We start from the raw sequence: 57,061 nt of genomic DNA on the forward strand, positions 1-57,061 counted from the left end.
GACCGAACAGACCGCCCTGTCCGCCGAGGACCAGGCCGTCGTCGGCCGCCTCGCCCGCGTCCGCAACGCCGTCGCGCTGTACATCGCACTCGGCGCCGGATGGCAGGGCAAAGCCCTCACCGACACCAGACTCCCCGTCGAAGTCAAACAGCAGAACGCTTTCGTCAGAGCCTTCACACGATAAGGAAGAGGGCTGCATCTCCGTGAAAGCATTTGGCTTTTGCGGGGAAACGGGACAAGGTTCTGGCAGGATTACCTCGCCCTTGAGTTAGGATCAGTGATGGGCAGACTGTCTTTCAGGCGGAATATTTCTTCTGCCTTTTTCGCTCTGCTCGCCCTCATCCCGTCCGCCCAGGCCAGATCCATTCATGACTGCGTCATGACGAGCGAAGTCGTGCCTTTCCTGAACCCCGCTGGCGCTCCCGTGATTCATGTCCGGGTGAATGACCATGACGTCGGCGCCTTTTTCTCGACCTTCACCACGCGCACGAGTGTCTGGGACGCGAAGGGATTTGATTTTTACCGGGAAGATCCCATCAGGACCATTTCCGTCACGGGAACGGGCGGAAACTATTCCACCACCGTCCACAGCCTTCAGATCGGTCAATCCGTTCTCAAGGACATGACGGCCCTGCTGGTCGGTGAACGCCCCCCGAAAGCACCCGACGGGCTGCTCCTGATGGTGGATATCGGGTGGGACATTCTCGGGAACTATCATGTCCTGATCGACCGTTACTCCCAGAAAATGGCCATCTTTACCTACGACACGGCACCGGACTGCCCCGATATCGGAACGCTCATGAAAGATCCGGGGCCCTTCATTCCCCTGGTTTCGTTCGATGATGAGTCCCCTCAGCTCAATCAGATGACGGCCGTGCTGGACGGGCACAAGGTGGACATGCAGATCAATACCAGCGCCAACCGCTCCATCATTCAGCAATGGGTGGCGCGGAAAATGGGCATTTCACGACGCATGCTCGCGCAGGATGACGAGATCCGCGTCGGCGCCGGCGAGGTCCTGCTCGGACACAGGCATCATTTCAGCACGCTGCAACTCGGCTCGCACACGCTGCATGACATCACCCTGGATGTCGTCCCGGACGCGGAATTCAACATTCTTGGCATGGACGTCCTCAAGCACTTCAACGTCCTGATCAATCCGATGAAGGGCAGGCTTTGGCTTGAGGACTTCAAGCCCCCGCCGGACTATGTCGAGGAGAAAGCTCTCCCCTGGTCGCCAACCCATGACCGGCTCAGCATCACACATGCCAGCGAAGAAAAACAGGCCCCGCCCACACCGGAGCAGGGGACGAAACCTGCGCTCCATCCCTCCGAAAATCCGTGATCAGGCGTCCGCCGAGCCACCATCCACATCGAACTTCACACCCTGCGCAAGCGGCAGGGTACGGCCATAATTGATGGCGTTGGTCTGCCGGCGCATATAAGCTTTCCACGCATCGGAACCGGACTCGCGACCGCCGCCGGTTTCCTTCTCGCCCCCGAAGGCCCCGCCGATTTCTGCGCCGGACGGTCCCATATTGACGTTCGCAATACCGCAGTCGGAACCCTGGGCCGACAGGAACTGCTCAACCTCGCGGATATCTGTCGCAAAGATGGAGGATGACAGACCCTGCACCACGTCGTTCTGAAGCGCGATGGCTTCATCTAGCGTGTCATATTTCATGACATACAGGATCGGCGCGAAGGTTTCTTCCAGCACCGGTCCCGTCTGCGCAGGCATTTCGACCATTGCCGGACGGACATAGAACGACGCCTCGCCGTTCACATCAACGCGCGTTCCACCATGAACCGTGCCGCCTGCGTCCGCAGCAGCCTTCAGGCTGTCCTGCATCATCCTGAAGGAGGCCGCATCGATCAACGGACCAACGAGCGCGTCCCCCTCGACCGGGTTACCGACCGAAATCGCCTTGTAGACAATGACCAGCTTCGGCACGAGCGTGTCATAGACGCTGGAATGCACGAACAGACGCCGCAGCGTCGTGCAACGTTGCCCGGCGGTCCCCATGGCACCGAAGGAAACAGCACGCAGCGTCAGATCCAGATCAGCGGAGGGTGTGACGATGGACGCATTGTTCCCGCCAAGTTCCAGAATGGAGCGCCCGAAACGCCGCGCCACACGCTCACCGACATCGCGGCCCATCCGTGTCGAACCCGTCGCCGAGATGACAGGAACGCGACGGTCTTCCACCATCAGTTCGCCGATCTCGCGGCCACCGACCAGAAGCGTGCTGAGCGCGGCCGGTGCGTCACTGCCGAAACGGGCTACAGCCTTCAGAAACAAAGCCTGCGTGGCCAGTGCCGTCAGCGGGGTCTTCTCCGAAGGCTTCCAGATCACACTGTCACCGCAGACCAGCGCCAGCGCGGCATTCCAGGACCAGACCGCAACAGGAAAATTGAATGCCGAAATGATACCTACCGGCCCGATCGGATGCCACTGCTCCGTCAGGCGATGGTCCGGGCGTTCGGACTGGATCGTCAGGCCGTAAAGCTGGCGGGACAGACCGACCGCGAAGTCGCAGATGTCGATCATTTCCTGCACTTCGCCCAGCCCTTCGGACGGCACCTTGCCCACTTCCAGCGTCACGAGCCGTCCGAGCGCCTCCTTGCTGGCCCGAAGCTCCTCACCCAGCAGACGGACAAGTTCACCGCGACGTGGCGCCGGAACCCTGCGCCAGGCTTTGAATGCCCCGAGTGAACTGGCGATCGTCTCCTTCGCCTGCTCTGCACTGATTTCCGCGACCTCGGCAATCACTTCCCCCGTGAGCGGAGACTTCACCGCCAGACTGCCCCCCGTATACAGATCAGGCGACACGCCAAGACTGTCGAGGAGCGCTGTCACTTCGCAACGGAGAGATGCCGTCATTGTTCTTCCTGTCCTGGGTCTTTCATACCGGACGCGGGACACGACCGGGTCTGCATGACGCTAACCGAAAAGCATTTCAGGCCCGATCCCGCGTTCATTCTATTCACAAACCGTTATGACAGGTTCGTCAAGATGACGTGGCCAGAGCAGACATGTCCGAACGCGTCAGGAACCGAAACTCAGGCCTGGATATCCTGCAGGACCTGAAAGCCCTCGAACACGGGTGGCCCCAGCGTCAGGGCGGGTCCCTGCCCGGCACCGGCATGTGCGACCCGGAATTCTTCCGATCGGGTCCAGCCGATGAAGGCATCGTAAGACGCCCAGACGGTATGAGAGGCATAAAGGACGTAATCTTCCATCGCCGGCCCGCGAAGAAACTGGAAGCTGACAAATCCGGGCACGGTTCTGAGCAGCACATCACGATCCAGCCATTTTTTGCGAAAAGCCTCTTCGCTGTCCGGCCGGACCCTGAAGCGGTTCATGGCAATATACATCGCGGCATCCCCATTTTTTCGCCCGGCATGACCTGAGCCTGCGGGCATTTTAAAGGGCAGGTTACCCCTGCGGTTTCGCCTGGGTGATCACCCGCTCTCCTGAGATGGATCCCCAAAGCAGCACACACAAGGTTCCCATGCGCCGCCACGCCATCTTCCCGTCTGTGCCGGACGGCAGAAAACCGCTAGGATATCCGTAAGCAGGACCATGCAGCCGAATCTTGCGGGCCGCAGAATCCACGTCGATAGCGACGCAATCAGAATATCCATCTGAAGGCAGGACCCATGCAGAATTTTGAATTCTACAATCCCACACGCATCATTTTCGGCGAGAACACGATTCCGAAGCTGGCCGAGCATATCCCGGCCGAAGCGCGTGTCCTGATCCTGTTCGGCGGTTCAAGCGCGGAACGCAACGGCACGCTTCCGGCCGTCCGCAAGGCGCTTGAGGGCCGGTTCACAAGGGAATTTGGCGGCATCGAAGCCAATCCGACATTCGAGACCCTGATGAAAGCCGTCGCTCTCATCAGGGAGGAGAAACTGGACTTCCTGTTGGCCGTCGGCGGTGGCTCTGTCATTGACGGAACCAAGTTCGTGGCTGCGGCCGTGGATTTCGAAGGCGATCCGTGGAGCATCCTCACGACGCATGGCGCGAACGTCAAAGCCGCGATGCCACTGGGCACCGTATTGACGCTGCCGGCCACGGGTTCGGAAATGAACAGCTTCAGCGTCATCACGCGTCAGTCCACGCGCGAAAAGCTGGCTTTCGGCAGCCCGCATGTCTTCCCGCGCTTCTCGGTCCTGGACCCCACCCGCACCTATTCCCTGCCCGTGCGGCAGGTTGCGAATGGCGTCGTGGATTCCTTCGTTCACATCATGGAACAGTACCTGACCTATCCCGCGGACGGGCTGGCGCAGGACCGCTTTGCCGAGGGACTTCTGCTCAGCCTGATCGAGATCGGACCGAAGGTGCTGAGCGAGCCGGAAAACTATTCACTCCGCGCCAATTTCATGTGGATCGCGACACTGGCGCTCAACGGGATCATCGGCGTCGGCATGCCGCAGGACTGGTCCACGCACAGCATCGGCCATGAACTGACGGCACGGTATGACATCGACCATGCCCGGACGCTTGCAATCGTCCTGCCGTCCATGCTCCGGACCCGAAAAGACACCAAGCGCGGCAAGCTGCTTCAGTACGCAGCCCGCGTGTGGAACCTGCATGACGGCACGGAAGACGAGCGGATCGAAGCCGCAATCGTGCGGACCGAAGAATTTTTCGAAAGTCTGGACATCCCGACGCGCCTGTCAGCCTACGATATCGGCGAGGACGCCATCGAGCCGCTGATCGGACAGCTTGAGGCCCACGGCATGACCGCACTGGGTGAACATGCCGACATTACACCGGACGTCAGCCGCCGCGTTCTGCAGATGAGCCTGTAAAAAAGACGGGGGCGGCGCAGGCTGCCCCCGTTCCAGTCAGGACGCCGTACCGATGACGTCCTGCAGATGCTGGCGATAGGCTGCGAGTGTTGCATCCACATTCGGCGCCTTCATCACGTCCGTCGCAAGAAAGGTCGGGAGCGCGGACATGCCCAGGAACTCGTGGGCCTTGTGGAACGGGAAATACACCCCGTCGATACCGCGCCCCTCGAAGAACTGGGCCGGGTCCGTAAAGGCCTCTGCCGGCGCATTCCACGTCGTTGACAGCATATAGCGCTTGCCCTGCGCCAGACCGCCCGAGCCATATTTGCGCTCCGGATGGGCCCGGCTGCGGCCATCATTGGCGTAGAGCTTACCATGGCCGGCCGTCATGACTTTGTCGATGTATTTCTTGACGATCCATGGCAGCCCCATCCACCAGCCCGGGCACTGATAGATGATCAGATCAGCCCAGATGAAGTTCTCGACTTCCTGCTCCACGTCATAGCCGTCATCGATCTTCGTCTGGCGGATCTCATGGCCGTTTTTGGAAAGAATGTCCGCCGCAAGAGCCTGAAGCGTGTCGTTCAGCCGCCCGTGGGAATGGGCAAAGACCTTGCCGCCATTGAGGAGGAGAATTTTCGTCATGATCGCATATCCGTTCTGTCAGACATCGGGGATGGGACTGTTCAGGGAGCATGATGAACCGATAACTCCCTCTTGATAATTGTTTCGATCTCCACAAAACCTATGAAGCAGTTTCACAGATCGGAAGACAGATGGATAACCGTTTCGGGGAAATGAAGATCTTTCTCCGCGTTGTGGAGAGCGGCAGCTTTTCCGAGGCCGCGCGTCTCTCCATGACTACGCCGTCCACCGTCAGCAAGCTGATCGGGCGGGTGGAGAACCGTCTGGGGGTCCGGCTCGTGGAACGCTCGACCCGCAAACTGTCAGTCACACCCGAAGGTCTGGCTTATTACGATCGGGCACAGGCCCTGATCGCGGAGCTGGACGACATGGAAGGCTTCCTGTCCAAGAAAAACGTCCAGCTCACGGGGACAGTGCGGATCAATGCGTCTGTGGCATTCGGGACGCTGGCGCTGGAGCCGCTGCTCCCTGCATTCTGGGACGCCTACCCGGATATCGTGGTCGATCTGTCACTCTCCGATGAAATGACGGACCTGTATCTGGACCGGACGGATATCGCCTTCCGCGTTGGAAAACTGCAGGATTCCAGCCTAACGGCCCGGCAACTGGGAAGCGTGCCGCGGCTGATCGTCGGCGCACCGGATTATCTGGAGCGGTTCGGACGGCCTGAAACCGCGGACGACCTGGAGCATCATCGCTGTCTGGGCTTCAATTTCCGCCGGGCGGCGCCGGTCTGGCCGCTGCAGGAGCGGGGCAGGATCGTGGACCGGATCGTCCAGGGCCCCTTGCTCGCCAATAATGGCGAGACCGTCCGCCGGGCCGCGATCCGCGGGGCGGGGCTGGCGCGGCTCGCGGAATATCATGTCCGCGAGGATCTGGCGGCGGGGCGTCTGGTGGAAGTTCTGACGGAAAGCGGCACGCGGGACGAGGAAGAGATCCACGCGCTCTACCAGGGCGGAAAACAGGTCCCCCAGCGCATCCGGGTCTTTCTGGATTTCGTCGTCCCGCGCCTTCAGGCCAGCCTCAGGCCACTTGCGGAAAATCTATGAACGCAATTCCCAGATCCGCGATCAGGGGCTCCGCGAGGCGGCACCAGACCCGTCTCCCCGGAACCGGACGAGTTCGCGACGAATGACCTGAAAGACCGTATCGCGCAGCCAGCGATGGACGCCATCCGTATCCACGCGGGGGTGCCAGGCCTGAAGCGACGTAACGGGAGGCAGATCGAACGGAAAATCGAAAGCTGCGAGCTGGATCTGGGAGAGTGGCAGGCGATCGATGACGATATCGGGCAGCGGCAGGATCATGTCCGTCTCGCGCATTGTTTCGATCATGGAATGGTAAGTGGGGACGACCATCGCGATGGGACGGGTCAGGCCGTACCGCTCCTTCAGGACAGTATCGATCGGGCCGTAGGGAAGGCCTTTGCGCGAGACGCTGATATGGTCGTAATCGACGAGGGTCTGCGGGGTGATGCCACGCGCGAAAATAGGGTGTCCCTCGCGGACCATGACGCGAAACGATGTCAGAAACAGGGTCTGACGCATGGTTTCGGGCCGCAGATCGTCCGTGGCACCCACATAGAGATCGATCCGGCTGTTACGCAAAGCGTCGCTGGCCGCTTCCTCCGTCTCGGGCGAAAACACGATGCTGCAACCGGGGCAGTCCCGTTTGAGAGCCATCAGAATGGCGTGACCGAATGCGCCAACGATCAGGTCATTGGCGCGGATCGTGAAACGGGGCGAAAGGTTGCGCAGGTTGAGGGTCTCACTGTCATTCACCAGCGCATCCGCGTCGCGCACGATGCTCTGGACACGATCACGGATGCGATTGGCGAAGGTCGTGGCCACCATGCGTCGGCCCGACAGGACCAGGATCGGGTCTCCGAACACTGTTCGCAGGGTTGCAAGATGGCGGCTCATGGCAGCGTCGCTCACCTTCAGGCGCCGCGCGGCCTGTGAAACACTTTCTTCTTCCACCAGAACCTGAAGATAGCGCAGAAGATCGAGATCGTAGCGTCTGTGGCGGTCAGTCCGCTTCGCCATCGCACACTCCCTTTCCCGCTGGTTTCAGGTGCATTTTCACGCCTTCGTGTAAAAATGGAAGGGATTTCTTCAACCCTTGCGAAAAGTGGAAACGTCACTTGCTTCAAATGTGGGTTTTCGGACCCACTCACTCCGGATAGGGGCTGTCTGGTAACGGAAGAGATTCATGGAACCAGCAGCTTCGTCACCACCTGCCGCCCCACCCGCGCAGCCCTCCTATATCCCGCCTTTCGGCATGCGGACCATCGTCGGCTGTCTGGGGATGCTGCTGGCCGTGCATGTGGCCGGATTCAACGAACACATCACGGAAATCGGCCTCGCCGATATCCGGGGTGCGATGCATATCGGGCATGACGAGGGGACGTGGTTCACCTCGATCTATGAGGCCTTCAACATCGCAGCCATGGCGTTCACGCCCTGGTTCTACATGACGTTCTCGATCTACCGATTTTCGATCTTCATGACGGCCGTCCTGGCCATGCTGTCAATCCCCCTGCCCTTCATGCCGGACATGATCTCGCTGTGTTTCCTCCGCGCGGCGCAGGGACTGAGTGCGGGATGCCTGCCGCCCGTCCTGATGACGGTCATGCTCAAATACCTGCCGCCACCGATCAAGGTGTTCGGCATTGGCGGCTATGCGATGAGCGCCACCTTCGGCCCCAATCTGGGCGGGCCGCTTGAAGCGATGTGGTTCGAGCATGTGGGCTGGCGCTGGCTGTACTGGGAAGTCATTCCCTTCAGTATCATCGCCATCGCCATGATGGCCTACGGGCTACCGCGCGATCCGGTGCATCTCGAACGGTTCAGAAAGTTCAACTGGCGCGGCTTCTTCATTGGCGTGCCGTCGATCATCTGCGTCGTGACCGTGCTGTATCAGGGAGACCGGCTGGACTGGTTCCGCTCACCCATCATCTCTCATCTGACGTTCTGGGGTGGTGCGCTGTTCGTGGGCTTCCTGTTCCATGAGTGGCATCATCACAGTCCATTCTTCCGCCTTCAGTACTGGAAGAACCGTAACATCACCATGTCACTCCTCACACTGGTGGCGGTGCTCATCATCTGCGGGCTGATGCTCGAAGTTCCGATGACGTATCTGGAAGCCGTGCGGGGATATCGGCCGATCCAGGCAGCTCCGGTCGCGCTGACGGTCGCCCTGCCCCAGCTCATCATGCTTCCGCTGACGGCAGCACTCTGCAACTCCGCACGGGTGGACTGCCGCTATGTGCTGGCCTTCGGCATGTCGTGCCTGGCGCTCTCGGCGTTCCTTGGAACCTGGCTGACGCCGGACTGGGTGCGGGACAACTTCTATATCATGCAGGGGCTTCAGATCTTCGGCCAGCCAATGGTCGTGATCCCGGTGCTGATGCTGGCCACCATGTCCCTTGGCCCTGCGGACGGGCCGTTCATCTCGGGCATGGTCAACATGCTCAAAGGCATGGCCAATGCATTCGCAACCGCCATTTTCGAAATCCTGCTGCGTCGTCGTGAACAGTATCATTCCACCATGCTGCTGGACCGGGCTGGCAACAACGCCACGTCGCTCTCAGGCATGGGCGATCCGATCCATGCGGCGATCAACAATACATCGCCCGACAGCAATCATGTGGCGCGCAACACGCTTCAGATCTTCCACACCTATCTGCACGAACAGTCGATCACGCTGGCGCTGGTGGACATCTACTTCGTCGTGATGTGCATCTGCATCTTCTATGTCGCGCTGACCGCCGTGCTGCCGAAACGGGTCTATCCGCCCGGCAAGGGACCTGCTCCCGCCATCCCTGCCGCGGCCCGCGAACCGGATCCCGAACCTGCACCTTCCTCCATTCCCGCCACCGCGCACTGACGGACCTGCCTCGAACATGATTTACGGAAAACCCCTCCTTCTGGCCGGATGTGCGGTCATTGTCCTGACGGGTCTGGCCTGGACGGCTGACCGATTCTTTGTGGGCGACGGCATCCGCCAGGAAACCAACGACGCCTATGTCACGGCCGACTTCACAACCGTGGCACCCAAAGTCTCCGGGCGTATCGACCGCGTGCTGGCGGAGGACAACGAATACGTCCATGCCGGGGAAGAACTCGCCCATATCGAGGACGACGATTACCGCGCGGCTTTGGGAGCCGCCCGAGGTGACACCGCCGCAGCGCAGGGCGATGTGGACAATCTTCAGGCTTTGCTGGACCGTCAGGGCTCCATCGTCGATGCGGCGAAATATACCGTGCAGTCCGACGAGGCCGCACTGGTCTTTGCCCGGCAGAATGCAGCGCGGTATCGCAATCTCTCGGCCGGAGGGGCCAGCACGATTGAGCAGCAGCAGGGCGCGGAAGCCCGACAGCTTGAAGCCGTCGCTGCCCTCGCCCGCGACAAGGCCGAAACCAGCACGGCTGAACAGCAGGTCGCCGTGCTCAAGGCGCAGCTCGAAAAAGCGCAGGGTGCGCTTCTGAAGGCCCAGAATGCGGAGCATCAGGCCGAACTGAACCTGTCCTACTGCACGATCCCTGCCCCCGTGGATGGTGTGGTGGGCGAGCGTGGCGTGCGCGTTGGTGCGTATGTCCATCCAGGCACAGGGCTGCTGGCAGTCGTGCCGGTTCGCAAGGCCTATGTGCTGGCGAATTTTCAGGAAACGCAGCTGACAAAGGTTCAGACTGGCCAGAGTGCGACGATCTGGGTCGATACGTTCCCGGGCCACCCGCTCAAGGCTCATGTGGACAGTCTGGCTCCGGCGACGGGTGTGGCCTTCGCCGCCATTCAACCGGACAATGCGACGGGTAACTTCACGAAGGTGGTGCAGCGCGTGCCGGTCAAGCTGACCTTCGATCCTGGCCAGCCTCTGGCGGAAAAGGTGCGCGTCGGCATGTCCGTCGAAGCGCGGATCGACACGTCCTCAACACCTGAAGGAATTCATGCCCATGACGAGCGGTATCTCTGGAAATGAGACCTTCCATGCTCCAGCCTTCCCGCTGCCTTCTTCTGGCCCTGACGGCGCTATCCGCCTGCACTGTAGGGCCGGATTATCATCGTCCCGATCCGCATGCACCGGCCCACTGGCACCAGAGCCTCACGCCTGCTGCAAGCCATCCGCAGGAAACGTCCGCCATTGAGGCGCAGTGGTGGCGGATCTATCGTGATCCGACGCTAACAGCGCTGGAAGAAGACGTCGCACGCAACAACCTCGATCTGCGTGAAGCAGCCCTGCATTTCACGGAAAGTCAGGCTGAACGGAAGATCGCCAGTGCGGCCCAGATGCCGCATATGGAAGGTGCCGCCTCCTATGCCCGCGAGCGCGCCAGCACGAACGGTATTCTCGGGCTTCTGGGAACGACGCAGCAGGCCGGCCCCGGCGAAATCGCCAGTGGTGAACAGGGTTTCGGCCCGGCAGCCGCAGACGGCGCAAAAGGCAATCCGTCGTTCAATCTCCCGCAATACGGGCTGAGTGCATCCTGGGAAGTTGATTTCTGGGGGCATGTCCGGCGGCAGGTCGAAGCAGCGACGGCAGCCATGCATGAAACGGACGAACTGCGCCGCGATGTGCTGGTCTCGCTCATGGCCGAGACCGCGCAGGACTATCTGAATCTGCGCAACATCCAGACGCAGATCGGCATCACGCAACAGAGCATCGCCATTGCACAGCACAGCGTGAAGCTGACGGAACTGCGCTTTGCACAGGGCACGGCGACAAAACTCGATGTCGCCTATTCCCGCGGGCAGATGCACGGCTTTGAGGCACGTCTTCCGATCCTGAAAAGTCAGGAAGTGCATCTCGTGAACGCACTGAGCTTCCTGACGGCGCGCGAGCCCGGCGCATTGAAGGACAGGCTCGGCTCGGCGCAGACGATCCCGCCCGTCCCTGGGGATATTCCGGTTGGTCTGCCCTCCGAACTGGCGGAGCGTCGCCCGGATGTGCGGGCGGCCGAAGACCATCTTCATGCGGCAACAGCGAGCATCGGCGTGGCCGTTGCTGACTTTTTCCCGCGCATAACGCTCTCGGGCAGTCTCGATATTCAGGCGTTGCAGTTCAGCGGCTTGGGATCATGGGCGTCCCGTCAGTACGGGTTCGGTCCGACCATGACGCTGCCCCTGTTCGAGGGCGGGCGTCTGACCGGACAGCTTCACCTGCGCCGGGCCCAGCAGAAGGAAGCGGCGATTGCCTTGCAGCGCACGCTTCTGAAAGCCTGGGAAGAAGTCGATGACTCCATGGCTGATCTGAGCGCCGCGCAGGAGCGCCGGAACCGGTTGGAAGAAACGGTTTCGGAAGACGAAACCGCCGTGCATATCGCCCAGCTTCAATACAGTCAGGGTGCCGGAGACTTCCTCAACGTCCTGACGACGCAGAATGCCCTTCTGGCAAGCCGGAGCGCGCTGGCTGAATCCAGCGCCAGTGTATCTGTTTCCGTGGCCCATCTCTACCGGGCATTGGGCGGTGGGTGGACGCAGAAATCCTGACGACCATCCCCACAGACACTGTTCTCAGCCGCCGTTCAGGGCGGTGTTGAGAACGGCTGCCAGACGCACGCCCGCCTGTTCCAGACGCAGTTCCATGATCGGCCAGGTCAGCGCGGTGTAATCCTTGCCGATATCCGCGCCCTTGTTAGCCGGAAGGGCGCCATAGGCCACGCTCCGAGCCAGCGAATGGCTCTCATCGGCCCAGTCAACGGTCGCGTTATAAACATCGCCGCCGTCCAGATCCTGAACCCAGTATTTTGTCTCATCGGGCGTGATCAAGGCGCCAAGACGATCGGCTTCCTTCTTCGCGCGGGACGCGTCGATGCTGTAGAACGGGCCGACATGCAGATCCGCCTCATGGTCGATCACCCCCTCGTCCCACAGGGAATGCAGGTTCATGTGGCCGTTGGCGTTGTTGCCGAAATAGGTCAGACGGATGGCATTGCCGCCCTTGTCGTTATTGCGCTCGGCAGCGTGCAGGGGCTGGTGGATATCACCGATCAGGTGAACGACCCATTTCAGGGCGACCAGACGATCCTGGGCCGCAGCATGGGTGTCGGCGAGGATTTTGATCTCCTCAGGCAGCTTCTCGACAACGCAGGCATGGTCGGGGCAGTCGCGGGCCTGATCGTAAGCCGGATGGGACACGTCGATATCGACGTAATGCCATTTCAGGGTCTCCGGCGCCCCACCCTTCTTCTTGGGAACATGACCGATCGTATCCGGCCAGGAGGCGACCTGATCGAGGGTCTGATGGTTCTCAAGGGCCAGCAGGGCCGTGGCAGCCTTCTGGGCCTGCGGCGTCAGACGTTCCTGCGCGATATCCGCCACGATCGCATGACCATAAGGTCCCCACGCCAATGCGCTGGAAGAAAAGACAAGAGAGCCGGCCCCGATCAGGGACGTACAAAGAAGACGAAGATGCATGGAAACCTGTCTGTCCAACGCTGAAAGTGATGCCGTTCCAGTTTCTCACCGTTTCGAGAGCACCACAAGGCATTCCGCGGCACGGGCCACGGCGTCGTGACCGCACATATTTCCGTGTTCGGAGAGCACTCCCGCCTCACAGGCCGGGGCCGTGAAAAACAGAATCTCCTGCCGCATGCGCCGGACAGTCCAGAAATTCTTCCCCGGATGCCTCCGTTTTTCATTTCAGCGGCAAATAGTCATGAAACCACTGTCGCCGATCGCGACAAGTATTCAGAGGATGACTCTGTCCAGGCACCATTTCCTGTAATTTTTTCCTGCACAAAATCAAAATTGTTCAGAAATATTACCCCAAGAGAAAAGTGTTTTTACCAATCAGCGCCCATCAGGGGTAAAATTTTTACAAAACAAGACACGCAATAAACTAACTAATTAAAACAGTATGTCATAAAGTTTACCGGTAATTATATTCAGTCCTTATTGCACTTGTTGTTTTCAAAAAATACGCTCCTCAAAAGAACACGAGAAAAAGAGATCAATTTTTCAATTATCACTTAATTTTTATTTTGGAGATTCCCTGAATGTCATCCTGGGCACAAGTCTACGATCCCATAGGAAATATCTGGATTTCCGGCGCGATCGCTCTCATTCCGATCCTGTTTTTCTTCTTCGCGCTGCTATACCTGCGCATGAAAGGGCATATTGCCTGTACAATTACTGTCGGAATTACCTTTGTGCTGGCCGTCGCATTCTACGGCATGCCAGTCTTCATGGCGCTGGCCGCGTGTCTTTATGGCTTTGCCTACGGTTTATGGCCCATTTCATGGATCATCATCGGGGCGGTTTTTCTCTATAAAGTCTCCGTTCGGACCGGTCAGTTCGACATCATCCGCCATTCGATTTCGACGGTCTCGGAAGACCAGCGCATCCAGCTTCTTCTCGTTGCCTTCGCGTTCGGGGCGTTTCTGGAAGGTGCTGCCGGTTTCGGCGCGCCAGTGGCCATCACCACAGCCCTGCTCGTCGGCCTCGGCTTTCCCCCGATCTACGCCGCCGGACTGTGCCTGATCGCCAATGCAGCCCCGGGAGCGTTCGGCGCGATGGGCATCCCCGTGATCGTGGGAGCCCAGGTGATCGGAGCGGAACCGTACATGGTGGGCCGGCTGGTCGTGATGCAGTTGATCGTAATCGGCATCGTCATTCCATTCTGGCTGGTCGGCGTAGTTGACGGACTGCGGGGTATCCGTGAGACATGGCCCGTCATTCTGGTCGCGGGTGCCACCTTCGCCATTACGCAGACCCTGACGGCCCTCGTGATCGGTCCCGAGCTTCCCGACATCATAGCTCCGCTGGTCACGATGGTGGCGATCCCCGTCTTCCTTCGGATCTGGAAGCCGAGCCGGATTTTCCGCTTCGAAACCGGAGAGACACCCGCCGACGCCATCGTCGAGAAGGCAACCTATACGGCACCGCAGATCCTGCGGGCCTGGTCTCCTTTCATCATCCTGACGGCTTTCGTGGCTGTCTGGAGCATCAAACCCGTCAAGGCCCTCTTCGCAGCCGGTGGACCGCTGGACTGGACGGTGCTCGTCATCCGCTTCCCGGGGCTGCACAACCTCGTCCTGAAAATGGCACCGATCGTTCCCAGCCCGACGCCTTATGCCGCGATCTTCAAGGTGGATTTCGTCTCTTCCGTGGGTACGGCCATCCTGCTGGCAGGCGTCATGTCTGTCCTGTTCCTAAAAATGCGCCCGAAGGACGCTGTCGCGACCTTCACGGATACGCTGCGGGAACTGAAAACGCCCATCTATGCCATCGGCATGGTGCTGGCCTTCGCGTTTCTGGCCAACTATTCGGGCCTTTCCACGACGCTGGCCCTGGTTCTGGCAATGACCAAGGGCGCGTTCACCTTCTTCGCGCCCCTGCTTGGCTGGCTGGGTGTTTTCCTGACAGGCTCCGATACGTCCTCAAATGCGCTGTTTGGCGGGCTTCAGGCAGCAACCGGCCGTCAGATCGGGGTCAGCGGGGAGCTTCTGGTCGCCGCCAATACGGTTGGAGGGGCCGTGGGCAAGATGATCTCTCCGCAATCCATCGCCGTGGCTTCAGCCGCCGTGGGACTGGTGGGACAGGAAGGCGCCCTGCTCCAGTTCACGCTCAAATGCAGCATCGTTCTGGCGATTCTGGTCGGGCTGATGACAACGGCGCTGGTCTTCATGGGGGTGGGCACATAGCCCGCTCCTTCTGACAGCAGTATCGAAGGGGCGCAGAGGCACATCTGCGCCCCTTTTCTTTTACAGGACTCTAAAAGTACCCTATTTCTTCATCAAGGTGCCGAGTTGCGAAACATTCGCAACGTCGAAAAAGCCCCAGATGAGGACCCGGTGCCGACTCTGCCTAATTCACGAAGGATAGAGGTAATAAATCCTCCCATAGATCTTCATAAATCCTTGGAAACCATAATAAGACAACGGGCGTTTTCGTTAGTTATCCTTCTCTGGTACCTCTTCCTGACTTGCCCTTTTTCGGGATTATTTCCGGATAATTGGCCGTTCACGGTTGCATGATCACGCTGTCTCTGTAGGCTGCGGACCTCTGAAGGTGACGCGGATCACGGTCCTGTCATCAGTCTCGAGTGTATGCGAAGAGTGATTTTACATGACGAAAGATCGTCACTGCCCTCTTGTTGACCTCCATGTTTCCTCTCCCAATGCCATGCGCCTGAACCGGCTGATGCGGATGTCACGTCGTGATACGCTGATGACGGGCATGGCCGGCATGGGTGTTCTGGCGGCTGGAAATGTCGTGGCCGCAGAGCCTGCAACCGGCGCCGATCCTGAACTTGAACGCTTCATGAAGGTCTCGACACGCCTGACGGACCGCCCTTCTCTCGACCCGCGGATCGGAAAGGCGCTTTACGAGCGCATTCTCCAGTCGGGACCCGAGCGCAAGGCCCAGCTCTCAAAACTGGCTGATCTGCTGGACGGCGGAACCTACGAGAGCGCCTCCGCCTTCGCCAAGGCAGCCGAGCAGGCCGACCCGGCGTTCAAGGACGTCATTCATGACCTCATGACCGGCTGGTATCGCGGCGTCGCGGACGGCAAGGTCGTGGTCTATCGCTCGGCGCTGATGTTCGACATCACCAAGGACGCCATCTACCCCAAAACCTACGCCGCAGGCGGCCCGTTCTACTGGACGACGCAGCCGCCTGAAGTCGACAAGCCGACCGGCGCGCCTGCGCTGTCGCCATCGAAGTTCGACGTGGAACCTACCTGAGAGCGGGAACAGCATCTCCTATGTCTTCAGATCAGAATCTTTCCGCCGATGTCGTCATCGTCGGATCCGGCGTTGCGGGCAGTTCCATTGCGAACGAACTGGCGCGCGCAGGCATTTCCGTCGTCGTCCTCGAAGCCGGCCCGCGTGTGGACCGGCAGCACTTCGTGGACAATTTCCGCAATCTGGAAAACAAGCCGTCCTATCAGGGGCCTTTCCCGTCCACGCCCTGGGCCGAGCATCCGCCCAACCAGATCACGCCCAACAAGTACCTGCATACGAGTGGCCCGAATGCCGAAGCCTATCAGCAGGTCTATCTGCGGATGATGGGTGGCACGACCTGGCACTGGGCCGGTTGTGCATGGCGTTATCTTCCGTCCGATTTCGAGCTCAAGACCCGCTATGGTCAGGGCCGTGACTGGGCGCTGAAATACGACGATCTCGAGCCGTTCTATTACCAGGCCGAAGTCATGATGGGCGTGTGCGGTCCGGACCCGAAGGTCGAGGATCTGGGCTCCCCGCGCAAGCAGCCCTACCCCATGGAAGCCCTGCCGATTTCCTACGCGGCGCAGCAGTTCCGCAAGCTCATCAGCGAAAAGACGCCCTATCGCGTCGTGCATGAGCCGCAGGCCCGGAACACAAAGCCCTATGACGGTCGCCCGACCTGCGAAGGGCACAACAACTGCATGCCGATCTGCCCGATCGGGGCGATGTATAACGGCGGATATTCCGTTTATCACGCCGAAGCAGCCGGAGCGAAGTTCGTACCGAACGCGGTCGTCTACAAGATCGAGCGGGACAGCGCGAACAAGAAGGTGACGGCCGTTCACTACTACGATCCGGACAAGGGCTCGCACCGTGTGACCGGCAAGTATTTCGTCATCGCCGCGCACTGCATCGAGACGGCCAAGCTGCTGCTGGTTTCGGCAGACGAGCAGAGCCCCGATGGTATTGCCAACAGCTCGGGCCATGTCGGCCGGAACATGATGGATCATACCGGCGTGCAGGTGACGTTCATCAGTGGCGACAAGGCCCTGTGGCCGGGACGCGGTCCGCTCGAGACGAACGTGATCGACAATTTCCGTGATGGCGACTGGCGCGGTGATCGCGGCGCGTATCTCGTGCACATGGTCGATGACAACCAGGTCGATTTCGCAACGCAGCTTGCAATTTCAAAGGGTTATGTCGGCAGGGACCTCGAAGAGCAGATCCGCTATCTGGCCTCCCATACGGTCCGTCTGTTCAGCCATAACGAGGCCCTGCCCGACCCGGACAACCGCCTGACGCTGAGCACGACGCACAAGGATGCGCTCGGGATTCCGCATCCGGATGTCTATTACAAGCTGCCGGAATACACGGTCCGCAGCTGCGAGCACACGCGCGGCCTGTTCAAGAACCTCATCGGCCTGATGCACGGCACGGACGAGCAGTGGACGCCGGGTTACTTCCCGCAGGATCATCCCTCGGGCAGCACCATCATGGGTGTGGACCCCAAGGATTCCGTGGTGGATGGCCATTGCCGGACGCATGACCACGAGAACCTGTTCATCGCGAGTTCGTCCGTGTTCTCCACGGTCGGAACCGGGAACATCACCCTCACCGTCGCAGCCCTTGCGCTTCGTGTTGCCGATACGCTGAAAAAAGAACTGCTCCATGCCTGATTTCAAAACCGTTTTCTGGTCTTTCCTTATTGGTGGAACGGTTCTGGGCGGACTGTCCGGTCATGCTGCACGGGCGGCGGATGTGGATCAGGATGTCATGAACCGTGGCGCCTATCTCGCCACGGCAGCAGACTGCATCGCCTGTCACACCAAGCCGGGCGGCACGCCGTTCGCCGGCGGTCTGAAGATCGCAACGCCCATGGGCGACATCATCTCGACGAACATCACGCCGGACGCCGATCATGGCATCGGGAAGTACTCGGAGCATGACTTCGAGCAAGCCCTGCGTCGCGGCAAGCGGCGCGATGGCGAGAACCTGTATCCCGTGATGCCGTATGTCTCTTATGCCGGCATGACGGACCAGGACATTCACGCGCTCTATGTCTGGTTCATGAACGGGGTCAAACCTGTTGCCGAAACGCCGCCTGCAACCCAGCTCAGCTTTCCCAGCAATATCCGCCTGACCCTGTCGGGCTGGAACATGCTGGCAGGCAGCGAGAAGCAGGAAACCGGCGATTCCGCGACCTATGACAAGCTGCGGCGCGGCAAGTATCTGGCCACGGCCCTTGAGCATTGCGGGACATGCCACACCCCCCGCAACGTGATGCTCATGGAGAAATCCGATGAGTTCCTGGCGGGAAGCCCGGTTGCCGGCTGGTATGCTCCGAACATCACCCCGAGCAAGACCGGCGGGATCGGAGACTGGAACGAAGACGACGTCGTCCAGTATCTGCGCACCGGACGGGTCAAGGGCAAAAGCCAGGCGGCCGGCCCGATGGGCGAAGCTGTCGAACACAGCACGAGCCATCTGACGGATGCGGATCTGCATGCGCTTGCGGCCTTCGTGCTTCAGGTCAAACCGATTGACGACACGGCCGATCATCAGCCGCGTGATGCTTTCGGCAAGGCGAACGATATCCCCGATCTACGCTCAGGCGAGCTGACCCGGATCGACAACCTGTCTCACAAGAACCCGGAAAACCTGTTCGACGCCAACTGCGCTGCCTGTCACGAGCAGAATGGGGCAGGTACGGCCGATCAGTATGCACCGTCCCTGTACAAAAACTCCGTCGTGGGCGCCGGTCGTCCGGACAATCTGATCATGACGATCCTGACCGGCGTAAACCGCAAGACGGCCGATGGCCATGCCAGCATGCCGGCCTTCGGCAGCACATCGGATGTGCAGCGTCTGGATGACGAGGAAGTCGCGAGCCTCGTGAACTATGTCAGCAAGACCTTCGGCAGCGGCACCTATCAGGTGACGGCGGACCAGGTCGCCCAGGTCCGCAAGGAGCATACGCAGCACTGACGCCTGCCTGTTCCGCGCAGCAGAAAGGGGAGACGGACCTGGTCCATCTCCCCTTTTTTGTGGAACTGTCCGGGATCAGCCTTCGCTGGAGCGCTTGTTCGTCAGCAGCAGGATAAAATACGGCAGGAAGAAATAGAGCGCGATCATGACCATGAGCGGCCCCAGAAGCCATGCCATGTTTTCATGGAACAGGGACTGGCTGAACAGGTTGCCCAGTCCCATCATGCAGCTGACGCAGAAGAAACCGCCCAGATTTGCAAGAAATCCCCGATCGCCGTTGATCTGACGCAGCTGCTGGAAAAAAGGGCTGGACTGCTGCGGGACGGTCATGCGGACATACTTCCTGTTTGCCGGCAGAGGATGGGACAAACACGCCAGTCGCGTTCGTTCATTTTCCGGACTGACAGGCAGGATACTGCCACCTCCCGCAAGATCAAAGCCGGAACTCCATAAAAAGCGCCTGATTTCACTCAAGCGATCTCTTTTCGCGAACGTCTTATCACATAATTTGATATATCCGCGAACGCTTGGATCATGAATGATATCTTCTCATGTTCAGGAGCTTCCCATGATCTCACAGACCGCCGCCGCGCCCCTGCCCCGCAACTGCACGTTCGAAGCGGCGGACTGGGATCTTCTCTCCCGCTGCTGGCATCCGGTGGCGCTGGTGCGCGAACTGGAAGAAAAGCCGCTGGGCGTGACGCTTCTCGACGTGCCTCTCGTGCTTTATCGCGCGGGCGGGACGATCGTGATTGCCGATGACCTGTGCCCGCATCGTGGCGTCCCGCTCAGCATGGGCACGGGCAATGGGGAAACGATTGCCTGCGCCTATCATGGCTTCCGCTTCGGCAATGGCGGAAAGTGCGTGCGCGTACCCGCCCACCCTGACAGCGCCATTCCCTCCAAACTAAACCTGCGCACCTATCCGGCCGTCGAGCGATACGGGCTGATCTGGACCTGCCTGAATTCGGACGGGACCGTGACGATCCCGCCGATGCCACACTGGGATGATCCGGATTATGAGCAGATCAACTGCCCCTGGATCGACATCGCGGGTTTCGCAGGACGTCAGGTCGAGGGTTTCATCGACGTGGCGCATTTTGCCTTTGTCCATACCGAGACATTCGCCGATCCCGATAACCCTGTCGTCCCGTCCTATATGCCCAGAATGACGAAAGACGGGTTCGAGGCGGAATATCGCAGCACGGTCAGCAATTTTCCGGTCGGGCATGAGGACTGGGAAAAGCCGGGATTTGAATGGCTGCGGCATTTCCGCGTCCATGTGCCTTTCGTGGCGACACTGGAAATCCATTTTCCGGATGACGGACGGCTGGTCATCATGAATGCCGCCTCACCCGTTTCCGCACGGATGACACGCATGTTCTCGCCGATCTGCCGGAACTTCGACAAGCATATCCCGCTTCAGGCAGTCTATGATTTCAACCGGAAGGTCTTTGAGGAAGACCGCGCGCTGGTTGAGGCGCAGAAGCCCGAGAACCTGCCGCTCGATCCGACACTGGAAGCGCATGTCATGGCGGATCGCAGTTCGATCGCCTATCGCCGGGCCCTGCGCGGAATGGGATTCAGCCAGTTCTTCAGCGCCTGAGCGATAAAAACCGCATCCCGCTCCGAAAGAGTGGAATGCGGGAGGATTTTCAATTCATCTGCAACTCCCGTCCCACCGGATCGGGTGGAACGGGAGCATTTTCAGCAAGAAGTTCCTGATTTTTCAGCGTTTCCCAGAACCCGGGTGGGATCGGATGATCAAACCAACCAAGGTTCTGGTCGAGTTGTTGCATCGTTCGGGTTCCCGCGCAAAATGCCCGGATGGCCGGATGCGCGACAACGAATTGCAGGGCTGCCGCAGGCAGGGGAACATCATATTGCTGGCACACGTCCTGAATCCGCGCGACTTTCGCAAGGATTTCCGCAGGCGCGGGTGAATAGTTGTATTTCGCGCCGGGGACCGCTCCGGTTGCAAGAATTCCGGAATTGAACCCTCCTCCGACCATGAGCGTGACGCCCCGCTCCTCGCATAACGGGAGGAAGCTCTCCAGCGCATCCTGCTCCAGAAGTGTGTAACGCCCAGCCAAAAGGAAGCAGTCGAAGTCGCGCTGCTGAAGGGCTTCGTGGCAGACCTGCCATTCGTTAACGCCTACCCCTATACCCTTGACGACGCCTTCGGAACGCAGCTTTTCCAGTGCGCGCCAGCTTCCGTCCATCGCCTGTCTGAAATATTCGGGCTGCGCGTTTCCATGTGTGAAGCGGTCAATATCGTGAATAAATACGAAGTCGATGCGTTCGAGCGCCAGCCTCTGAAGGGAGTCTTCAAAAGCGCGCATCGTCCCATCGTAACTATAATCAAACGCCATGGTATTGGCGGCCGCGTTATTCCAGGGCGCAAAATCGATGCTGGCGCGAGGGGCTGGATGAAGGACACGGCCGACTTTTGATGTCAGGGCATAATCATCGCGGTTTTTCCAGCGCAGGGCCTGCCCAAGCCGGAGTTCTGCCAGTCCGTGTCCGTACATCGGCGCCGTGTCAAACAGCCGCACACCCCTGTCCCATGCCATGTCGATCATGGTCCGGGCGTCTTCCTCGCCAACTTCATGAAGAAAATTACCCAGAGGGGCAGTTCCGAAAGCAAAAGCCGTGACATCCGTTGCACCCCGGCCGAAGGAGCGTTTTTCCGTTGGTTTCATGTCATTTCTTCCTCAAGCGCGCGTTTTTTATGAGCGGCCCTGCGGAACGAGGCTCACAGTCCCGCTCAGGTCGATACCTGACGCGCAGGAAGAAAGGTGGATTTACTTACACGAAAACTTCATTGTGAAGGTATTTATAAAATAAAATGGAATATAAATTTCTGTATTTCAGAGTTATTATTTATAACACTCCCTATAAAACCGGCGCCTTATGAGGGCGCCGGTTTTATATGCACCACGAGTGGATGATCAGGCCGCGCGGATCGAGGTCACCCCGGCCGTGGGCTGCGCAACCGGAGCAGGCGGCGTCAGTGTCCGGCGGACGGCGTCGTGCCAGCCGTCGATCATGATGCGGCGCTGTGCCGGGTCCATTTTCGGTGCGAAGACACGCTCCTGCTTCCAGGTGGCCGCGACCTCGTCCAGGTTCTTCCACAGTCCGACCTGCAAGCCCGCCAGGAAAGCCGCGCCCAGTGCGGTGGTCTCGATATTGACCGGACGCTCGACCTCGGCCTTGAGCATGGAGGACAGGAACTGGGCGAACCAGTCATTGACGGCCATGCCCCCGTCGATGCGCAGGATGCTGGTGCGCATGGCCCCGTCCTCACGCATGGCGCGGATCAGGTCATAAGTCTGGTAAGCCACGGATTCCAGCATGGCACGCGCGATGTGCGCCTGCGTGGAGCCAAGCGTCAGGCCGCAGATCAGGCCGCGTGAATCCGGGTCCCAGTGAGGAGCGCCGAGGCCGACGAAAGCCGGCACCATATAGACGCCATGGCTGTCCGGGATGCGGGTCGCCATATCGTCGGTCTGGGAGGCATGCGTGATCAGTTTCAGCCCGTCACGCAGCCACTTGATGCCGGCCCCCGCCACGAAGATGGAACCTTCCAGCGCGTAGAACGTCTTGCCGCCGATGCGATAGGCGATCGTGGTCAGCAGGCGGTTGTTGGACATGATCGGCTTCTCGCCGGTGTTGAGCAGCATGAAGCAGCCCGTGCCGTAAGTCGCCTTGGCCATGCCCTCGTGGAAGCAGGCCTGCCCGATGACGGCGGCGTGCTGGTCGCCCGCCATGCCGCCGATGGCGATCTTCTCGCCGAACAGCTTGGCTTCCGTCTCACCGAAATCGCTGCTGTTGTCGCAGACTTCCGGCAGAAGGGCGCGCGGCACATTGAAAAGCTTCAGAAGCTCCTCGTCCCATTCCTGCGTATGGATGTTGAACAGCGAGGTGCGGCAGGCATTGGTGATGTCCGTCGCATGGCGCTTGCCCCCGGTCAGACGCCACAGCAGGAAGCTGTCGATCGTACCCGCCGCCAGTTCCCCCGCTTCCGCGCGGCGACGGGCATCGGGGACATGATCGAGCAGCCAGGCGATCTTGCTCGCCGAGAAATACGGGTCCAGCAGCAGGCCGGTCTTTTCACGGACCATGGCTTCCTTGCCCTGCTGGCGCAGGAGATTGCATTCATGCGCCGTGCGACGGTCCTGCCAGACGAGCGCGCGATGGATGGCGCGACCCGTCTCACGGTCCCAGATCACGATGGTTTCGCGCTGGTTGGTGATGCCAATGGCTGCGATGCGCTCCGGCCCCCCGACTTCGTCGATTGTCTCGCGCGCGGTGGCGAGCACATCACGCCAGATGTCCTCGACATCGTGTTCGACCCAGCCCAGTTCTGGATAATGCTGGGGGAACTCACGGCGGGAAATGGCCAGAGCCTGCGCATCCTTTCCGAAGACAATGCTGCGGGTCGAGGTCGTGCCCTGATCAATGGCGAGGATGCAGTCTTTCTTGCTCATGATGTGTTCTCCGGCGAAAGATCTTGGAAGTTCGAAGGGTTTCAGACGGATTTCAGGAGATCCGGTTGACGACGGGAAATGCGGGGTCGTCCGGATTGGACACGACCAGAACCGGCTCGGCGGGATTGATCCCGTCCGGCGCCACGGTGATGGTCTGTTCCAGATAACGTGGCATGAAAGGACGCAGGCCAAACTGGTACAGGGCCGCCCCGATCGGCCCCCCCACCAGCGGAGCCACGACCGGAACCCAGAAATAGTTGCCCGGAGCCGGCAGTGCACTCTGCCCCCACCCCGCAAAGAAGCAGAACAGGCGCGGGCCAAAATCACGGGCCGGATTGATGGCCCAGGCTTCCAGATAACCGCAGGATGCCCCGATGATCGCTACCAGAAGACCGATAATGAGAGCGCCGGAATTAGCCTGCGGAGCCTGTGTGTTGTACTGGCAGGTGACTGCGAAAATACCGAACACCAGCATGGCAGTCATGACCATTTCGTCCCAGAACGCATGGGAGACCGTGATGAAATCACCGGGCTGGGTGAAGAATACCCCGGAAGCTCCACCATCGACGGCACGCGTCAGGTTATGCGCCATGTTGAAGTGGTCGATGACTGGGGCGTAAAGTGAGTACACCAGCGCCGCACCGGCAAAACCGCCGAGTACTTGAGCGCTCATGTAAGGAATCACTTTCTTCCACGAAAAGCCACGGAACATGGCCAGAGACAGCGTAACGGCCGGGTTGGCGTGGGTTCCGCTGACAGCGCCAGTGGCATAGATCGCCACCGTCACGCCCAGACCCCAGACGATGCACACGCCCCAGTAGGCCGATTTGTACGGACTGGGATCGTAGAGCGAGTACATGGCCGCAACCCCATCTCCGAAGAGGATGATGATTGCGACAGCGAAGAACTCCGAGAGGAGTTCACCAAGATAACGCCTGTTTTCTGACATGACTGGCATCCGCCATGAAAAAGGAAGCGATAAGGCTCAGGCGACGTTCTGACGTGCGACCTGGTCTGGATTGGAAAGAGGGGTGACATCCCCTTGCAAACGGCCTTCGACATAGGTCTGAAGGGCCGCGCGATCGGCATCGCTGACAAACAGGCCAAGCCGCGAGCGACGCCACAGGATGTCCTCGGCGGTACGGGCCCATTCGTTATCGATGAGGTAGTCCACCTCACGGGCGCTGAGTGTGTCGCCGAACATCTGGCCCATCCCCTCGGGCGTGGACGTAGCGATGATATAGGCGCGCAGCCCGTAATTGCGCATCAGGCGCCAGGACGTACGCTCGGACAGATGCGGCGCATGAGCCCGGAAACGGCTGAGCTGGGCGTCAAAATCCTTCGGCGCGAACTCTCCACCCGGAAGCGGCGTACCGTCCGTCCAGCCCGGCTTGCGCAGGACCGGGAGATGCGGCGCGAGCTTCTCGACCGCGTGTTCGGCCAGCTTGCGGAAGGTCGTGATCTTGCCACCGAAAACCGACAGGATCGGCGCGGCAGTCGCATCCACATCCAGGACGTAATCGCGCGTGACAGCCGAAGCGTTGCCCGAATTATCGTCATAGAGCGGACGCACGCCCGCATACGTCCAGACGACGTCCTCGGGACGGACGGTCTTCGTGAAGTAGCGGTTCACGCTCTCGCACAGATAGGTGATTTCGTCAGGCGAGATCTCGACATGCGCCGGATCCTGCTCCCACGGAACATCCGTGGTGCCGATCAGGGTGAAATCCTGCTCGTAAGGAATGGCGAAGACAATCCGCTTGTCCGGATTCTGGAAGATGTAGGCCTGCGAACCTTCAAAAACGCGCGGCACCACGATGTGGCTGCCCTTGACCAGACGCACGCGATTGCGGCTCGGCACGTTCAGGCGATCCTTCAGCAGTTCGGCAACCCACGGACCCGCCGCATTGACGAGGGCCTTGGCCTGAACCGTGCTCTGCTCACCCGTGCGGGTGTTTTCAAGCGTGGCGGTCCAGCCCTGCGGTCCACGCACGGCTTTGACAAGACGCGTCCGCGTTTCGATCTTCGCGCCAACGCGCACGGCATCCATGGCATTGAGAACCACGAGCCGGCTGTCCTGCACCCAGCCATCCGAATATTCGAAACCGCGCACATATTCCGAACGCAGCGGCTTCCCGGCCGGAGCCGTCCGCAGGTTCAGAGCCTTCGTTCGCGGCAGCGTCATGTTCGGGCACAGATGATCGTAAAGGAACAGCCCCGTCCGCAGCAGCCAGGCCGGACGCAGCATCTTGGAATGCGGCAGCACGAAGCGCATCGGCCAGATGATGTGCGGTGCGATCTTCAGCAGACGCTCGCGCTCCATCAGGGCCTCGCGGACCAGCCGGAATTCATAATATTCGAGATAGCGCAGGCCCCCGTGAATCAGCTTGGTGCTTGCGGAGGACGTATGGCTGGCAAGGTCATCCTGCTCGACGAGAAGCACGCTTGCCCCCCTGCCCGCGGCATCCCTCGCAATTCCACAGCCGTTGATCCCGCCACCCACAACCAGCAGGTCGTAAGGCGCGGATGCGCCGGCCGGGGATGAAATCTCGTGAATCGATGACATCACACTCTCCTGTCATCACGCTCCAAAACGAGCGGTCGATGTTCGTTTTGGAGCATGTTGAGCGATAAAGAAAGCGTTTTATGTGATTCGTAACGCAATAGTGTGGAGCTGTGAGGAATCAGACGTTATTTTCAGCCACATGGAGCGTGACGCCTGCCGCGTCCAGATGGCGCTGAAACGCCTCTGAGACCGGCCGGTCGGTAATCAGATCATCAATATCCTCAAGATTGCCGACCCGCCCCATGGGGCGGCGAGTGAACTTGGTGTGATCGGCCAGTAGCAGGACCCGGCGTGAATTGCGGATGATGGTCCGCGCGCACTGGATCTCGCTCAGATCGAAATCCAGCAGGGTTCCGTCCTCCTCGATTCCGCTGATCCCGATCACGCCAAATTCCGTGCGAAAGGACGACAGGGTCTCGATGGCGGTCGCCCCGAGAATGGCCCCGTCCCGCGGTCGCAACTGCCCGCCGGCGATGACGGTATGAAAATCCGCCCGCCCCGAAACCAGCGACGCGACATGCAGATTGTTCGTCACGATCCGCAGATCCCTGTGGTTTGTCAGCGCACGGGCGAAGGCTTCCGTCGTGGTGCCGATATTGATGAACAGCGAAGACCGATCTGGAATCAGCGCGGCAGCATAACGCCCGATCGCAGTTTTTGCTGCGGAATTGAGGATCTGACGCGCGTCATAATCCAGGTTCTCAACGGTCGAGACCGGTGTCGCGCCGCCATGATGCCGACACAGCAGCCCCAGCCCGGCGAGATAGGTCACATCCCGGCGAATGGTCTGGACCGCAACGCCGAAATGCTGCGCCATGTCCTCATTGGCCATGTAGCCCTGGCTGCGGACCAGACGCACGATCTGGTCCTGTCGGGGGGTGGTCTGAAGGGGCTCATGAGACATGGTGCGATCCGGACAGGGAATGTGAGAAAACGAACATAAGCGCACATTGTATCACACGGAAAGCCGGTGAAGACCCTGCTACACCCGTTCCATATCGCAGAAAGAAACCGGGGCTCTTCCAGGTCGTTACACAGCACGGTCCAAAAGCCATATTCCAGCCACGCTTTAAGGGCTTTATGACAGTTCAGAGCATGCTCCCGACCGTTTCATCCGGGATGCCATGACTGGGTTTGAAGGTGCGTTATGAAGACAAGACTTTTTGCAGGACTGATGGCTGCCTGCTTCCTCGCCGCAGCTCCTCTCGCCTCTGCCGATCCACGAGGCGGCGGTCCAGGCGGCGGTGGCCATGGGGATTTTCGCGGAGGGGGCGGTCATGGTGGCGGCCAGAACCGCATCTGGCGTCGTGGCGACCGTTATGACGGCCCCCGTGGCAGCCGCTGGGCCATCAACAACTGGCGCAACTATCGCGGCCTTTATGCACCGCCACGCGGCTATTACTGGATGCGTTACGGCGACCAGTTTCTGCTGACGGCTCTGGCAACCGGCCTCATCGCCGGTGTCGTGGCGGCAAACAGCGGCGTGATGCAGCCGGGCGTTCCCGTAGCGCCGCCTGGCGCAGTGGCTCCTGGATATGGTCCCGGACCGTACTGACCGCGATCCATTCCAGACCGGCAAGGCAGGGCTCCCATGGGGTCCTGCCTTTTTTCGTACCTGCACAAGACAGAAGTGATCCGGAGATCATTTCGACATGCAGGTACAATAAACATGCACGATGGCGAAAATGACGAAGCCGGTCATCCAGAAATAGCTGGCATGAATATGCCCGGCGGCGTCCATGGTCGTCGTCATGCAGGCGACAAGAAAAAACGCCGTCATGAGAGCGCCGGACAGAACCATCCAGATGATACGTTTTCTGGTCATTTTTCCACGGGCCTATTCTGCAATTTTGTGCCCGGGACCCTGAACCCAAAAAACTGATGGCGCAAGCAGGGTTTTTTCAAATCCGGATCAGAGCTGCGACCTCATTCCATTCCGGAGCAGCATCGGCAGCGCCATGACGGGTCGTGGCGAGAGCCCCGCAGGCAGACGCAATCCGTGCCGCATCGGGCAGACTTTCCCCGCAGGCCAGCGCCACGGCCAGACCGGCGTTGAAGCAGTCTCCAGCCGCCACGGTATCGATCGGAACAACCCGGAATGGCGGCAGATGACCTGATCCGGTGCCGTCATGCCAGAACACGCCCTTCGCCCCCATCTTCACCAGAACCGCCCGGACACCTTTCGCCAGCAGGATTTCCGCGGCCCCGCGCGCCTCTTCCACTGTTGCGGGACGGATGCCGGTCAGGCTGAAGGTTTCGCTTTCATTGGGCGTGAGAATGTCAATCTCGGACCACAGCGCTTCGGGCAGTCCATGCTCCGGCGCGGGAGCCGGGTCCAGCACGACGAGGCCACCCGCGCTGCGGGTCCGCCGCGCCACAGCCAGAACGGCAGACTGGGGGATTTCAAGCTGCAGCAGCAGGACTTTCGCCCGATCCAGCCAGGGCGCCGCGGCCACGATATCCGTCTCATCCACCGCCATGTTCGCCCCGCCCGCGACGGTGATGCAGTTTTCCGCGGCAGCATCAATCCCGATCAGGGCAATCCCGGTCGGGTTGTCCGCATCATCCCGCAGGGGCGACAGATCCACCCCGAACCCGGCCAGGCTGGCCCGGGCCTGAGCGCCGAACGCATCGCACCCCACACGCCCCGCCAGAGCGACATCCACGTCGAATGCCTGCGCCAGTCTCGCGGCTGCGGCGGCCTGATTGCTGCCCTTGCCCCCCAGACCGATCGCATAGCTCTCGGCATGAACGGTCTCGCCCGGGCGCGGAAGCCGCTGGCTGCGGGCCGTCAGATCGATGTTGATGCTGCCGAAGGAGAGGATCAGGGGCGTCCGCAAGGTCATGTCCACAAGGCCAGAAGCTGGAGAAACAGGGATTTTTCCGAGCCTGCTTATCGGATGGCCCGCAGCCCTTCAAGCATGGCAGGAATTACTTCATGAGGATCACGGTCTCGACACGGACCATGGGGTTCACCGAATGAAGAAGCGTGCTCATGCCCCACTGCCGCTGGTCAAAGCTGCCATGGCTGACGATACGCATCAGGGTGTTGCCCTGGAACTGAAGCTCCGTCGTGAGGACGAGCGGATGCGTCTGCCCGCGCATGGTCAGTTTTCCCGCAAGCTCTGTCCGGAGCTGCCCGTTGACAATCCGAGGACGGCAGTCCCCCACATATTTCATGACGGGATGGGTATCGCTGTCGAGCATGATGCCCGAAAGCATGACCTGTTTCAGGACGGCGCTGCCGACTTTGAGGGAGCTGACATTCATGGTCATGTCCACATGACAGCTCTGCCGGTCCAGATCGTAAGTCAGTGTTCCGGACACATCTCCGAAGTCCCCGTCAATATCCGTCAGGGCCGAGCGCGCGTGCAGAAGAGCCTGAGTATTGACCGGCGACAGGACAAGATCCTGTCGGGCGGCAAAAGCCTGCCCGCTGATCAGCAGACCCAGAAGAAACATTGCAGGGAAAAATCTGTCCGTCATTGTTTCACACCACCGTCTTCACAGTTCCTGTCTGCTGAAACTTCCGCAGGACGTTCCGGTTTTCTTTTCCGACTTCCCGTTTCTTACGCTGAACTGTGGCTTTCGGAAAAGGATGTGATAGGCTCCGAGTCCCTATATGGCCGCGCGAAAGTTTCCATTTCCCTCATGCGACCTGCCCACCTCGGTTCCTGCCTTTCCGGCCTCGTCCTTCTGGCAACGGGAGGATGTTCTCTTCGTGGCGCTCCGTCCTTTCCCATTGCCGGCGCCTATTTTCCGGACTGGATGGTCTGCGGGCTCGTGGGTGTCGCCACAGCCGTCGGGCTGCGGATCCTCTTTCTGCTGACGGGGCTCGATGTCCTGCTCAGTTTCCGCCTTTTCACCTATGTCGCCCTGGGCGTCATCGCCGCACTGGGCGTGTGGACCCTGGTATTCGGACCCTGACCGTGCAGCGCATTTCAGTCTCCGGCAAAAAGCCGATCGGCATTGTCATCGCGGTTGTCTGCGTGGGGGTGGCCGTCCTGTTCGGCGTCCACGTCTCCCACGAAGACAGCACCCACCCCTCCTCCGACAGCGGAAGCATCGACGCGGAAATGGTGCATGTCGCCTCGACCGTGGGCGGGCGCCTTAAGGAACTGGATGTTTCGGTCAACCAGCACGTGCACAAAGGCGACGTGCTGTACCGGCTGGATTCCGAGCCTTACGAACTGACCGTCCGGCAGGCGCAGGCCAATCTGGATCTGGCCAGCGCGGAAGTTGAAAACCAGACGCGCCTGCTGAGCATCAAGACGTCCAATGCCGCCACCGCCGACGATCAGGTCGTCCGGGCCCAGACCAACCGTGATCTTGCAGCACGCACCGTCCAGCGGCTTCAGCCTCTGGCGGGGAAATCGTACATCCCGTGGCAGCAGTATGATCAGGCCCGTGTCGCCCTGCATGATGCCGAAGTTTCGCTGGCTCAGTCCCGCAACCAGTCCGCTGCGGCGACCACAGCGATCGGAGATCTGAAAAGTTCGATTGCCGCGCGCGATGCCAGTCAGGCGGCACTCGATCATGCGCGTTATGAACTGCGGCAGACCACCGTGATCGCTCCGGTTGACGGTTACGTCACCAGCCTGCGGGTCAAACCGGGCGAAGTCCTGGCGCCGTCGCAGGTTCTGTTCACGCTGATTGCGGATGATGAATGGTACGCCACAGCCAATATCCGCGAGATCAATCTTGGCGCCGTGCAGATCGGAGACTGCGTGACCGTCCATTCCATGATCGACCGGCGCACGCCGCTGCGGGGGCATGTCGAGAGCATTGGATGGGGTGTGCTCTCGGCGGATTCCGCTGGAATTGCGCGCTCCCTGCCGATCGTGCCGCGACAGATGGACTGGGTGCATGTGGCCCAGCGCTTCCCGGTCCGCATCCGGCTGGAAAAGGCGAATCCCCTTCTGCTGCGGCTTGGCGCCACCGCGACGGTCGAGATCCGGCATGGCGCTGCCTGTCCCTGAAACCGCCCGTTCACTGGAGGACCCACGTCCGGACCTGATGCGCCCCGGGCTGAGTCCTTCGCGCATCTGGCGTCTGGTGTGCAATCCCGCTCCGGGACGCATGGGCTATGCGCTTCGCATGGCGGCCGGATGCACGACGACGGTGCTGGTCGGGGAAATCTGGCAGGTTCCGGAACTCGCCGTCCCGGCCCTCGTGACGATGGCGCTGTGGCAGAAGGACCGCGTCACCAATGCCCTGGCCGGTGTCGGGGTGAATGTCGCGGTCCTGATCCTGCTGACGATCATTTACGGCCTGATCCGCCTGACACTCGATCACCCGATGGGGCTGGTCATCGTCATTGCCCTGCTGTCCTTCATATTTTTCTTCCTGGGATCGGCCAGCAAGCTCAAACCCGTCGCTTACATGCTCGGGCTGATTACCGTTTACGGGCTGATTGCGGTCGATGAGGTTCCGGTCGGCGAAGTCGTGACGCGCGCGCTGCTTTATACGGACCTGTTTCTTGCCGTTCCCGGCGCGGTCATGGTCGCGCTCGGCCTGTTGATCTGCCCGTCCCCGCGCCGGATCCTGACCGACAGTATTGCCGCGCGTCTTCGCATGGCATGCCGTCTCCTGCGTGATCCGGATGAGCGCATCCGCGAACAGGCCACGGACATGCTGCGCGCCGGCACGACCGACATGATGAAGTCCGCGAAAATGGCCGGGCTGGAAAAAATCTGGTCCCCCCGCGATCTGGCATGCCTCAGACAGGCCGCCAGCAGCAGCGTGGCCGCCCTCGCCTTGGCCGACGAAGCCAGCCGAAGCGGATTATCGCAGCCAGATACCGCCTGCCTGATCCGGACACTTGAAGACATGGCCGCCATTTTCGCCGATGGGGACTATCCGGCCGCCATCGAACGACCCGCTGTCAGCCCGGCATCCCCCACCGCCTGCGCTCTGGCGGATCTGTTGCCGGATTTTGCCACGCCCCCTGCGGAGGATGCGAAAGCGCCCTCACAGAAGAAAAAATCCGGTTTTCTGGCCGATGATGCCTTCAGCAATCCCGATCATGTCCGCTTTGCCGTCAAAGGCACGGCGGCAGTCATGCTGAGCTATCTGACGTTCAAGGTCCTGAACTGGCCGGGCATTCATACCTGCATCATCACCTGCTTCATCGTCGCCCTTCCGACGATGGGGGAAATGGTCTCCAAGCTGACCCTTCGCATTTCAGGTGCCCTCGTGGGCGGGGCGCTCGGGATTGCCGCCATCGTCTTCGTCATGCCGCATCTGAATGACATCACCGGATTTCTGGTGCTGGTCTTTGTGGTTTCCCTGATCGCGGCCTGGGTCAAGACCGGCGATGAGCGCATTGCCTATGCCGGTTTCCAGATCGGGCTGGCCTTTTACCTGACGGATCTGAAAGGCTACGGCCCCACGGCCGACATGGCGACCGCCCGGGACCGGATCGTGGGGATCATGCTGGGCAACTTCATCACCTACGCCATGTTCACGAGTTTCTGGCCCGCCAGCGCCTTCGACAGGATTGGAGAGGGATTGCGCAAGCTGGCGGACTCCCTGAAGGGTCAGGCGAATGCCTCAACGCCGCAGGCCCGGTCGGATGCCATCGCCCGCACCCAGTCCGCCCTTCTGGAAAGCGAACGCACACTGGAATATGCCATGTCAGAACCCGCCCATATGCGCACTGACCTGCCCCGGCTCGAAGCAACACAAAAGGCGCTCGATGACGCGGCAGAACTTTCGGAAGAACTGCTCGTCACGCCGGGCCGACCGGATTTTTCTGACCGCATGGCCCGACTGGAACAGATTACCTGATGACCCGCCCTGCCCGTCCTTTTCCGCGCCTGATCAGGGTCACACTGTATTCGGCTCCGCTTCTGCTTTCGGCCTGCGCCACGCAGGCTCTGGACAGCGCGCCGCCAGCCCCTGACCGACCATGGCAGCCCAATATCGCGGCCAATGGTGAAATCCTGCCCGGCAGACACGATCCACACGCCCTGAACCTGCCGGCTGGATACACCCTGCCGTCGAACACGCAGATCCGCGTGCGTCCCCCAGCCCCGGAAATTGCGGTGCAAAACGGGCATGCCTATTCGCTGTCGGAACTGATCGATATTGCGCAGTCCGCCAATCCCGAAACGCGCCGGGCCTGGAACCTTGCCCGAGATTCTGCTCTGGCGGTCGGCATTGCCCGCAGCGCCTATCTGCCCCGCCTGACCGCAACTGTGGTGGGCGGCTATAATCACAGTCGCAATGACGGCGCGAACCCCACGATCAGCAATGCGGGCGCGGCCGAAGGCATCGTCAATTCGGGCCTGAGTGGCCTGGAAAATGCGCTGGGCGGCGTGCGCAACAACAATTCGGGCGCGGGTGAAGTCCAGACGCTTGGCATGGAATGGCTGCTGTTTGATTTCGGCAAGCGCGAGGCCGTGATCGAGGCCACGAAACAGGCCCAGATCGCCAGCAATGTCCTGTTCACCGCTGCGCACCAGAAGATCATCTATGGCGTGACGACGGCCTATTACACGCATGCCGCCGCCGCGAGCCGGGTGCGGCTCCTGCGTCAGGCGCGGGATAATGCGCGTTTTGTGGAAGCCGCCACGGAAGCCCGGCTGCATCAGGGCCAGGGCACGATTGTGGATGTCACACAGGCCCGGCAGGCGACGGCCCAGACGGAACTGCGGCTCGTCCAGGCTGAGGGCGACGAGGAAAATACCCGGCTGGAACTGCTCAACGCCATCGGCATTTCCCCCGCCACCAAGCTGGAAACGCTGGATATTTCCGGCCGCCCCCTCGCTCTGGACGATATGCGTCTGACGGATGCGTTCGTACAGCAGGCTGTCTCGCGGAGGCCGGACGTTCTGGCCGCCTATGCCAGCGCCAAGGCCGCAAAAAGCCGGGTTCAGGCAGCGCGCAGCGAGTTCCTGCCCAAGATCTTCATGACGGGCAACGTGGCCTACACGACCGGACGTCTGGCGCTGTCTTCCATTCCTGGCGTGGGGAGCGAGGCCCCGCCGACGCTCAACCTGTCCAGCAATGCGTTCAGCAGCCTGATCCTCGGTGGCATTACCGTGCCGATCTTTGACGGCGGAACGCGGGCTGCCCTTCTGAAACAGGCGCAGGACCAGTCTGACAGCGCGGATGCGACCCTGCGGCAGACCGTGGACAGTTCGGTCAAACAGATCGTCGCCGCGGAAAATGCCCTCCGCACCAGCCTGAGCGCCTATGCCGCATCCGGCAGGCTGGAGACGGCAGCGCGCACCAGTTTTGAGGCGTCATCCGCCGCCTATCGCAGTGGCGTGGGTTCCCTGACCCAGACCAGCATTGCCCAGAACGGCTATCTGGACGCGACCCTCAGCCATTCGGATGCCTATTATGCCGCGCTGATTGCGGCGGCCGGACTGGCCTTCGGGACGGGATCGCTCAGTCGGGAGTAAGGCTCCAACGCACAAAACCTGCCCGGGGTAGCCCCTCGGCAGGTTTTGCAGCAGTCGCGCAGAGAGAATTGTCTCCTGTCTGCGCGCAGGTCGGTTCAGGACTTGTGAGAAGCCTGTCCACCTTTGCGGCCGGCTTCGGACGCTTTCTGCGGATCCTTGGCAAAGCCACGGGTAGAGTGCTCCCCCCCTGAAGAGGACGACTTGGAGGTCTCCTTGGTAGAGTGACCGCCATGACTGTGCTCGCCGCCCTTGCGGCCAGCTTCCGAGGCCCTTTCGCGATCCTGCGAAAAATTGCCCGGATTGCCGGAGCTTCCGCTTCCAGTGCCCTGAACTGCGGAAACGATACGGAAATTCTCTTCATATTTACGAAACATGATGGTTTTCCTTCTGCGGATGCCGGTCTCTCCTCTTCTGGAAAAAGAAGTTCTGAACCGGACCATCCGACAACAGAACCCCATGCTTACAGTTGCTGAAATACAGAACAAGAATAGTTTACTTTAAGTAAAGAGTTTTCTGTTCGGAATGACATATTTGAAATACTTTCTCATAAGGAAATGAAACGCTTTCATTAAAGTATTCATTTATTTTTACCAATCCCGATACCCATCCCCTTGCCTTGGCCCTCCATCAGGACGAGAGTTTGCCCCTCTTTCAGTTCCGGAGCCTCCCATGACCCCTTTCCGCCTGCGTCTGGCCGTCGATATGGATGAAGTCCTAGCCGATGCATTCTCTGCACAACGTGCGTGGTTCCGCAGAACCTGCGGCTATGAATGGACCGATACCGAACTGCGCGGACGACACTTCAGGGATCTTGTGTCCCCTGAAGACTATGCGGCCATGGAAGCCATGCTGCACCAGGGTGATTTCTTCGCCTCACTCGCCGTCATGCCCGGCGCACAGGAGGCCATTTCAGCCCTGTGCGAGACCTGCGAAGTCTTCATCACGACGGCTGCCATGGAATATCCGGCGTCCTGCGCGCCCAAATTCGCCTGGCTGAGGGAACATTTTCCCTGCATTTCGCCGCTGAATATCGTTTTCTGCGGCGACAAGAGCATTCTGGCCGCCGATGTGATGATCGATGACAACTTGCGCCACTTCAGGCGCTTTCAGGGGCAGGGCGTACTTTTCACGGCCCCACACAACGCTCTGGAAACCTGGAGTCCGCGTGCGGATAACTGGCAGGATGTCCTGGCAATCGTGGATCGGATTGATGAGGACCGGTAAAATCGGCCACATCTGTGTCTTTCAGGAAACAGCCACGGACAAACCGGAGCACATGAGTCGCTGAACACGGCGAATCATTTTGACACCGGGTGCCATAATGTAGAGAGGGAAAGCCAGCTTTACGACATAGACCGATCAGGACCGACCGCCCATGAAATCCGCACGCCTGCTGCTTTGTCTCTTCTCCGGATCTGTACTGAGCAGTATGCCAGCATTTGCAGCGGAGACACAACCGGCTTCCAAGCAGAAAGCGGCACATCCCGCTGCCCCGGCCAAGGCCGCCCCTGCCTCCCCGAAAGCCGAGAACATCACCGTCCACAGCCGCAACGGCACCGGTACGGCCGCGGATTACAGGACCAAGGACGTGGCGCTCGGCCCGCTTGGAACACGCTCCGTCCTCGATACGCCCATGTCCATCATGGTCGTGCCGCATGACGTGCTGGTCAACCAGCAGGCGCGCAATATCAACGATCTCGTGGCCTATGTCCCGTCCGCTCAGCTTGAGATGCGCGGCGATCCGAACACCAGCCGTCCGCAGTCCCGTGGTTTTGAAGGCGATGTGATTTCCAACACCCGCATGGACGGGCTGAATATGGTCATCACCACGCCTTATGCCGCCGAGCAGTTCGACAGCCTTCAGGTTCTGAACGGTCTGGCAGGCGCGCTCTACGGGCCGCAGAACCCGGCCGGCACATTCGACTTCACGCTCAAACGCCCGACGGACCGCATGACCGAGCGACTGGTCGTGGGTACGGACTCCATCGGCGCCCCCATGGAAAGCGCCGATGTCTCCGGTCGCGTAGGCAAGAACGGCTGGTTCGGGTATCGCCTGAACCTGTTGAACCAGAACGGCGAAGGCTATGTCGAAGGCTCGCATCTGCGGCGTGATCTCGTCAGCGGCGATTTCGATATCCACCTCTCGCCCAAGACCGTCATCCAGCTCGATGCCAGCCAGTACACCTATGCCGAGCGCGGATTTCCGGGAGGTTTTGCCTACAGCACCGCGATCCAGCTCCCCCAGGCGCCGGATCTGAGCCAGAAGGGTTATGGCCAGCCACAGGCGGGCTATAACATGGAAACCGATACGGCCATGGCCAAGATCATCCATACCTTCAACGACAACTGGAGCCTCAAGCTCGGCGGTCTTTGGCAGAACGCGGCGCGTAACGTCTTCAGCACGTCCAACCAGCTTCTCAATTCCGCAGGCCTGTACAAGCAGACGATCTCCGCGGCCCTCACGGCCAATGACTTCGTGGCCGGCAGCAACATGGCCTACCTGAACGGCAAATTCCGCACCGGCCCCCTGCGCCACCAGATCGAACTCGGCACGAACGGCTATGTGATGGGGAACTACAACCCCACCTCCTCCACCGGCACCCTGACGCTGGGTGAGGCCACCATCGGCCACCCCAAGAGCTTCGCCAGCGCGCAGCCCTACTATTCCGGCCGCTACAAATCCGCCGACACGATGGACCAGTCCCTGCTGGCAGGCGATACCATTTCACTGGGCAAGCACTGGTCGATCATGGGCTCCCTCGCCTGGAGCTGGCTGAGCACGAACAACTACGCCACAACAGGCACCAAGACATCCACTTATAGCCGCTCGGCCGCGTTCAGCCCGATGACGAGCCTGATGTACAAGCCGACCGACAACCAGACCGTCTATTTCACCTGGGGACGTTCGCTTCAGGCCGGTACCATTGCACCGGCCGGATCAGTCAACGTCAATGAAGTGACGGCGCCACTGCGTTCGGAAGAATATGAGGTCGGCTACAAGATCCTCATCGCCAAGCGCATGCAGGTGAATATTGCCGGTTTCCGCATGTCCCGCCCCTATGGCTTCACGGACCCCGTCACCAAGGTCTATGCCAATTACGGCCTGCAGCGGAACTACGGTGTCGAGTTCCAGGCTTCCGGCAACATCACCGACGATCTGACCTTCCTGGGCGGCATGACCTGGCTGGATGCGCAGATGTTGGGTACGGGATCATCGCTAACGGCCAACAAGCAGGTCGTGGGCGTGCCGCCGCTGATGGCGAATGCGCTGCTGGACTACCGCCTGCCGTTCCTCAAGGGCGCTGCCGTCAATGCGAACGTCCATTACATGGGCCGTCGCGCCGCCAACGTGTACAACACGACCTTTGCACCGTCCTATGTCACGCTGGATCTGGGCGCGCGTTACGCGACCCATGCTTACGGCCAGCCGCTGGTGTTCCGTTTCGGGGTAAACAACGTGACGAACCAGAGCTACTGGGCGTCCGTCTATCCGTCGAGCATCAATGGTGTGAGCACGGCCACGAACTCGGCGGTCGCCGGTCTGCCGCGCACCTATCACTTCAGCATCGAGCTGGACCTCTGAGGAGGTTCAGCCTGAACTCAGGGGGAAGTCATCCTGCCACAGCAGGGGCTGGAGCGTGAAGGTCCGGCGCAGGATGGCCTCCAGATCGGATTTGCCCTCGGTTTTCATCCATTCGTCCAGTGCGGTCCGGAACGTCGCAATCGCCGTCCGGGCCAGCAGACGGGCCACGAGAGAGGGCATTTCGGTCGCGGGCAAGCGGGCGATCAGGGCATTGGCCAGCGTTTCTTCCCATTCGGAATACCGGCGCAGCGCCATATCCCTCAGGGCTGGCGTGCCTTCCACGAGCCTGACAACGGCATAAGCATCCATCCTGTCGGACGAATAACACGCCACGACCGGCACCAGTCCGGCCAGAACGGCATCCTGTAACGGAATATCCAGCGGCACGTCACGAATGGCTTCGGTCAGGATCGTGGTCACGCCGCCGGTCCAGGCCAGAATGATGTCCGCCTTGCCTGGGAAGTACCGGAACAGCGTCCGCCGCGAAATCTGCGCGGCTTCGGCGATCTCGTCGACCGATGTTTCCTCGTAACCATAGGTCGAGAACAGGCGCATGGCCTCCCGCACCAGCGCGGCGTGGGTGCGATCCTTCTTGCGCTGCCGGAGCGGCCCGTCCTGTTCTGCGTCAGTCGTCATGCCGTCCAGTTATCCCGAAGTCCCCAAAGAGCATAGACCCGATCTGCAAAACCCTTCAGGGCACAAGCCTGTAACGGGCGCGGACCAGAACGTCATTTTCAAGCTGTTGCCGGACCGCCACAAGATCCTGCGCCCCGGTCAGGATGGCAACTTCACGGAAAAACGGGCGTCTGCCAACCACCCGATCCTGAAACACCTGCGCCAGAACCATGGCCACGGGCTCACGCGTACAGCACAGACATCCCGCCGCATGCCGGTTCATGAAAGGCGAGGCTGCCGGAATATCGGCCACATCTCCCCATCCGCCATCCGCCCCCGCCTCACCGATGAGCAGGGCGTCGCGCCTGCGTTCTTCGGGCCATTCCGCCGGATCGGACAGGAAGGTCAGCGGGATCAGTGCGGTGCCGGAAGACGTCATGCAACCTTCTGTAGCAGCCCTGAGCAGAGCGGACAGCATTTTCATGGTGTTGCCTCTTTGCCGGAGGGGAACCGTTTTGCTACACCCTCCTGTCCCTGACCGTGTATAGAGGCCCAGCCCCGATCGCGGGGCCAGCCTTCTCCCGTCATTCCCAGTTACAGAGCCTTCTGCCCATGTCCTCACGTCCCCATCTGCTTGATGCCCTCTCCGATCAGGTCCTGCTGTGCGATGGCGGCATGGGATCGCGGGTGCAGATGCTGGATCTGGAAGTCGAGCGCGATTACTGGGGGCAGGAAAACTGCACCGAAATCCTGAACCTCTCGCGCCCCGAACTCGTCCGTGAAATCCATCGCGGCTATTTCGAGGCCGGTGCGGATATGGTGGAGACCAACACCTTCGGCGGCTCCATCGTCACGCTGGCGGAGTTCGGACTTCAGGACCGCACGCGCGAAATCAACCGCACGGCCGCGACACTGGCCCGCGAGGCCGCCGAGACGTTCTCGGACGGGCGGCACCGCTACGTCATAGGCTCCATCGGTCCGGGCACGAAGCTGCCGACGCTGGGCAACATTGCCTATGACGATCTGGAAGCCGGTCTGGTCGAACAGTGCCGCGGCCTGATTGATGGCGGCGTGGACGGGTTCCTGATCGAGACGTGTCAGGATACGCTTCAAATCAAGGCGGCTGTGAATGCTGCCAAGATTGCCCGGATCGAACTCGGCTCCGATGCGCCGATCTTCGTGCAGGTGACGGTCGAGACCACTGGCACGCTGCTGGTCGGCCCTGATATCGCCGCTGCCGCCACAACCGTTCAGGCGCTGGACGTCCCCTCGCTCGGCCTGAACTGCGCGACTGGCCCGCAGGAAATGGGCGAGCATGTCCGCTGGCTGTCGGAGAACTGGCCCGGTCTCATTTCCATGCAGCCCAATGCCGGTCTGCCCGAGCTTGTGGACGGCAAGACCGTCTATCCGCTCAGCCCCGAGGAAATGGCCGTCTGGATGGAGCGCTTCGTCAAGGAAGACGGGCTGAACCTGATCGGCGGCTGCTGTGGCACGTCCACGCCGCATATCCAGGCGCTCGACGGCATGCTGCGTCGCCTTGGTGGCACAAAACTCCGTCCTGCCCCGGTCAAGCGCAGCACGGTCTGGATGCCGTCGGTCTCCAGCCTCTACACCCAGACGCCGCTGCGTCAGGAAAACAGCTATTTCTCCATCGGCGAGCGCTGCAACGCCAATGGCTCCAAGAAATGGCGTGAGCTTCAGGAAGCCAATGACTGGGATGGCTGCGTTGCCATCGGGCGTGAACAGGCGGCCGAGGGCTCCAACGCGCTCGACATCTGCACAGCCTTCGTCGGGCGGGATGAAGTCCGTGAAATGAATGAGGTCGTCACGCGTTTCACATCGTCCGTGAATGCGCCGCTGGTGATCGATTCCACGGAAACGCCGGTCATTGAGGCCGCGCTCAAGCTGCATGGCGGCAAGCCCATCATCAACTCGATCAATTTCGAGGATGGCGAACAGCAGGCCCATGACCGCATGAAACTGGCCCGCAAGTTCGGCGCGGCCATGATCGCACTCACGATTGATGAAGTCGGCATGGCGAAAGAGCCGCAGGACAAGCTTCGCATTGCCGAACGTCTGGTCGAGTTCGCCTGCACCCAGTACGGGCTGCCACAGTCCGATCTGATGATCGATCCGCTGACCTTCACCATCGCCACAGGTGTGGAAGACGATCGCAAGCTCGGCCAGTGGACGCTTGAGGGCATCAAGCTGATCCGCGACAAGTTCCCCGACATCCAGATCATTCTTGGCCTGTCGAACATCTCCTTCGGCCTGAACCCGGCCGCGCGTGCGGTGCTGAACTCGGTGTTCCTGGATCATGCGGTCAAGGCCGGCATGACGGGGGCGATCGTGCATGTCTCCAAGATCCGCCCGCTGCATCTGATTGCCCCGGAAGAGGTCAAGGTCGCGGAAGACCTGATCTTTGACCGCCGCACTGAGGACTATGATCCGCTCCAGAAGCTGCTGGAGCTGTTTGCAGGCCGTAAAGCTGCCGATGCCGTCAAGAAGCGCCGCGCAGAGACCCCGGCGGAGCGTCTGAAAGACCGGATCGTGGACGGTGACCGCAAAGGCATCGAACAGGATCTGGAAGATGCGATGGCGGAAATGCCGCCGCTAGACATCATCAACAATGTCCTGCTCGATGGTATGAAGGTTGTGGGCGAGCTGTTCGGTTCGGGCAAGATGCAGCTTCCGTTCGTACTGCAATCCGCCGAGACCATGAAGACGGCCGTGGCCTGGCTCGAGCCGCACATGGAGCGCGTGGAAGGCCAGCATCGCGGCACGATGGTGCTCGCCACCGTCAAGGGCGACGTGCACGATATCGGCAAGAACCTCGTGGACATCATCCTGACCAATAACGGCTATCAGGTCATCAATCTGGGCATCAAGGTGCCGCTCGCGGACATGATCGCGGCCGTGAAGGAACACAAGGCGGACGCGCTCGGCATGTCCGGGCTTCTGGTGAAGTCCACGGTCATCATGCGCGAAAACCTTGAGGAAATGCACCGTCAGGGTTTTGACGTTCCGGTCATTCTCGGCGGTGCGGCCCTCACCCGGAATTATGTCGAGGAAGAATGCGCCCGCTCCTATGGCGCCGGTGAGCCGGGGCGCGTGGCCTATGCGCGTGATGCGTTCGATGGTCTGGGCCTGATGGACAAGATCGCCAACAAGGAACTCGATTCCTATCTTGGCGCGATCCAGACGCGTCGCGCCAGCCAGGCGAGCCGCAAGACGGCGCGTGCACCGGAAATCGCGGAAACACGGGGCTTTGGCGTGGTGGATCGCGAGGCTGCCAAGGCCCGGCGTGAGCGGATTTCAGGCTCCGAGCCGGTCATCACACCGCCATTCTGGGGCGGACGTGTTCTCGAAGCGACGCCGAACGCGGTTCTGCCGTTCCTCAATGAACGCTCGCTGTACCAGTTCCAGTGGGGCTTCCGGAAACAGGGCCGCTCGCTCGACGAGTTCATGGAATACGCCAAGACTGAGCTCCGCCCCGTGCTGAAGCGCATGCTGGCGCTGAGTGCGGAACAGGACATCATCCGGCCGCAGGCGATCTATGGATACTGGAAGGCTGCGGGCGACGGGAACGATCTCGTGCTGTTCGAGGAAGACGGCAAAACGGAAGCCGCGCGTTTCACCATGCCGCGCCAGCCCAAGGATGACGGCGAGTGCATCGCCGATTTCGTGCGCGACATCAGCGATGACGTGCGCGATGTGGTCGGGCTTCAGGTCGTGACCGTCGGGCAAAAAGCGTCCGATCTGGCGCGGGTGTGGTTCGAGGAAAACCGCTATCAGGATTATCTGTACCTGCATGGCCTGTCGGTCGAGATGGCGGAAGCCATGGCGGAATACACCCACAAGCGCATCCGCGCCGAGCTGGGCTTTGCCGGCGAAGACGACCGCGACATGGAGAAGCTGCTGTCACAGTCCTATCGCGGCTCGCGCTATTCCTTCGGCTATCCCGCCTGCCCCCGGCTTGAGGATCAGGCACCGATCCTGAAAATGCTGGATGCCGAACGCATCGGCGTGTCGCTTTCAGACGGCTATCAGCTTCACCCCGAGCAGTCGACATCCGCGCTCGTGATGCTGAACCCACGGGCAAAATACTTCACCGTCTGAGGACGGCAGGCTTTAAAAAAGACGAGAAAAGACAGTCCATGACGGCCCCATCAGTTCCGCAGACCACCTATGTCCTGACGCTTTCATGCCCCAACCGCCCGGGCATCGTGGCGGCAATCAGCGGCAGGCTTGCGGAACTGAACGCCAACATCACCGAAGCCCAGCAGTTCGATGACCGGGACAGCACGGTCTTCTTCATGCGCATCGTGTTCGAAATCACGGATGGCCAGACCAGCATGGAGCAGCTTCGCGACGCGCTGGCTGTTCTGGGTGATACGTTCAGCATGGACTGGGCGCTGCATGACCGGAGCGTGAAGCCGAAGGTCCTGCTGATGGTGTCGCGTTTCGATCACTGCCTGGTGGATCTGCTGTATCGCTGGCGGATTGGGGAACTGCCGATCGAGCCGGTCGGGATCGTGTCGAACCATCCGCGAGAGGTCTTCGCGGATCTGGATTTCTACGGCATCCCCTTCCACCACCTTCCCGTCACGAAAGACACAAAGCCCGTGCAGGAAGCGCAAATTCTGGACCTGTTTGCCTCAACGGGAGCCGAACTGGTCATTCTCGCGCGCTACATGCAGGTCCTGTCCAATGAGATGGCTGCCAGCCTGTCGGGGCATTGCATCAACATTCACCATTCCTTCCTGCCCGGCTTCAAGGGCGCACGTCCCTATCATCAGGCCTTTGCGCGGGGTGTGAAGCTGATCGGCGCGACTGCCCATTACGTCACGCGCGATCTGGATGAAGGCCCGATCATCGAACAGGATGTGGAGCGCATTTCCCATGCCGACACGCCCGATGACCTGATCCGCAAAGGGCGCGATATCGAACGCCGGGTTCTGGCGCGTGCTGTCCGGTATCACATTGAACGCCGGACCATCATCAACGGCAACAGGACAGTCGTCTTCACGCCCTGAGCCCTGCTTTTCGTCGACAGGACATGAATATTTCGCACGACACCCGGAATATTCTCTCCTAGGCTCGACCCGGCATGTTCACAGCCGGCAGCAATATTCAGATGACCGTCCGCAAAACCCTTCTTTCACTTGCCCTGTTCACGTCGCTGGTCGCGCAGACTGCCTGTTCCGGTGACCTGGTCCTTGAGAAGCGGCTGACCCCGGCGGATACCCTGCGTGAGACCACAAACCGGACCGTCGTGCCCGGCACGTTCGTCATGACCGTGAAAAGCGTGAATGTCTTCAACAAGATGGTCTTCCTCAATTCGGAAGACACCTATCTGGACCGGGCCAATGTGGCCGTGCAGATCACGTCCGCTGTGGCCTATAACGCCGATATCCGTTTCGGCGGCGATTTCCGCAAGATGGTCCTGAACCGCAAGATCCTGGTGATCGGATCGGCCATGAAGGTTGGCGCTGATCTGGAACAGGGGATCATCGTGAACAACAAGGACGATTACCGCACCTATATTTTCGTCAGCCGGGCGAGCAATATTTTCCTGCGATAAGCACGCATAATATCTGATCTTGCATCGTATATTCGTTTCCCGACAGATTATTCCATTTTATAGCCCCATAACGATCCGAAGATATTTCCCAGGACTCCGATCCAGCCTATGAAGGGCATCCTTTCTCCATGCCGGATCCTGTTCATGACCGTCTCTTCCGCCTCCGCTCCGGACCGTCTTCAGGCCGTTCTCAAGGCCCTTCAGCCCGTCATGGGCGAGCGGATCAGCACGGCACCGTCCGTTCGCGAAGAACACAGCCACGGCGAGGCCATGAATGCCTCCCGCCTGCCCGAGGCGGTGGTGTTTGCGGAGAACACGCAGGATGTCGCAACTGTTCTGCGACACTGCCATGAATGGCGCGTTCCGGTCGTGGCGTTCGGCGCCGGAACCTCGGTCGAAGGCCATGTCGTGCCGCCCGAACAGGCCATCAGCCTCGATCTGTCCCGCATGACCGCCATTGTGGAACTGAACGCCGAGGATCTGGACTGCCGGGTCCAGGCCGGCATCACGCGCCAGACCCTGAATGTCGAAATCCGCGATACGGGCCTGTTTTTCCCGGTCGATCCGGGCGGAGAGGCCACGATCGGCGGGATGTGCGCCACCCGCGCCTCGGGAACAGCTGCCGTGCGTTACGGCACGATGAAAGAGAATGTGCTGGGCCTGACCGTCGTTCTTGCAACCGGCGAAGTCATCCGCACAGGCGGCCGCGTGCGCAAATCCTCCACGGGCTATGACCTGACGTCCCTGTTCATCGGCTCGGAAGGCACGCTCGGCATCATCACGGAAGTCCAGCTTCGGCTACACGGGCGCCCGGACAGTGTTTCGGCCGCGATCTGCCAGTTCGAGAACCTGCATGACGCCGTGCAAACCGCCATGGAAATCATCCAGTGCGGCATCCCCATCACCCGCGTAGAACTGATGGACAGCGTGCAGATGGCGGCTTCCATCCAGTATTCCGGCCTGAGCGAATACCTGCCCCTGACCACGCTGTTTTTCGAGTTCACAGGTTCGCCGGCGTCAGTACGGGAGCAGGTCGAGACGACGGAAGCCATTGCGTCCGGCAATAACGGGCTGGGCTTTGCCTGGGCCGAAAGCCCCGAGGAGCGCACCCGCCTGTGGAAAGCGCGGCATGACGCCTACTGGGCGGCCAAGGCCATCGTTCCGGGCGCGCGCGTCATTTCCACGGACTGCATCGTCCCGATTTCCCGTCTGGGCGAACTGATCGAGGGCGTGCACCGTGATATCGAGGCCTCCGGCCTGCGCGCCCCCCTTCTGGGCCATGTGGGAGACGGCAATTTCCATACCCTCATCATCACGGATGACACCGCCGAAGGGCACCAGCTCGCCCTGGATCTGGACCGCAAAATCGTGGCCCGCGCCCTGTCGCTGAACGGATCATGCAGCGGTGAACATGGTGTCGGCATGGGCAAGCTGGAGTTTCTCGAAACCGAGCATGGGCCTGGAAGCCTCAGCGTGATGCGCGCCCTGAAAAACACGATGGACCCGCACCATATCCTCAATCCCGGCAAACTCCTGCCGCCCGGTCCTGTTTACACGGGCTGAGCTTTCGGGGATCTTTCAGCCGCCTTTCTTTCCAGTCCCTGCCGGATTTCAGCACCATGTCGTCACTCTCCAACGTCTGCCCCGATATCGTCCTGATCGGCGCTGGGATCATGAGTTCAACACTCGCCGCCCTGCTGCGCGAGCTGGATCCGTCGCTCTCGATGGTGATGTTCGAGACCCTCTCCGACTGCGGGCAGGAAAGCTCCTATGCCTGGAACAATGCCGGGACCGGACATGCAGGCAACTGCGAACTGAACTACACGCCACAGCGCGCGGATGGCAGCGTCGACATCTCCAAGGCGCTGGCGGTCAATACGGAATTCGACCTTTCCCGGCAGCTCTGGGCCCACTGGGTGCGTGAAGGCCGCATTGCCGATCCGGCCGCGTTCGTTCAGCCCTGCCCGCATATCAGTCTGGTGTGGGGTGCGGAAAATGTGGCGTTCCTCAAAGCCCGTTATGAGGCCATGGTCGCCCATCACTGCTTTGCCGACATGGAATATACCGATGATCCGGCGGTCATCGCGCAATGGGCCCCGCTGGCCATGGCGGGGCGCGATACAACACAGCCGGTCGCGGCCACGCGCATCAGGGAAGGCACGGACGTCAATTTCGGTGCCCTGACACATGCCCTGACCGCATCGCTCAAGACCGACCGTAACGTCTCCATCCAGTACAACCATCGCGTTACGGATCTGACCCGAACCGAGGACGGCCGCTGGCGCGTTACGGCAACGGACACCGAAAACGGTCACGCCACGACGGTTCTGACGCGCTTCGTGTTCATCGGCGCGGGCGGCAATGCCCTGCCGCTGCTCCAGAAATCCGGCATCCCCGAAGCGACACATTATGCTGGCTTCCCCGTGAGCGGCCTGTGGCTGCGCTGCACCGACCCGGCCATCACGCGCCAGCACCACGCCAAGGTCTATGGCAAGGCCCCCGTCGGTTCCCCGCCCATGTCGGTCCCGCATCTCGATACCCGTGTGATCGACGGGAAATCCTGCCTGCTGTTCGGGCCCTATGCCGGCTTTTCCACGAAATTTCTCAAGAGCGGGTCGTGGACGGATTATTTCCGCTCCCTCACACTAAAAAACATCATCCCTGCCCTGACGGCCGGAAAAGACAATCTCGGCCTGCTGGACTATCTCGTGAAGCAGGTCATCCAGACGAACGAGGCGCGTTTCCGGGCCCTTCTGGACTTTTATCCCACTGCGCGCCCCGAGGACTGGAGCAAGGTCGTGGCCGGGCAGCGGGTGCAGATCATCCGACCGGACAGTGGCCTGCATGGGAAACTGCGCTTCGGCACCGAACTCGTCAAAAACGCTGACCGCTCCCTTGTCGCGGTGCTGGGTGCCTCTCCCGGCGCCTCCATCGCGGCGTCCGTGGCACTTCAGGTCGTACAGGGCTGTTTCCCGGAGCGCCTTGTCGAGGGCGACTGGCTGCCACGTCTGCGTCAGGTTTTCCCTGCCTATGACGTGGATCTGACACAGGATGCAGCCGCCTGCGCAACGCTTCGCCGGGACACGGCGCAGGTGCTGGGCATTGCGAGTGAGGCCGGATGATCACCTTTTGGGGCCGGATTGTGTTCATGAGGCGTTACAGACCTGTTCCGGCCTGATATGGTGAATGTGATTTTACATTCATCTGTTTGCTTTCACGCTCAGGAATCGATTTGAGACATGACTGATGGTCCGGGCTCCGTGATCCCCACCGCCTTGCCGCAGAGTTCAAAACGACGGGATAATTCGGCCCGCCAGAAACAGATCCTCGACGTTCTTCTCGAAACCGGTAGTGCTACGATCGAAGGTCTGGCCGAGCGTTTCGATGTCAGCCGCATGACGATCCACCGCGACGCACATGCGCTGGTCCAGCAGGGTCTGATCGACAAGCTGCATGGCAGCATCGTTCTGCGCAACAAGGTTACAACACAGAAAACCGTCAATTTCCGCCGCTCCCGGGCGACGGATCTCAAGGACGCCATCATCCAGCGGGCCATCTCGCTGATCCAGCCTGAACAGGTTCTGGTTCTGGATGACTCCACAACCGTTGCGGCGATGCTGCCCCTGCTCCCAGCCCTGGCGCCACTGACGATCATCACAAACGCTGTCGGCGTGATCCAGGCGCTCTCGCCCTATCCCAACCTGAAGCTGATCTGCCTTGGCGGCGACTATAACCCGCCGCGCAATGCCTTCTTCGGTCTGGTCTGCGAGCAGGCGGCGCAGTCGCTGCGGGCGAACATGATGTTCCTCTCGACATCCATCATCCACAACGGAACCGCGTTCCAGAACGATCAGGACGTGGTGAAGGTCAAGCGGGCCATGATGGACATCGCGGATCAGTGCGTCCTGCTAGTGGACAGCACGAAGTTCCGCAAGGGCGGCCTGCACCGTCTGGCGTCCCTGTCGGAATTCGACCGGGTTCTGACGGACTCCCACCTCAAGCCGTCCATTGCCAAGGCCCTGGCGCAGGACGACGTGAAGCTCGAAATCTGCACCTGACTCCTGTTCTCAGGCGTCGGGCAGCGCCTGCATGAACTGTTTCAGGTTTCCGCGGAGCGCCTTTTCGAACAGGGTCAGGGTTTCGCTGCCGACGTAATGCTCCACGCCTTCGGCATCGACGCGGGCATTTTCCGCGCTCACGCCCAGCGCCAGCAGGAACGCTTCTACGATCCGGTGCCGGTGCCGCGCCCTGTCCGCCATGTCCTGCCCGGCGGCCGTGAGGAAAACACCGCGATAGGGCTTCTGCGTCACGTAGCCTTCCGTCGCAAGGCGGGCGAGCATCTTCGCCACCGTCGGCTGTGAGACGCCCAGACGCCCGGCGATATCGACCTGCCGGGCCTCCTGCCCTTCGGACAGCAGATCCGAGATCAGTTCAACATAGTCCTCGACCAGCACATTGCGCCGCGCCTCGCGATTGGCACGGAACCCTTCGGAATGAGTTTCGACGTCAGGCAGCGTCTCCTTGGGCGCGAGATCCCTGAGACGTCTTTTCCGTTCCATGCGCCGTCCTGTGCCTCCCTGCAGAAAACATTATTCACGGCGGAATAAAACATTCCTGACATGTATGCCAGTAGGATCCATCACGTTTTCCCGATATCCCGGTTTTTCATGAGGCTCATCAATATAGCATGTTGAATATTCATTCCCGATGGGATTGAATACACCCCTGATGTCAGACACCCCCTCGCCCCACACCCCATCCCCGGAGATGCGCCCGAGCCTGCCCGATGCCTTTTCCAGCATCCGGGTTCCGGGAGCGGATGCGTCCTGGTTCAGGCGCTTCATGGCCTTTGTTGGGCCGGGGTTCATGGTTTCGGTCGGCTATATGGATCCGGGCAACTGGGCCACGGACCTGCAGGGCGGGTCGCGCTACGGCTATACGCTGCTCTGCGTCATCATGCTGTCGAACCTGATGGCCATCCTGCTTCAGGCGCTTTCCGCCCGCCTCGGAATCGCGACCGGACGGGATCTGGCGCAGGCCTGCCGGGATCATTTCTCGCCGGGCGTGAACATCGTGCTGTGGCTGGCCTGCGAACTGGCCATCATCGCCTGCGATCTGGCGGAAGTGATCGGCACGGCCGTGGCGCTTCAGCTTCTGTTCGGTCTGCCGCTTCTGGGCGGCGCGCTGCTCTCCATTCTGGACGCACTGGTGGTCCTGCTGCTGATGAACCGGGGCTTCCGGTATCTGGAAGCCTTCGTGATCGCGCTTTTAGGCATCATCGCGCTGTGCTTCGGCATCCAGCTTGTCGCAGCAGCCCCGCCCGTCCACAGCATTATGGCCGGGCTCCTCCCCGATCCGAAGATCGTGACGACGCCGGGGATGCTCTATGTCGCCATCGGCATCATTGGTGCCACGGTCATGCCGCATAACCTGTATCTGCATTCCTCGATCGTGCAGACCCGCGCCTATGAGCGCACACCAGCGGGGCGGCGGGACGCCATCCGCTGGACGACCTGGGACAGCACGATTGCCCTGACGCTGGCGCTGTTCATCAATGCGGCGATCCTGATTGTGGCAGCGGCCGCGTTTCACACTTCCGGCCATCAGGACGTAGCGGAAATCCAGGATGCCTACAGGCTGCTTTCCCCGATCCTCGGGCTTGGCATGGCGTCCACGCTGTTCGCGTTGGCCCTTCTGGCGGCTGGTACGAACTCGACGATCACCGGCACACTGGCCGGACAGATCATCATGGAGGGCTTTCTGCACCTCCGCATCCCGCACTGGGCCAGACGGCTTCTGACGCGCGGGCTGGCGATTGTGCCGGTCGCAATCGTCACGCTGATTTACGGCAACCGGGGCGTGGGCGATCTGCTGATGGCCAGTCAGGTCATCCTGTCGCTGCAACTGCCCTTTGCCGTCATACCGCTGGTCATGTTCGTCTCGGACCGCCGGAAAATGGGCGAGTTCGTGATTTCCGCCCCCGTTCGCATAATCTCATGGGGCGTTGCCGGACTTATCCTGCTGCTGAACTTCAAGCTGCTTTACGACACGCTGGCGGGCTGAGCATTAGGTCGGGTTGGCGACCCACGGGTTCGCCCGGAAAACCGACCATCCCGTATGCTGCACCAGCCGTTCCAGCGCACGGGTCCCCAGCAGGGAATTGCCCTGCGCGTTCAGTCCCGGCGACCACACGGCAATAGACGCCACACCCGGCGCAATGGCGAGGATGCCGCCACCCACACCGGATTTTCCCGGCAGACCGACACGGATAGCAAAAGCGCCGGAACCGTCATAATGGCCGCACATCATCATCAGCGCGAGGATCGTCTGGGCATTGCGCTCGGACATGATGCGCTCACCCGTAAGCGGGTTCCGGCCGCCCGTCATCAGACAGGTCCCGACCTGCGCCAGCTGATGACAGCTCATGGTGAGCGCGCATTGATGGAAATAGAAATCCAGCGTGTCCTCGACCACATTGCGGATATTCCCGAAGGTCCGCATGTAGTTCGCCAGCGCCATGTTGCGAAAACCGGTCTCACGCTCCTGCCGGGCGACATCCGTGTCAATGTCGATCGAGGACGGGTCACTCACCAGCGGACGCAGAAACTCCAGCAGACGCGTCTGGGCATTCTCACGGCCATAACGGGAGACCAGAATGTCAGCGATGACGATGGCGCCCGCATTGATGAACGGATTGCGGGGAATGCCCTGTTCGTTTTCAAGCTGAACGATGGAATTGAACGCGCTGCCCGACGGCTCCTGACGCACCCGTCCCCACAGTTCGTCACCCATGGCATTGAGCGCCATGCTCAGGCTGAACACCTTGGACACACTCTGCACCGAGAACGGGATTTCCGCGTCCCCGACCGTATGCGTTTCCCCGTCCATGCCCACAACGGCCATGCCAAACCTGTTCAGATCCACCCGTGCAAGCGGGGGAATGTAATTGGCGACCGTGCCCCGTTCGGAGGCCGTGCGCATTTCCTCTGCGATCGAGACGATAATGGACGCAACTGTGCTCATGGGGCCCCGGACTGTGAAACGCGATGTGACTGAAAGAACAGGAGTTTCACAGACAGGTGAACCCGTGAGCAACCCGCAGGATCATACGGAGCGATATGCGCGCAAAGCATGGCTGAAAGAGAATGTCTTCCAGCCATGCAGATCCCGTCATGTCAGGGCGAAACGACCCGATGCCGGACCACCTGCCCGACGATCACCAGCGCGGGCGATCTGACCTTCGCTTCGGCCGCCTGCTGCACGATGGTGGCCAGCGTCCCGGTAAAGACCCGTTGTGTGGGCTGCGTGCCCCGTTCCACAATCGCCACCGGCCAGTCGGCAGGCAGGCCTTTTCCCAGAAGTCCGGCGGCAAGCTGCGGCAGGGTCGAGATGCCCATATAGATCACCACCGTCTGGCGGCGGTCGGCCATGTCGTCCCAGGGCAGATCCAGAACACCGTCCGCCTTTGCATGTCCGGTCACGAACAGGCAGGCCTGCGCGCAGTCGCGATGCGTCAGCGGAATGCCGGAATAGGCCGCGCATCCATTGGCGGCGGAAATGCCCGGGACCAGCCGGAAGGCAACCCCGGCTTCGACCAGAGCTTCGATTTCCTCACCGCCACGCCCAAAAATGAACGGGTCCCCACCCTTGAGACGCAGGACACGCTCGCCGGCCTGTGCACGGCGGACCATCTCGCGGTTGATCTCGTCCTGCGGCAGGGCATGACGGTCCCGCTGCTTGCCGACGAAGACGAGTTCGGCGTCCCTGCGCACCATATCCAGCAAGGCTGGCGAGACCAGATTGTCATAAAGAACGGAATCCGCATTCTGCATCAGGTGCAGCGCCTTGAGGGTCAGCAGATCCGGATCACCGGGACCGGCCCCGACCAGCCAGACCTCTCCCGCCTTGCGCTCCCCGTCCAGCAGCGCCTCCAGTCGCGTATCCGCCCTGCTTTCATCACCAGAACGCGCAGCTTCCGCGCCGGGACCATCCAGAAAATCCTCCCAGATGCGTTTGCGATCCTGAACATTGGGATAGCGCCCCGAAACGAGCGCCCGGCGGGACTGCATATAGGCCGCCAGACGGCCTGTGCCTTCCGGCAGCAGTGTCTCGATCTGTTCGCGCAGGCGGCGCGCCAGAACAGGGGCCGCGCCTCCCGTAGATACGGCCACACGCACCATGCCCCGGCGCACCTGAGCGGGCGTGATGAAACTGGAAGGTCCGGGATCGTCCACCGCGCAGACGGGGATATTCAGTGCATCAGCCAGAGCAGCAACCTGCCGGTTGGTGTTCCGGCTGTCGGTCGCGGCATAGACCAGCCGGCAGCCCGGAAGCAGATGGCGCAAGACCGCCTCATCCGCGCGTTCGCCCACATGGCGTACCCTGTCATTCTCGACCCAGCCCTGTACGACCGGGTGCAGTTTTTCGGCCAGGACGTCGATCCGCGCTCCGTGATCGAGCAGCAGCCGTCCCTTGTTGACGGCGATTTCTCCGCCGCCCACGAGCAGGACCCGCGCGCCCGAAAGACGGATGGAAATGGGAAACCAGCCGCCGTCCTGAGGGGAATCCGGGCTGGAATGGTGAGGCTGGGTATTCATCGAGGCACGGATTTTCCGGATCGGGGGAGACGCTTGCGTGCCGCATTCAGCGACAGGCCGGCCGGAAGGTCAAATCCGGCAGTTCCGTGCCTTCAGGTTCGGGGACGTGCCTTTGCCCGGCACGTCCCGGCGGGCGCTGTTACCAGCCGCCCTGTCCCCCCTGACCACCGCCCATGCCGCCGCCATTCATGCCGCCCATACCCTGGCCACCACCCATACCCTGGCCGCCCATGCCACCCTGACCCTCACCGCGGTCGCCACGATGATGGTGATGTTCGCCGCCGCGGCGGTCATCGTAAGGACCGTCACAGGCGGTCAGCGACAGGGTCAGACCGGCTCCGAGAGCCAGAGCAAGAATCTTTTTCATAAGATGCTCCATCAGCAATGTTTCAGTGCCGAGGATGCCCGATGAAATATGGTATTCTCAAGGACAGGAACGTAACGGACAATGACAGCATCCGATTTTGCGGGGATATTCCGCCAGACAGGTGCATGGAAATGCTATAACCGTTCGCGAACAGAGGTCCTGTTGACTGGCTCTCCCGGACTGCACTTCTTTTCAGGGCAGAGGTTTCATGGCTCAGTTGATAGTGAAAATCTTCAAGTCCATTCAGGAGGGTCCCGGTTTTCTTGTATTGCTCGGGGTTCTGGTCGCTGCGGTCTTTGTGGGATATGAAGTCCTGCATGCGCTGGTCGGATAAGGCTTTCGCCACCGCCGCGATGCGCATCGCCACAGACAGGACCCCAGCATGACAAAAGGCGATCTTGAAAAGCGTCTCGACTTTCTCCGGGAAGCGTCGCGCCTCAAGGACATCCTGAGGCGGACCTACACCCATGGCGGCCAGACCGAGAGCACGGCGGAGCATACCTGGGCGCTCTGCCTGCTGGTCATGACCTTCGCCGACCAGCTTGAGGGCATCGACCTTCTGAAGCTACTGAAAATCTGCATCCTGCATGATCTCGGGGAAGCCATTCACGGTGATGTACCCGCGATCTCGCTGCACGCCTCGGCCAACAAGTCCGCGCAGGAACGCGAGGATCTGCTGACGATCATGGCGCCGCTGCCTGAGGAACTTCAGGCCGAGTTTCTGGCGCTGTGGGACGAATATGAAAACGCGGCCTCTCCCGAAGCCCGGCTGGCCAAGGCCTTCGACAAGATCGAAACCATCAGTCAGCACAATGCCGGTCTCAATCCGGATGATTTCGACCATACGTTCAATCTGACCTATGGCCGCCAATATACCGATGCCACGGAACTGACGCGCCAGATCCGCGCCATTCTCGATGAAGAAACGCGCCGGAATATGATGCGAAACCGGAACATGGTTCCCGGCTGAACAGCCCTTTGTGCTCGACACCGTAACATAAATCCGCCAGAAACGGCTCCAAATGGCCTTCCGCTGTTACGATATCCTTACAGAATCGTGACATTCTGCATCTGATGCGGACGTTCCAGGCCCGCACCAGACACAGGAGCCGGCAGACGCGCGCATGCCAGATCATGACCTGAAAACCCCAGCAGCACCGGCACGGCCGGGGCTGCGTCCGGCTCTCGGTCTTGTCTGGGGCCTCGGCAGCCTCCTCTCCGCTCCTTCTGCCCTCGCGCAGACCGCTGCGAACACCCTCACCACGCCCTCTGCCACCCAGAACAGCGCGACGACCGTGACCACGTCCACGACGTCCATCAATGGCGGCGAGAAAATCGAGGTCAAAGCCCATAAACCCGCCAGCGCCGTGCTGGGCGATGCCAAGCCGATCATGCAGATCCAGGCCGATGAAATCCGCTCTTATGGCGTCGATACCGCAGCGGATCTGCTGACGGCCATTGCGCCGGAAACCCGTTCAGGACGCGGCGCGACCGGCAACACACCGGTCGTCCTGCTGAACGGCAAGCGCATTTCGGGCATGCAGGAAGTCAATGACCTTCCCTTCGAGGCCATCGCACGGGTCGAGATCTTCACCGAGGAAGAGGCCCTGCGCTACGGCTATCCGGCCGACGAGCGCGTGGTGAACATCATCACCGTGAAGCATTTCCGGGCCGTGCGGATGCGGGCCTATGGCAGCACATCCACCGATGGCGGCGGTGATGATGGCGTTCTGGGCGCCAGCTTCACGAAGCTCTCCGGAGAGCGGCGGATCAATCTGAGTGCGCGCTATGAGGCACAGGCGCGTCTTCTGGACAGCGACCGCGGCGTCACGCCCCCTTCCGCCAGCAGTCTCTATTCCAATGCAGGCAACGTCACATCCACGGACGGCGGCAGTCTCGACCCGGCGCTTGATGCGCTCGTCGGGCAGAGCGTGACATCTGCGGGCGTGCCGTCGCTCGCATCAGGGCAGATCCCGACCCTTCAGGATTTCACGACTTATGCCAATGCACCGCATGTCAGTTCAGACGCCTCGGATTACAGCCTTCAGCCAAGAACGCATGAACTGAACCTGAACGGTGTCTATGCGGACCAGATCTTCAAGGACGTCTCGGCCTCCTTCAACGCCAGCTACACCCACAGCAATTCCGAAAGCCTTCAGGGACCGGCCCGCGGCATCCTGACCCTCCCGTCCGGCAGCCTGTACTCACCGTTCTCGCAGGACACGCTCCTGTACCGGGACTACACCAACGTCTCCGCGCTTCAGCAGAGGTCTCATACGGATTCCGTTCATGCCGGGCTGAATTTCAATGGCGACGTGGGGAACTGGAAGTGGAACAGCACCGGAAGTTTCGACCGCTCCACCACCGCGACCAACAGCCAGACCGGGCTTGATCTGAGCGCCGCCCAGACGGCGCTGACGGAGGGCCTGGTCGGCTTCGATCCGTTCTCGGAAGTGGACCGAAGCTGGCTGAACAGCCGGCTGGTCAATCAGGGCCATACCACCGGCACGACCGGCAAAATCAGCGGTCTGGTCTCCGGCTCGCTGTTCTCCCTGCCCGCCGGTGATGTCTCGACCAGCATTGCCCCCACCGGCACCCTGACCGAACAGAACGCGACCTCCATCAGCCAGGGCAAGCTGCAGCGCACCCATATCAGCCGCGATGTCGGCACCCTTCAGATCAACGGCGACATTCCCATTGCCAATGCGCGCAAGCATGTCCTGTCGTTCCTGGGAAAGCTGGATGCGAACGTCAACGGCGCGGTCAGCCAGGTGTCCCATTTCGGAACACTCGGGACGATCGGCGGGGGCGTGACCTGGGAGCCCGTCTCCTGGGTCCAGTTCCCCTTCTCCGTGACCGACCGGACAGAAGCCCCCAGCGCCACCAGTCTCGTCGCCCCGCAGATCGAGACCCCCAACGTCACGACCTATGACTATGTCACAGGACGCTCCGTGCAGGTGACGACCATCTCAGGCGGCAACCGGAACCTGCGCGCGGCGGACCGGCACGAGATCAGCATTGGCACCATCCTTTCCCCGGCTTTTCTCGAAGGAGCCCGGCTGCATGTAAATTATGTCCGGGACCGCAACCACAACCCGGTCATGAGCCTGCCGACCGCAACGGCGGCCATCGAGGAAGCCTTCCCGGACCGTTACCAGCGCAATTCGGACGGAATTTTGGATGTCGTCGATATCCGCCCCGTCAATGCGCTCATGGAAAAGCGCAATGAATGGAATGCGACCTTCTCGTTTTCCAGACCGCTCGGGAAGAAACCCGAAGGAAAAGGCGGCAAACATGGCGCTGGCGGCCGGTATTACATCGTTCTGACGCAGGTCTGGCGCCTCAAGGACACGGTACAGCTCCGGTCGGGCCTGGCGCCAATCGATCTGCTCAATGGCGGGACGATTGGCGGCACCGGGGGTCAGCCCCGCCACGAAGTCGAGCTTCAGGGGGGCGTGTTCAAGAACGGCCTGGGTTTCCGTCTCGTCACCAAATGGCAGTCCGCAACCTCCACCCTCGCCAGCACCCACGCCAACAGCCTGTTCTTCAGCGATCTGGCGACCGTGGATATGACGGCCTTCGCCGATCTGGGCGAAATCCCCCGCTGGCAGAACCGGAACTGGGCGAAGAATTTCCGGGTCATGGTCTCGGTCAGCAACCTGTTCAACAGCCGCATCCGTGCCCGCAACGGCTCGGGCATCACGCCCGCCGGCTATGAACCGGCCTTTCTCGACCCGCTCGGGCGGA

50 protein-coding genes and 1 pseudogene (1 of these 51 cut by a window edge) are annotated in these 57,061 nt (G+C 60.7%); 29 read left to right on the forward strand and 22 right to left on the reverse strand.

Annotated features, from left to right (window positions below):
- Both HKD31_RS06410 and HKD31_RS06415 read left to right on the forward strand, forming a co-directional pair.
- Positions 1 to 184 (forward strand): annotated as a pseudogene (locus HKD31_RS06410) (efflux transporter outer membrane subunit); the annotation flags it as partial.
- A gap of 96 nt (positions 185 to 280) precedes the next feature.
- Positions 281 to 1,345, forward strand: a complete 1,065-nt coding sequence (locus HKD31_RS06415; RefSeq protein WP_194265301.1) for a retroviral-like aspartic protease family protein — start codon at positions 281 to 283, stop codon at positions 1,343 to 1,345.
- Here HKD31_RS06415 and amaB read toward each other — a convergent pair whose 3' ends face one another.
- Positions 1,346 to 2,884 (reverse strand): L-piperidine-6-carboxylate dehydrogenase, encoded by a 1,539-nt coding sequence (gene amaB, locus HKD31_RS06420; protein ID WP_194265302.1) that lies wholly within the window; start codon positions 2,882 to 2,884, stop codon positions 1,346 to 1,348.
- A 179-nt stretch (positions 2,885 to 3,063) separates the two neighbouring features.
- Entirely contained in the window at positions 3,064 to 3,378 is a 315-nt protein-coding gene (locus tag HKD31_RS06425; protein WP_194265303.1) for an antibiotic biosynthesis monooxygenase family protein, read from the reverse strand.
- A 285-nt stretch (positions 3,379 to 3,663) separates the two neighbouring features.
- Here HKD31_RS06425 and HKD31_RS06430 point away from each other — a divergent pair, with 285 nt between their 5' ends.
- Positions 3,664 to 4,821, forward strand: a complete 1,158-nt coding sequence (locus tag HKD31_RS06430; protein ID WP_194265304.1) for an iron-containing alcohol dehydrogenase — start codon at positions 3,664 to 3,666, stop codon at positions 4,819 to 4,821.
- A gap of 36 nt (positions 4,822 to 4,857) precedes the next feature.
- Here the strand turns inward: HKD31_RS06430 and HKD31_RS06435 are convergent, their stop codons facing one another.
- Entirely contained in the window at positions 4,858 to 5,448 is a 591-nt protein-coding gene (locus HKD31_RS06435) for an NAD(P)H-dependent oxidoreductase (protein ID WP_194265305.1), read from the reverse strand.
- Positions 5,449 to 5,579: 131 nt separating this feature from the next.
- Here HKD31_RS06435 and HKD31_RS06440 point away from each other — a divergent pair, with 131 nt between their 5' ends.
- Complete coding sequence (locus HKD31_RS06440; RefSeq protein WP_194265306.1) at positions 5,580 to 6,497, forward strand: LysR family transcriptional regulator; 918 nt, start codon at positions 5,580 to 5,582, stop codon at positions 6,495 to 6,497.
- A 21-nt stretch (positions 6,498 to 6,518) separates the two neighbouring features.
- Here HKD31_RS06440 and HKD31_RS06445 read toward each other — a convergent pair whose 3' ends face one another.
- A complete protein-coding gene (locus HKD31_RS06445; RefSeq protein ID WP_062496662.1) occupies positions 6,519 to 7,493 on the reverse strand; it encodes a LysR family transcriptional regulator in 975 nt (324 codons plus the stop codon).
- A 166-nt stretch (positions 7,494 to 7,659) separates the two neighbouring features.
- Between HKD31_RS06445 and HKD31_RS06450 the strand changes: the two genes are divergently transcribed.
- The 3 genes from HKD31_RS06450 to HKD31_RS06460 are packed head-to-tail and all read left to right on the forward strand — an operon-like array spanning position 7,660 to position 11,937.
- Positions 7,660 to 9,336, forward strand: a complete 1,677-nt coding sequence (locus HKD31_RS06450) for an MFS transporter (RefSeq protein ID WP_194265307.1) — start codon at positions 7,660 to 7,662, stop codon at positions 9,334 to 9,336.
- Between the two features lie 16 nt (positions 9,337 to 9,352).
- On the forward strand, positions 9,353 to 10,429 hold the full coding sequence (locus HKD31_RS06455) for an HlyD family secretion protein (protein ID WP_194265308.1): 1,077 nt from the start codon (positions 9,353 to 9,355) through the stop codon (positions 10,427 to 10,429).
- Positions 10,430 to 10,437: 8 nt separating this feature from the next.
- Entirely contained in the window at positions 10,438 to 11,937 is a 1,500-nt protein-coding gene (locus HKD31_RS06460) for an efflux transporter outer membrane subunit (RefSeq protein ID WP_228120311.1), read from the forward strand.
- A gap of 24 nt (positions 11,938 to 11,961) precedes the next feature.
- Here the strand turns inward: HKD31_RS06460 and HKD31_RS06465 are convergent, their stop codons facing one another.
- Entirely contained in the window at positions 11,962 to 12,864 is a 903-nt protein-coding gene (locus tag HKD31_RS06465) for a S1/P1 nuclease (RefSeq protein ID WP_194265310.1), read from the reverse strand.
- Between the two features lie 96 nt (positions 12,865 to 12,960).
- Here HKD31_RS06465 and HKD31_RS06470 point away from each other — a divergent pair, with 96 nt between their 5' ends.
- The 5 genes from HKD31_RS06470 (at position 12,961) to HKD31_RS06490 (ending at position 19,101) form a co-directional block, all read left to right on the forward strand.
- Entirely contained in the window at positions 12,961 to 13,287 is a 327-nt protein-coding gene (locus tag HKD31_RS06470) for a hypothetical protein (RefSeq protein WP_194265311.1), read from the forward strand.
- Between the two features lie 158 nt (positions 13,288 to 13,445).
- On the forward strand, positions 13,446 to 15,092 hold the full coding sequence (locus HKD31_RS06475) for a lactate permease LctP family transporter (protein WP_194265312.1): 1,647 nt from the start codon (positions 13,446 to 13,448) through the stop codon (positions 15,090 to 15,092).
- 424 nt (positions 15,093 to 15,516) lie between these two features.
- Positions 15,517 to 16,134 carry a sorbitol dehydrogenase family protein gene (locus HKD31_RS06480; RefSeq protein ID WP_041112275.1) on the forward strand — a complete coding sequence of 206 codons (618 nt, stop codon included), beginning with the start codon at positions 15,517 to 15,519 and terminating at the stop codon, positions 16,132 to 16,134.
- A 20-nt stretch (positions 16,135 to 16,154) separates the two neighbouring features.
- On the forward strand, positions 16,155 to 17,792 hold the full coding sequence (locus HKD31_RS06485; RefSeq protein WP_194265313.1) for a GMC family oxidoreductase: 1,638 nt from the start codon (positions 16,155 to 16,157) through the stop codon (positions 17,790 to 17,792).
- Positions 17,785 to 19,101, forward strand: a complete 1,317-nt coding sequence (locus HKD31_RS06490; protein WP_194265314.1) for a c-type cytochrome — start codon at positions 17,785 to 17,787, stop codon at positions 19,099 to 19,101. The genes HKD31_RS06485 and HKD31_RS06490 overlap by 8 nt, the downstream gene beginning before the upstream one ends.
- Before the next feature lie 75 nt (positions 19,102 to 19,176).
- Here the strand turns inward: HKD31_RS06490 and HKD31_RS06495 are convergent, their stop codons facing one another.
- On the reverse strand, positions 19,177 to 19,431 hold the full coding sequence (locus HKD31_RS06495) for a hypothetical protein (protein ID WP_041112272.1): 255 nt from the start codon (positions 19,429 to 19,431) through the stop codon (positions 19,177 to 19,179).
- A 238-nt stretch (positions 19,432 to 19,669) separates the two neighbouring features.
- Between HKD31_RS06495 and HKD31_RS06500 the strand changes: the two genes are divergently transcribed.
- On the forward strand, positions 19,670 to 20,707 hold the full coding sequence (locus HKD31_RS06500) for a Rieske 2Fe-2S domain-containing protein (protein WP_194265315.1): 1,038 nt from the start codon (positions 19,670 to 19,672) through the stop codon (positions 20,705 to 20,707).
- Positions 20,708 to 20,756: 49 nt separating this feature from the next.
- Here the strand turns inward: HKD31_RS06500 and HKD31_RS06505 are convergent, their stop codons facing one another.
- From HKD31_RS06505 to HKD31_RS06525, 5 genes are all read right to left on the reverse strand, one after another.
- Positions 20,757 to 21,803: an aldo/keto reductase gene (locus tag HKD31_RS06505; protein WP_194265316.1), complete on the reverse strand. Its 1,047-nt coding sequence runs from the start codon at positions 21,801 to 21,803 to the stop codon at positions 20,757 to 20,759.
- A 249-nt stretch (positions 21,804 to 22,052) separates the two neighbouring features.
- Complete coding sequence (glpK, locus tag HKD31_RS06510) at positions 22,053 to 23,591, reverse strand: glycerol kinase GlpK (RefSeq protein ID WP_194265317.1); 1,539 nt, start codon at positions 23,589 to 23,591, stop codon at positions 22,053 to 22,055.
- Between the two features lie 52 nt (positions 23,592 to 23,643).
- Positions 23,644 to 24,540 carry an MIP/aquaporin family protein gene (locus HKD31_RS06515; protein WP_194265318.1) on the reverse strand — a complete coding sequence of 299 codons (897 nt, stop codon included), beginning with the start codon at positions 24,538 to 24,540 and terminating at the stop codon, positions 23,644 to 23,646.
- A gap of 36 nt (positions 24,541 to 24,576) precedes the next feature.
- Entirely contained in the window at positions 24,577 to 26,157 is a 1,581-nt protein-coding gene (glpD, locus tag HKD31_RS06520) for a glycerol-3-phosphate dehydrogenase (RefSeq protein WP_194265319.1), read from the reverse strand.
- A 118-nt stretch (positions 26,158 to 26,275) separates the two neighbouring features.
- Entirely contained in the window at positions 26,276 to 27,061 is a 786-nt protein-coding gene (locus HKD31_RS06525; RefSeq protein ID WP_062496682.1) for a DeoR/GlpR family DNA-binding transcription regulator, read from the reverse strand.
- Between the two features lie 243 nt (positions 27,062 to 27,304).
- On the opposite strand from HKD31_RS06525, the gene HKD31_RS06530 reads away from it, so the two are divergent.
- On the forward strand, positions 27,305 to 27,712 hold the full coding sequence (locus tag HKD31_RS06530; RefSeq protein WP_062496684.1) for an RcnB family protein: 408 nt from the start codon (positions 27,305 to 27,307) through the stop codon (positions 27,710 to 27,712).
- An 87-nt stretch (positions 27,713 to 27,799) separates the two neighbouring features.
- Here the strand turns inward: HKD31_RS06530 and HKD31_RS06535 are convergent, their stop codons facing one another.
- The 3 genes from HKD31_RS06535 to HKD31_RS06545 form a co-directional block, all read right to left on the reverse strand.
- The gene (locus HKD31_RS06535; RefSeq protein ID WP_024717098.1) at positions 27,800 to 27,982 is read right to left on the reverse strand and encodes a hypothetical protein; all 183 of its coding nucleotides are present in this window, start codon (positions 27,980 to 27,982) and stop codon (positions 27,800 to 27,802) included.
- Between the two features lie 76 nt (positions 27,983 to 28,058).
- Positions 28,059 to 29,003, reverse strand: a complete 945-nt coding sequence (locus HKD31_RS06540) for a ribokinase (protein ID WP_194265320.1) — start codon at positions 29,001 to 29,003, stop codon at positions 28,059 to 28,061.
- Positions 29,004 to 29,088: 85 nt separating this feature from the next.
- Positions 29,089 to 29,643 carry a YceI family protein gene (locus tag HKD31_RS06545; RefSeq protein WP_062496688.1) on the reverse strand — a complete coding sequence of 185 codons (555 nt, stop codon included), beginning with the start codon at positions 29,641 to 29,643 and terminating at the stop codon, positions 29,089 to 29,091.
- A 165-nt stretch (positions 29,644 to 29,808) separates the two neighbouring features.
- On the opposite strand from HKD31_RS06545, the gene HKD31_RS06550 reads away from it, so the two are divergent.
- The 4 genes from HKD31_RS06550 to HKD31_RS06565 all read left to right on the forward strand — a co-directional run bounded on the left by HKD31_RS06550 (position 29,809) and on the right by HKD31_RS06565 (position 34,568).
- Positions 29,809 to 30,084, forward strand: a complete 276-nt coding sequence (locus tag HKD31_RS06550; protein WP_194265321.1) for a YtcA family lipoprotein — start codon at positions 29,809 to 29,811, stop codon at positions 30,082 to 30,084.
- 2 nt (positions 30,085 to 30,086) lie between these two features.
- The gene (gene mdtN, locus HKD31_RS06555) at positions 30,087 to 31,136 is read left to right on the forward strand and encodes a multidrug transporter subunit MdtN (RefSeq protein ID WP_194265322.1); all 1,050 of its coding nucleotides are present in this window, start codon (positions 30,087 to 30,089) and stop codon (positions 31,134 to 31,136) included.
- Between the two features lie 100 nt (positions 31,137 to 31,236).
- Entirely contained in the window at positions 31,237 to 32,946 is a 1,710-nt protein-coding gene (locus HKD31_RS06560) for an FUSC family protein (RefSeq protein WP_194265365.1), read from the forward strand.
- The gene (locus HKD31_RS06565) at positions 32,946 to 34,568 is read left to right on the forward strand and encodes a TolC family protein (RefSeq protein ID WP_194265323.1); all 1,623 of its coding nucleotides are present in this window, start codon (positions 32,946 to 32,948) and stop codon (positions 34,566 to 34,568) included. Before HKD31_RS06560 ends, HKD31_RS06565 begins: the two co-directional genes overlap by 1 nt.
- Before the next feature lie 95 nt (positions 34,569 to 34,663).
- Here the strand turns inward: HKD31_RS06565 and HKD31_RS06570 are convergent, their stop codons facing one another.
- Positions 34,664 to 34,942, reverse strand: coding sequence for a con-10 family general stress protein (locus HKD31_RS06570; protein WP_194265324.1), 279 nt, complete (start codon positions 34,940 to 34,942; stop codon positions 34,664 to 34,666).
- A 295-nt stretch (positions 34,943 to 35,237) separates the two neighbouring features.
- Here HKD31_RS06570 and HKD31_RS06575 point away from each other — a divergent pair, with 295 nt between their 5' ends.
- The gene (locus HKD31_RS06575) at positions 35,238 to 35,792 is read left to right on the forward strand and encodes a 5' nucleotidase, NT5C type (RefSeq protein ID WP_194265325.1); all 555 of its coding nucleotides are present in this window, start codon (positions 35,238 to 35,240) and stop codon (positions 35,790 to 35,792) included.
- A gap of 151 nt (positions 35,793 to 35,943) precedes the next feature.
- Positions 35,944 to 38,151, forward strand: a complete 2,208-nt coding sequence (locus HKD31_RS06580; protein ID WP_194265326.1) for a TonB-dependent receptor — start codon at positions 35,944 to 35,946, stop codon at positions 38,149 to 38,151.
- Between the two features lie 6 nt (positions 38,152 to 38,157).
- On the opposite strand, the gene HKD31_RS06585 is transcribed toward HKD31_RS06580, so the two are convergent.
- Both HKD31_RS06585 and HKD31_RS06590 read right to left on the reverse strand, forming a co-directional pair.
- Positions 38,158 to 38,787 carry a TetR family transcriptional regulator gene (locus HKD31_RS06585; RefSeq protein WP_062496700.1) on the reverse strand — a complete coding sequence of 210 codons (630 nt, stop codon included), beginning with the start codon at positions 38,785 to 38,787 and terminating at the stop codon, positions 38,158 to 38,160.
- 55 nt (positions 38,788 to 38,842) lie between these two features.
- Positions 38,843 to 39,250, reverse strand: coding sequence for a hypothetical protein (locus HKD31_RS06590; protein WP_194265327.1), 408 nt, complete (start codon positions 39,248 to 39,250; stop codon positions 38,843 to 38,845).
- A gap of 128 nt (positions 39,251 to 39,378) precedes the next feature.
- Between HKD31_RS06590 and metH the strand changes: the two genes are divergently transcribed.
- The 6 genes from metH (at position 39,379) to HKD31_RS06620 (ending at position 48,408) form a co-directional block, all read left to right on the forward strand.
- Positions 39,379 to 42,885, forward strand: coding sequence for a methionine synthase (gene metH, locus HKD31_RS06595; RefSeq protein ID WP_194265328.1), 3,507 nt, complete (start codon positions 39,379 to 39,381; stop codon positions 42,883 to 42,885).
- 38 nt (positions 42,886 to 42,923) lie between these two features.
- The gene (purU, locus tag HKD31_RS06600; protein ID WP_194265329.1) at positions 42,924 to 43,802 is read left to right on the forward strand and encodes a formyltetrahydrofolate deformylase; all 879 of its coding nucleotides are present in this window, start codon (positions 42,924 to 42,926) and stop codon (positions 43,800 to 43,802) included.
- 101 nt (positions 43,803 to 43,903) lie between these two features.
- A complete protein-coding gene (locus tag HKD31_RS06605) occupies positions 43,904 to 44,350 on the forward strand; it encodes a hypothetical protein (RefSeq protein WP_194265330.1) in 447 nt (148 codons plus the stop codon).
- A gap of 144 nt (positions 44,351 to 44,494) precedes the next feature.
- Complete coding sequence (locus HKD31_RS06610) at positions 44,495 to 45,913, forward strand: FAD-binding oxidoreductase (RefSeq protein ID WP_194265331.1); 1,419 nt, start codon at positions 44,495 to 44,497, stop codon at positions 45,911 to 45,913.
- Positions 45,914 to 45,969: 56 nt separating this feature from the next.
- Positions 45,970 to 47,472 (forward strand): malate dehydrogenase (quinone), encoded by a 1,503-nt coding sequence (gene mqo, locus HKD31_RS06615; protein ID WP_194265332.1) that lies wholly within the window; start codon positions 45,970 to 45,972, stop codon positions 47,470 to 47,472.
- Between the two features lie 117 nt (positions 47,473 to 47,589).
- Entirely contained in the window at positions 47,590 to 48,408 is an 819-nt protein-coding gene (locus tag HKD31_RS06620) for a DeoR/GlpR family DNA-binding transcription regulator (RefSeq protein ID WP_062455291.1), read from the forward strand.
- Positions 48,409 to 48,417: 9 nt separating this feature from the next.
- Here HKD31_RS06620 and mntR read toward each other — a convergent pair whose 3' ends face one another.
- Positions 48,418 to 48,909, reverse strand: a complete 492-nt coding sequence (gene mntR / locus HKD31_RS06625) for a manganese-binding transcriptional regulator MntR (protein ID WP_194265333.1) — start codon at positions 48,907 to 48,909, stop codon at positions 48,418 to 48,420.
- A gap of 169 nt (positions 48,910 to 49,078) precedes the next feature.
- Here mntR and HKD31_RS06630 point away from each other — a divergent pair, with 169 nt between their 5' ends.
- The gene (locus HKD31_RS06630) at positions 49,079 to 50,413 is read left to right on the forward strand and encodes an Nramp family divalent metal transporter (protein ID WP_194265334.1); all 1,335 of its coding nucleotides are present in this window, start codon (positions 49,079 to 49,081) and stop codon (positions 50,411 to 50,413) included.
- A gap of 3 nt (positions 50,414 to 50,416) precedes the next feature.
- On the opposite strand, the gene HKD31_RS06635 is transcribed toward HKD31_RS06630, so the two are convergent.
- The 4 genes from HKD31_RS06635 to HKD31_RS06650 all read right to left on the reverse strand — a co-directional run bounded on the left by HKD31_RS06635 (position 50,417) and on the right by HKD31_RS06650 (position 53,681).
- Positions 50,417 to 51,373, reverse strand: a complete 957-nt coding sequence (locus HKD31_RS06635; protein WP_194265335.1) for a glutaminase — start codon at positions 51,371 to 51,373, stop codon at positions 50,417 to 50,419.
- 152 nt (positions 51,374 to 51,525) lie between these two features.
- The gene (gene cysG / locus HKD31_RS06640) at positions 51,526 to 52,947 is read right to left on the reverse strand and encodes a siroheme synthase CysG (protein WP_194265336.1); all 1,422 of its coding nucleotides are present in this window, start codon (positions 52,945 to 52,947) and stop codon (positions 51,526 to 51,528) included.
- 139 nt (positions 52,948 to 53,086) lie between these two features.
- Entirely contained in the window at positions 53,087 to 53,314 is a 228-nt protein-coding gene (locus tag HKD31_RS16250; protein ID WP_155723197.1) for a hypothetical protein, read from the reverse strand.
- Between the two features lie 22 nt (positions 53,315 to 53,336).
- Positions 53,337 to 53,681 (reverse strand): hypothetical protein, encoded by a 345-nt coding sequence (locus tag HKD31_RS06650; RefSeq protein WP_194265337.1) that lies wholly within the window; start codon positions 53,679 to 53,681, stop codon positions 53,337 to 53,339.
- Positions 53,682 to 53,696: 15 nt separating this feature from the next.
- On the opposite strand from HKD31_RS06650, the gene HKD31_RS06655 reads away from it, so the two are divergent.
- The gene (locus tag HKD31_RS06655; RefSeq protein ID WP_194265338.1) at positions 53,697 to 54,284 is read left to right on the forward strand and encodes an HD domain-containing protein; all 588 of its coding nucleotides are present in this window, start codon (positions 53,697 to 53,699) and stop codon (positions 54,282 to 54,284) included.
- Positions 54,285 to 54,438: 154 nt separating this feature from the next.
- On the forward strand, positions 54,439 to 57,061 hold the 5' portion of the coding sequence (locus HKD31_RS06660) for a TonB-dependent receptor (RefSeq protein WP_194265339.1). Its footprint extends 32 nt past the window's final position; the window shows 2,623 of its 2,655 coding nt (coding positions 1–2,623); the start codon lies at positions 54,439 to 54,441; its stop codon lies off the right edge, out of view.

The organism is Gluconobacter potus, from assembly GCF_015244705.1.
Lineage (GTDB): Bacteria > Pseudomonadota > Alphaproteobacteria > Acetobacterales > Acetobacteraceae > Gluconobacter > Gluconobacter potus.

Excerpts from the sequence above, each read along its gene's own strand:
- HKD31_RS06415 (WP_194265301.1), top strand. The coding sequence starts at position 281 with ATGGGCAGACTGTCTTTCAGGCGGAATATTTCTTCTGCCTTTTTCGCT.
- amaB (WP_194265302.1), bottom strand. The coding sequence starts at position 2,884 with ATGACGGCATCTCTCCGTTGCGAAGTGACAGCGCTCCTCGACAGTCTT.
- HKD31_RS06425 (WP_194265303.1), bottom strand. The coding sequence starts at position 3,378 with ATGTATATTGCCATGAACCGCTTCAGGGTCCGGCCGGACAGCGAAGAG.
- HKD31_RS06430 (WP_194265304.1), top strand. The coding sequence starts at position 3,664 with ATGCAGAATTTTGAATTCTACAATCCCACACGCATCATTTTCGGCGAG.
- HKD31_RS06435 (WP_194265305.1), bottom strand. The coding sequence starts at position 5,448 with ATGACGAAAATTCTCCTCCTCAATGGCGGCAAGGTCTTTGCCCATTCC.
- HKD31_RS06440 (WP_194265306.1), top strand. The coding sequence starts at position 5,580 with ATGGATAACCGTTTCGGGGAAATGAAGATCTTTCTCCGCGTTGTGGAG.
- HKD31_RS06445 (WP_062496662.1), bottom strand. The coding sequence starts at position 7,493 with ATGGCGAAGCGGACTGACCGCCACAGACGCTACGATCTCGATCTTCTG.
- HKD31_RS06450 (WP_194265307.1), top strand. The coding sequence starts at position 7,660 with ATGGAACCAGCAGCTTCGTCACCACCTGCCGCCCCACCCGCGCAGCCC.
- HKD31_RS06455 (WP_194265308.1), top strand. The coding sequence starts at position 9,353 with ATGATTTACGGAAAACCCCTCCTTCTGGCCGGATGTGCGGTCATTGTC.
- HKD31_RS06460 (WP_228120311.1), top strand. The coding sequence starts at position 10,438 with ATGCTCCAGCCTTCCCGCTGCCTTCTTCTGGCCCTGACGGCGCTATCC.
- HKD31_RS06465 (WP_194265310.1), bottom strand. The coding sequence starts at position 12,864 with ATGCATCTTCGTCTTCTTTGTACGTCCCTGATCGGGGCCGGCTCTCTT.
- HKD31_RS06475 (WP_194265312.1), top strand. The coding sequence starts at position 13,446 with ATGTCATCCTGGGCACAAGTCTACGATCCCATAGGAAATATCTGGATT.
- HKD31_RS06480 (WP_041112275.1), top strand. The coding sequence starts at position 15,517 with ATGACGAAAGATCGTCACTGCCCTCTTGTTGACCTCCATGTTTCCTCT.
- HKD31_RS06485 (WP_194265313.1), top strand. The coding sequence starts at position 16,155 with ATGTCTTCAGATCAGAATCTTTCCGCCGATGTCGTCATCGTCGGATCC.
- HKD31_RS06490 (WP_194265314.1), top strand. The coding sequence starts at position 17,785 with ATGCCTGATTTCAAAACCGTTTTCTGGTCTTTCCTTATTGGTGGAACG.
- HKD31_RS06495 (WP_041112272.1), bottom strand. The coding sequence starts at position 19,431 with ATGACCGTCCCGCAGCAGTCCAGCCCTTTTTTCCAGCAGCTGCGTCAG.
- HKD31_RS06500 (WP_194265315.1), top strand. The coding sequence starts at position 19,670 with ATGATCTCACAGACCGCCGCCGCGCCCCTGCCCCGCAACTGCACGTTC.
- HKD31_RS06505 (WP_194265316.1), bottom strand. The coding sequence starts at position 21,803 with ATGAAACCAACGGAAAAACGCTCCTTCGGCCGGGGTGCAACGGATGTC.
- glpK (WP_194265317.1), bottom strand. The coding sequence starts at position 23,591 with ATGAGCAAGAAAGACTGCATCCTCGCCATTGATCAGGGCACGACCTCG.
- HKD31_RS06515 (WP_194265318.1), bottom strand. The coding sequence starts at position 24,540 with ATGTCAGAAAACAGGCGTTATCTTGGTGAACTCCTCTCGGAGTTCTTC.
- glpD (WP_194265319.1), bottom strand. The coding sequence starts at position 26,157 with ATGTCATCGATTCACGAGATTTCATCCCCGGCCGGCGCATCCGCGCCT.
- HKD31_RS06525 (WP_062496682.1), bottom strand. The coding sequence starts at position 27,061 with ATGTCTCATGAGCCCCTTCAGACCACCCCCCGACAGGACCAGATCGTG.
- HKD31_RS06530 (WP_062496684.1), top strand. The coding sequence starts at position 27,305 with ATGAAGACAAGACTTTTTGCAGGACTGATGGCTGCCTGCTTCCTCGCC.
- HKD31_RS06535 (WP_024717098.1), bottom strand. The coding sequence starts at position 27,982 with ATGACCAGAAAACGTATCATCTGGATGGTTCTGTCCGGCGCTCTCATG.
- HKD31_RS06540 (WP_194265320.1), bottom strand. The coding sequence starts at position 29,003 with ATGACCTTGCGGACGCCCCTGATCCTCTCCTTCGGCAGCATCAACATC.
- HKD31_RS06545 (WP_062496688.1), bottom strand. The coding sequence starts at position 29,643 with ATGACGGACAGATTTTTCCCTGCAATGTTTCTTCTGGGTCTGCTGATC.
- HKD31_RS06550 (WP_194265321.1), top strand. The coding sequence starts at position 29,809 with ATGCGACCTGCCCACCTCGGTTCCTGCCTTTCCGGCCTCGTCCTTCTG.
- HKD31_RS06560 (WP_194265365.1), top strand. The coding sequence starts at position 31,237 with ATGGGCTATGCGCTTCGCATGGCGGCCGGATGCACGACGACGGTGCTG.
- HKD31_RS06565 (WP_194265323.1), top strand. The coding sequence starts at position 32,946 with ATGACCCGCCCTGCCCGTCCTTTTCCGCGCCTGATCAGGGTCACACTG.
- HKD31_RS06570 (WP_194265324.1), bottom strand. The coding sequence starts at position 34,942 with ATGTTTCGTAAATATGAAGAGAATTTCCGTATCGTTTCCGCAGTTCAG.
- HKD31_RS06575 (WP_194265325.1), top strand. The coding sequence starts at position 35,238 with ATGACCCCTTTCCGCCTGCGTCTGGCCGTCGATATGGATGAAGTCCTA.
- HKD31_RS06580 (WP_194265326.1), top strand. The coding sequence starts at position 35,944 with ATGAAATCCGCACGCCTGCTGCTTTGTCTCTTCTCCGGATCTGTACTG.
- HKD31_RS06585 (WP_062496700.1), bottom strand. The coding sequence starts at position 38,787 with ATGACGACTGACGCAGAACAGGACGGGCCGCTCCGGCAGCGCAAGAAG.
- HKD31_RS06590 (WP_194265327.1), bottom strand. The coding sequence starts at position 39,250 with ATGAAAATGCTGTCCGCTCTGCTCAGGGCTGCTACAGAAGGTTGCATG.
- metH (WP_194265328.1), top strand. The coding sequence starts at position 39,379 with ATGTCCTCACGTCCCCATCTGCTTGATGCCCTCTCCGATCAGGTCCTG.
- purU (WP_194265329.1), top strand. The coding sequence starts at position 42,924 with ATGACGGCCCCATCAGTTCCGCAGACCACCTATGTCCTGACGCTTTCA.
- HKD31_RS06605 (WP_194265330.1), top strand. The coding sequence starts at position 43,904 with ATGACCGTCCGCAAAACCCTTCTTTCACTTGCCCTGTTCACGTCGCTG.
- HKD31_RS06610 (WP_194265331.1), top strand. The coding sequence starts at position 44,495 with ATGACCGTCTCTTCCGCCTCCGCTCCGGACCGTCTTCAGGCCGTTCTC.
- mqo (WP_194265332.1), top strand. The coding sequence starts at position 45,970 with ATGTCGTCACTCTCCAACGTCTGCCCCGATATCGTCCTGATCGGCGCT.
- HKD31_RS06620 (WP_062455291.1), top strand. The coding sequence starts at position 47,590 with ATGACTGATGGTCCGGGCTCCGTGATCCCCACCGCCTTGCCGCAGAGT.
- mntR (WP_194265333.1), bottom strand. The coding sequence starts at position 48,909 with ATGGAACGGAAAAGACGTCTCAGGGATCTCGCGCCCAAGGAGACGCTG.
- HKD31_RS06630 (WP_194265334.1), top strand. The coding sequence starts at position 49,079 with ATGTCAGACACCCCCTCGCCCCACACCCCATCCCCGGAGATGCGCCCG.
- HKD31_RS06635 (WP_194265335.1), bottom strand. The coding sequence starts at position 51,373 with ATGAGCACAGTTGCGTCCATTATCGTCTCGATCGCAGAGGAAATGCGC.
- cysG (WP_194265336.1), bottom strand. The coding sequence starts at position 52,947 with ATGAATACCCAGCCTCACCATTCCAGCCCGGATTCCCCTCAGGACGGC.
- HKD31_RS16250 (WP_155723197.1), bottom strand. The coding sequence starts at position 53,314 with ATGAAAAAGATTCTTGCTCTGGCTCTCGGAGCCGGTCTGACCCTGTCG.
- HKD31_RS06655 (WP_194265338.1), top strand. The coding sequence starts at position 53,697 with ATGACAAAAGGCGATCTTGAAAAGCGTCTCGACTTTCTCCGGGAAGCG.